Below are 43,975 nucleotides of genomic sequence, written 5' to 3'. Positions count from 1 at the left end.
ATCCGCAGATGCATGCTTGACGGTCCCTCCACCCTGGCTCCTACATACCTCGTAGGAGCCGGGAGGAACATACAAGCTTGCTCGACTGATTTTGACGTCGCCGTAGATGCATCAGTCGAGCAAGCTCGACTCTACAGCGTCGCGGCGCGTGAGCGCTGCAGCCAGTCGTTGATTGCGGGATCCAGCCGCGGGTCGTCCGGAAGCTGGATGCCGAAGCGCTGCTCCAGCACGTCGCGCACATCACCCACATCATGCAGCGGGCGCTTGTCCGGTGCCTGTCCGGGGCGGTACTCGGTGTAGTTGCCGCTGCCGATGGTGCGGCGCCAGTCCGGCCCGGTCAGCGACGCGCGCAACTGGCCGGGGAAACTGGAATCGGGATGGGTACATACGTACCAGTTGCCCACCACGTTGTCGATCGGCGCCGGCGCCTGCAGATCGAAGCGGTACATCACCCGCCAGCCGTCGCTGGATTCGGCCGACAGCATGAAATCACCGCCGTCTCCCAACCGCTGCAACAGATAGCGTTCGTGCGGGGTGGCCTGCGGCTGCGGGTCATGCAGGCGCAGCGGTACGGTCGGGGTCAGGCTGCCAAAACCGGCATCCACCAGCCAGTCATCGCCGTCCACCTGCACGCGCAGCAGCAGATGGGTACGCGCGGTCAGTTCGCCGTCCTGGGCGGCCAGCAGTACGCGCGCGCTCAATGGCTGGGCATCGAAGCCCAAGGCCTGCAGCAGCGCCAGCAACCCACCATTGAGCTCGAAGCAGTAGCCACCGCGGCACTCGTCAAGCAGCTTGCGCTGCACGCTGTCCAGGTCGATCGGCACCGCATCGCGCAGCAGGCAGCTGAGGGTTTCGAAGGGCAGCAGTGCGTTGTGGCGCTGCTGCAGCAGGGTCAGGCCGGCCAGGGTCCGTGGTGGCGGCGCATCCAGCTGCAGGCGCTGCAGGTAGCGGGGGACATCGAGCCTCGTCATGGGGGCACCGGGCGGGGAAGGGAGGTCCACTGTGCTCCCCCAACCGGGGTTGAGGTCAAGCACGGCGGCCGTGTCATGCCCCCGTCGCCTGCACCCGGTACAAAGACCGCGTCCGCCAGTGACGGGGGACGCAGACGAAAAAAGGCCTAAAGTTGACCTGAATCCGGCCGATACAGGTGCGTCCTTCCGCCTGGAGTCTGTCATGTCGGCCGTTGTCCCCCACCTCCGGTCCCTGCGCACGCGTCTTGCCACGTTGCGCTCGGCGTCCCCCGGCCTGCTGCTGTGGCTGCAACCACACCGGCTCAGCGTGGCCAACAAGCTCAAGGCGACCCTGTGGGTCTGTGGCCTGGGGCTGGTGGCGATCGCCGCTGTCTACGCCTGGACTGGCCATGCCAACGCCCTGGCCGCGCGCAGCCAGGCCAGCTACCAGCGCGGCAGCGATCTGGCTGCCAGCCTGTCCACGCGGGTGGCCGAAGCGCGCCGCCTGCAGACCCAGTATGCACGCAGTTTCGATGATGCTGACCGCAGCCAGTTGCTGGCAGCACAGAAGGCCCTGCAGGCTGACCTGCAGGCGCTTCGCGCGATGCCGATGGACGCCGGCCGACGCAAGGCGCTGCAGGTGCTGACCGAATCGGCCGACGCGTTCTCGCAGGGTGTCGCCGCCCTGTTTGAACGGGTCGACGAGATGGGCCGCGGTGAGGCCGGCCTCGCTGCACAGCTGCAGCAGGCCGCCGAAACCCTGCAGGCACAGGTGGATGCGCTGCAGCGGCCGTCGCTGGCGCTGTCCCTGCAGAAGATGCGAAGGCAGGAGGCCCTGCTGCTGCTCGACGGTGATTCCACCCACGCCGACCGCGCCAGCGAGGAAAAGCTGCCGTTCGACCTCGCGCTGGCGGGCCTGCCCGCGGATGCGCAGGACGCCCTGCGCAGCGGGATGGAGGGCTATCAAGGCGCCCTGCTGGGGTATACCGCGGCCCGCGTCGGCCTGGATGTGGAAGCGCAGTCGCTGCTGGATACCGCCGCGGGCGTAGCGCCGGCGCTGGCCGCTTTCCAGCAGGCGCAGGTGGCAGCGCTGGCCAAGGCGCAGGCGCGCCAGCAGGTCGCCGCGCGCACGATGAGCGTGCTGTTCGCACTGACCCTGCTGCTGGTGGCCGGCGTGCTGATCACCAGCCTGGTGCTGGCGCTGCGTGCGGTGCGCCAGCCGATCCAGGACACCCTGCGTTTCGCCAGCGACATCGCCGACGACCGCCTCGACACCACCCTGCGCGTCTACAACGCCAACGATGAGATCGGCCAGCTTGCCCAGCGCCTGGTCGACATGCAGCAGCGCCTGCGCGCGCGCATCGAAACCGAGCGTGCCGTGGCGCGCGGCAACACCCGCGTGCGCCAGGCGCTGGACAGTGCGCAGACCGGGCTGATGGTGGTCGATGCCGAGGGCCTGGTGGCGTACGCCAATCCGGCGCTGCTGGAGCAGCTGGAACGTCAGGGCGATGAGCTGGTGGGGAGCGATGCGGTACGCCTGCATCCGGCGCTGGCCAGCCTGGCTGGCGTGCGACAACGCGAAGAACGCGAGATCGGCCATTGCGGTGTGCGCTATCAGCTGGTCGCCAATCCCATTGTCGACGAGGGGCATTTCCTCGGCGTGGCGGTGGAATGGCGCAGTCGCGCGCTGGAAACCCTGCTGGAAACCGAAGTGGCAGCCCTGGTCGACGCGGCCGCGCACGGTGACCTGCACGGTCGCATCGCGCTGGAGGGGAAGCAGGGCTTTGTGCGCACGTTGTCGACCAGCATCAATCGCCTGTTGACCACCTTCGAGACCAATCTTGGCGATCTGCAGGCGCTTCTGGCCGCGCTGGCCCGCGGTGACCTCAGCGTGCGCATGGAAGGTGAACTGCAGGGCGTGTTCGCGCGCATGCGCGATGATGCCAACGCCACCGTCGCGCAACTGGGCCGCATCGTCACCCGCATCCAGCAGGCCACGTCCAGCCTCGATACCGGTGTCGGCGAGATCGTTGCCGGTCACCATGATCTGTCGCAGCGTACCGAGCAGCAGGCGGTCAATCTGGAAGAGACGGCAGCGTCGATGCACGAGCTGACCGACACTGTTGGCCGCAATGCCGATGCCGCGGGCCGTGCGGATGCGCTGGTCAAGGGCGCGGCGGCAGTGGCCCAGCGCGGAGGCGAGGCGGTCGGCCAGGTGGTGGCCACCATGCATGGCATCAGCGAAGCCTCACGGCGGATCGGTGACATCACCCAGCTGATTGATGGCATCGCCTTCCAGACCAACATCCTCGCGCTCAACGCGGCGGTGGAAGCGGCGCGCGCTGGAGAGCAGGGCCGCAGCTTCGCCGTCGTGGCTGCCGAAGTGCGCCTGCTGGCTCAGCGCAGCGCGGAGGCGGCCAAGCAGATCAAGGGATTGATCGAGGATTCGGTGGCGCGTGTGGGCCAGGGCAACCAGCAGGCCGAACAGGCCGGCACCACGATGGGCGAGATTGTCGGCAGCGTGCAGCAGCTGGCGGATCTGCTGGCCGGGATCCGCAGCGCGTCGCAGGACCAGCATGCCGGCATCGCCCAGGTGAACCAGACCATCGTGCAGATGGAGGCCAGTACACAGCGCAACGCCAGTCTGGTGGAAGAGGCGGGGGCCTCGACCGCGCAGATGCAGGCGCAGGTGCATGCCCTGGCAGAAGCCGTGGGCGCGTTCCGTCTGCAGTCGATGCCACAGGCGCGCGCTGCGGCCTGATCCCGCTCCGGTAGTGCCGGCCGCTGGCCGGCACCGTCGATGATCCTGCCGGCCAGCGGTCGGCACTACCCTTGTGGCTCAGTACACGTCGCGCCGGTAGCGCCCGGTCTCCAGCAGCGTTTCCACAACCTCATCGCCCAGCGCAGCGCGCAGCACCTGGTCCACGCCTTCGGCCATGCCCTGCAGCGAGCCGCAGACATGAATCACCGCACCACGCTGCATCCATTCGCGCAGCGCATCGGTGGCGGCATGCAGGCAATCCTGCACGTAACCACCTTCGCCATCGCGCGAGAACGCCAGGTCCACCCGCGCGAGATGGCCATCGGCCTGCCACGCTTCGATCTCGTCGGCGAACAGGAAGTCGTGCGCGCGCTGGCGCTCACCGAACAGCAGCCAGTGCCCGTGCTCGCCTGTGTGGGCAGCTTCGCGCAACAGGCTGCGCAGACCCGCGATGCCGGTGCCATTGCCGACCAGCACCATCGGGGCGCCACTGACACGATGGAATCCAGGATTGCGGTGCACACGGGCCACGATGCTGGCACCGACCGGGGCATGCAGCGCCAGCCAGCCCGAGCCCAGCCCGGCTCGACCCGACAGGTCATGCACCAGGCGCACCACCAGTTCCACCACTTCATCACTCGTGGAGGAGGCGATGGAGTATTCGCGTCCGGGCAGCGTTGGCAATCCGGACAGCCACAGGCAGGCATCCTGCACCGCCAGCGCGGCGTCGGCCTCGGGCAGCTCGCGTTCACTGGCCAGCGCCAGCAGGGTGCGTGGGTGGCCGTCCACCAGCAGCGGCTGCAGCGGATCCAACCCCTGTGCCTTCAACACGGCGTTGGCGTGCCGTGCGTTGTGCCGGGGCGCGATATGCAGGATGTCGCCCGCCTGCCACTGCACGTCGGCCGGTGGCGCAAGACGGATGCGCCAGATGGCACCACCGATGCTGCCCGGATTGAGCCGGTCGCGGCCGAGCAGCCGCCACTCATGCATCTGCGTGGCCGCCGGCAGCACGCTGTCATCGGTGACGATGCCGGTCAGCGCGCCCAGCTGCAGCTGCCATTGGCGCAAGGCCGCTACCGAGGCGGCATCGACTTCGACGCGGTCGAACAACGGGCGCGCGCCGTTGCCGAGCAGCCAGCCATCAACCTGGCGACCGAAGCCGCAGTAGTGCGGGTACTGTCGGTCACCCAGCGCCAGCAGTCCAAACTGCAGGCCTGACAGGTCGAGTGTCTGTGCCGTCAGCCGTCGTGCAGCGCCTCGCGCCGCATCCGGTGGCTCGCCGTCGCCGAAGGTGCTCAGTACCCACAGCACCTGCGCGGTGCGTGCCAGCTGCGCGGCATCAACGCGGGCCAGTGGCAGCACCTGCACCGCATGACCGGACGCCTGCAGCTGCGCGGCGGCGCGCCATGCCAGTTGTTCTCCCAGTCCACTCTGGCTGGCATGCACCACCAGCCACGGCGTACCACCGCCATCGGCAGGCGTTGCTGGCAGCGACTGGCGCAGGTCACGCGCGGCGCGCTGGCTGCGGCGGCGGTCCAGGTAGAGCATCCAGCCGGTGATGAAGAACAGGCTCATGCCCAGGCTGCTGAGCATCACCACGACACGCCCGGGCACGCCGAAGTAACTGCCCGAGTGCAGCGCGAACACGCTGGTGGCCAGCTGCGCGCCGGCGCCCTGGCGCGCATAGGGGCGGGCATCGAGCGTGGCCCCCGTGCCTGGGTCCAGCTGCAGCAGATCATGCGCGCGGTCATGCTGGCCGCCGCGCTGCGACGGATCACCGGCCATCACCCGCACGTTCAGTGCCTGCCCCGGCTTCTCCGGCAGGCGCAGGTCGATGTAGCCGGTGCGCACGCCGGGCAGTGCGTACAGCGTGGCTTCGATGCGTTCCAGGTTCAGGGCGGCGTCGGTGGCGACCTTGTGCTTGGCGGCCGGTGCGACGCCCAGCAGGGTGTTGGCGGTACTGCGATACCAGTCGAACGACCACCACAGGCCGGTCAGCGCACTCATCAGGTAGATCAACAGCACCCAGGTGCCGACCACCGAGTGCAGGCTCCACAGGAAGCCACGGCCGCTGCGTTTCCATTCCACCGCCAGCCAGCTGCGCCAGTGCCACCAGCGCCGCGGCCAGCGCAGGTAGAGCCCGGACAGGGTGAAGAACAGCAGCGCGATGGCACAACTGCCGGTGATCCATTTGCCGCGCTCGCCGGCGGCGAGGTGGCGGTGCAGGTCCTCGACGAAATCGAAGAACGCCTGCCCGCGCAGGGCACTGAAGCGCTCACCGCTGTACGGGTCGAAGTACACCCAGTGTTCCTTGCCGCCGGCAAAGCGCGCCACCGACGGCCGCTGTCCGGTGGCATCCACGCGCAGGCGCTGCAGCGGGCGTTCGCTGCCAGCCTGCAGCAGCGGCACCAGCTCGCTGAGTTCAAGCGGAAGCTGGCCGTCGGCATGGTGCTCGGCGATCTCGGCGAAGCCGGGATTGGCCGCCCGCAGCAGTTCATCCTCGAAGGACAGCACGGCGCCGCTGAGGCCCATCACGGCCAGCACGGCGCCGGCGGTGATGCCCAGCAGCCAGTGCAGTTGGAACAGGACGTTCTTGAACATCGAAGGAGGAGGGCCTGGAAGGCTGCCGCCCGCATCCTGCGCAACAGCAAATGAGAATTAGTCGCGGAATTCTCCGTGGCGCCCCGGCTGTGGTCAAGCAGGGGATATCGGCCGGGCGCCGCCCGGCACCCGTGGTAGTGCCGGCCGCTGGCCGGCAACCTCAGAAGCAACAGCCGAAGCAACAGCGGGTTTCCTGTGAGGAGGCGGGGTGGGTCCGGTTGCGGGGGACGGCGTGAATACGTCCATGTAGCCTCGGTCGCGCCATCCATGGCGCTCACGCCCCCTCAACCGGACCTACCCCGCCTTCGACAGTTTCCTGCGATCTGTCGGAACGGCGTTCTGCTTTGGTGGGTGCCGACCGTTGGTCGGCACGGGGTCTGATTCCGCTCTGAATATCGATATCTGACAGATGTGTCGACCAAGGTCGACACCTGGCAACAGCCGCGAAGATCTGTCAGAGGTGGGGCGGTGTCGGAGTGCGGGGTGTCAGCCGCATGGATGCGGCTGCCAAGCTTACAGGGATGTACTTGCAGCGTCCCCGCACTCCGATACCGTCCCGCCAACCCACGGAATGCCCGCTTTGGCTGTTGCCGTTGCCGTTGCGTTGCATTGAGCAGGGTGCAGGGCTGCAAGCCCTGCAAAAAACACCCTCACTTCACCCAGCTGTCGATCTCGCCGTGGGCGAACGGCCCCAGCTTCGCCTTCACCAGCCGGCCCTGTGCATCGAACAGCACGCTGTAGGGCAGCAGGCCCTGCGTATTGCCCAGCTGCACGCTGGCATCGCGTGGCCCGGGTGTCTCGATCACGATCGGGTAATCCACCGGTACCCGCTGCAGGAAACCGCGCACGTCTTCCGGCGTATCCAGCGCCAGGCCAAGAACCTGCACACCGTTGTCGCCCTGGGTGTGGGCAAAGCGCGCCAGTTCAGGCATTTCTTCAACGCAGGGCGCGCACCAGCTGGCCCAGACGTTGATCAGCAGCGGGCGGCCGGTAGCGTGCTGGCGCAGGTCCAGCGGTCGGCCTTCAAGATCGGGCAGCGACAGCGCGGGCAGGTTGTCGCCGACCTGCAGGGCGGGTGCCACCGCCGCCACCGCAGGCGCCGCTGGCATGGCCTCAGGCGCAGCCGGCGCGGGAGCCAATCGATGCCCGGCCCACAGGCCGAGGCCGGCGGCCAGCACCGCTGTCCACAGCAGCGCTGGCCGTTGCCACTTCATCGTGCGGTGCGCAGCAGCGCTTCCTCGACCACCGCCTGGGTCAGCAGGGTCGGCAGCACGGTCGGCGGTGCGCCGGGGCCGTACACCACGTACAGCGGCACGCCCACGGCCTTGTGCTCTTCCAGGAACGTGGTGATCTGCGGATCGACGTTGGTGTAGTCACCGCGCATGTACACCGCGTTGGTGCGCTTGAGCAGTTCCTTGAACTCTGGGCGCGACAGCACGGCGCGCTCGTTGGCCTTGCAGCTCACGCACCAGTCGGCGGTCATGTTCACGAACACCACGCGGTTGTCGGCGCGCAGGCGATCCAGCAGCTGCGGCGAGTATTCGACCACGTTGTCAGTGGCCGCCTGTGCGGCACGCGCCGGCGCTGCCAGCTGGGTCACGCCCCAGGCCGGAACCAGTGCACCGATCGCCAGCAGCACGCCGAGCAGGGTGACGGCGCGCGAGCCGGTCCAGCGGTTGCGTTCAAACAGCCACAGACCGAAGGCCAGCAGCAGCAGGCCACCCAGCACCAGCGCCATGCCGTCCACGCCGCGCTGCTTGCCCAGCACCCACAGCAGCCACAGCACGGTGGCATACATCGGGAAGGCCAGCACGTGCTTGAGCGTTTCCATCCACGGGCCCGGCTTGGGCAGGCGGCGCGCCAGCGCCGGCACGAAGCCGATCAGCAGGAACGGCAGGGCCAGGCCCAGGCCGAGGAACAGGAACACGGTCATCGCCTTCAGCGGCGGGGCAATGAACGCGTAGGCAATCGCGCCGCCCATGAACGGGCCGACGCAGGCACTGCCGACCACGCAGGCCAGCGCACCGGTGAAGAAATCACCGGCCGGGCCACTGCGGCTGGCCAGCGACTGGCCGAGGTTGCCGATGCCGCCGCCCAGTGTGAACACGCCGGACAGGCTCAGGCCCACCGCGAACATGATGTAGGCCAGCGCCGCCACCACGCCCGGGTGCTGCAGCTGGAAGCCGATGCCGACGGCGTTGCCGATCGCGCGCAGGCCAACCATCAACGCACCGATCACCGCGAACGCGACCAAGACGCCCAGCGTGTACCAGAGGGCATGGCTGCGCGCGCGCTGCGGGCTTTCGCCACTCTGCGCCAGGCTCAGGACCTTCAGCGACAGGATCGGCAGCACGCAGGGCATCAGGTTCAGTACCAGGCCACCGGCCAACGCCAGCAGCAGGACCCATACGAACGAACGGTCCGGATTCGGCGTGGTCACCGGCGGTCGCGTGCGCAGCGCGTTGTCACCCTGTGCATCGGCGGCGAACTCACTGCTGGCGGTGCCGTCACCTGCAGCAGGGGTCGTGGCATCCGTATTGGGCACGGTTGGCAGCAGGCGCAGCGGTGCGCCGTTGGCGGCTTCGCGTGGTGCGCCGTTGGCAGCGGGCAGCGGGCTGATCACCTCATTGCGCGGTGGCGCCTGGTCGGCACTGCTGCTGACCTTGCCGGCCGGAATGGACAGCTTCACCCGGCGGGTCATCGGCGGGTAGCAGATGCCATCGGTCTGGCAACCCTGGAAGGTCACCACCAGAGTGCTGTCGACCGCATCGGCGATGGAGCGGCGCAGCGGCAGCGGCACTTCCACCTGGTTGAAGTACACCGAGACATCGCCGAAGTGTTCGTCGCGATGCGACTGTGCGGCAGGCCAGCGCAGCTTGTCGGCCAGCACCCCGGTGCTGCCGTCCAGCTTCACCGATGTGCGGTCGCGATACAGGTAGTAGCCCGGTGCCGGGCTGAAGCGCAGCAGCAGGGTATTGCCGTCGCTGGCGATGGCGTCGAAGCCGAACGCCTGCTCCGACGGCAGCGGCAGCGCCTGGCTGTTGCTGGCCGCGCCCGGCAGGCGCAGGCCACCGCTGTTGCCGGCACCGGCCAGCGGGTTGTTGAACGGGCTTGCCGCACCGGCACGCGCGGCAGGCACCGCGGCCGCCGCACCGGCGCCCGGCAGCGTGACCTGCACCACGCGCTTCTGCGGCGGGTAGCAGACACCGGCATCGGCGCAGCCCTGGTAACGCACTTCCAGGCTGATGGTGCCGGCGGCGTCGGTCGGCGTGCCGGGCAGGGTGGCCTGCAGGCGTTCGCGATAGGTTTCGACTTCGCCGAAGAAATCGTCGTGGTGCTTGTCGCCCTTGGGCATCTGCAGCGCGCCGGCATTGAAGGCCGGGTCGGCCTTGACGCTGGTGCGGTGGCGATACAGGTAATAGCCCGGTGCGATCTTGAACTGCAGTTGCACCTGGCCCCGTTCGGGGGCGCTGGCGGTCAGCGCGAACGCCTGGTCCACCGGCAGCAGGTCCTTCTCATCCAGCGCGAAGGCCGGCAGCGAGAGCCACAACAGGGCGCACAAGGCGGCGCCGCGCGCAAACAGAGTCTTCAATCAGTGTCCTCCCGGGTCTGTGCCCGGATCCAGTCCAGATACGCCGGCAGGCCGGCCCGGGTTTCGACCGCAATGCACTCCGGGAGTTCATACGGATGCAGTGCGACGATCCGGGCAATCGCGTCATCGACGCGGCTCGCGGTGGTTTTCACCAGCAGCTGCAGTTCGGCGTCGGTGGTCACCTCGCCCTGCCAGCGGTAGGTGGACTGCGCGCCATCGAGGCGGGTCACGCACGCGGCCAGGCGCTCGCCGACCAGCGCGTGCGCGATGCGCTCGGCACTGGCCCGGTCCGGGCAGGTGGTCAACAGCAGCAGGACGGGATCGACGGTCGACATGACCGTCGAGTATAGGGCCGCCGCCGGGTCAGGGCCCGGCGGCGGCAGTGGACCGCTGCGTTGCGCGGTCAGTTGGCCAGCTGGCAGGAGGCCGGCTTGGCCGAGGTGAACAGGCCCGGGGTCGCCCACTCGGGGTGGTCGATGAACGGGTTGCGGTTGCCCTGGAAGCTGTAGATCACGTCGTTGCGGGCACGCTCGGCATCATCCGGCGGATCGGACAGGTGCCAGTCGATCAGCGTCGAGAGCAGGCCCATGTAGGCCGGCGAACTGCTGGTCTTGACGATCCTGCTGCGGTCGTCGGTCAGCTCCAGGTCCGGCTCGGACTGGCCGGTGGCCGCATCCTTGCCGCCCTCGTAGCGGATCGCCATGTACATCACCGCACGTGCCATGTCGCCCTTGCGCTTGCCCCACACCTCGAAGGTGCCGGTGTTGCCGTCCGGCGTGCGCACCCAGTTGGAGTTGCCCGGGTAGCCGCCGCTGCCGCCGCCCTGGCCGTTGTTGGCCTCGGTGGCGCGTTCGCCGCAGTTGGCGTCGCACTTGCCGAACGGCTTGTTGCCACGGTCGGCGTTCCACTGCGCGTCGGTCAGGTACAGCATGTGGGTGTCGGTGTACGGCGCGTACGGCAGGCCCTTGTCGCCGGTGGTGCTGGCAAAGCCCAGCGAGTTCGGCCAGGTGTGCTCGCGGTTGTACTTCAGGCCGCCGCCGCTGCCGGCGCGGTCGGTCACCTTGGCGTAGCTGCGGTTGCGGTACGCATCCAGGATCCTGCCGCTGTTGTTCGGATCCTCGTCGGCGATTTCCAGGATGGTCCAGGTGCTGGTGCCCGAGCCGCTGTACGGGTAGGCGGTGTGGCCCTTGATGGTGGCGTGCAGCGAGCAGCGCAGCTGGCTGGGGCTGCTGGTATTGACCTTGGAGTAGTAACCGGCCGGCACGCCCGGGTTGCCCGGGTCCGGATTGCCGCCGGTGCTGGCCACGGTGAAGGCGATGCGGCTGTCGGCGGCGGGGTGCGCCCCCTGCAGGTCGGTGATGCGCGCGGCGCGGATGTCGAAGCGGCAGGCTTCACCGGCCACCAGCGCGGTGTTGGTGGACAGCTTCACGCTGCGGCCGCTGGCCGGGTAGGTCAGCGGCACGATGCCGGAGGTACCGCAGCTCAGCGCGAACGCGCCGCTGGCCAGGTTCACCGTCTCGCTGAACACCACTTCCAGATCGGCCGCGGCCGGGAAGGTGCTGCTGCCCTGCGCCGGGGTGGTGGTGGACACCGACGGCGGCGTGTTCGGGCCCGGGGTGCCGCCGCCGCTGAAGGTCTGGCCGTTGTTGCAGCTGCCGAAGGTCTGCCTGGCCGACTCGGCCCAGGTGAAGTGGGCGTACTGGCTGCCGCTGCCGGTCAGCTGCAGCGAGGTGCCGGGGGCCGTGCTGTTGGTCTCGGCCACCGGAATGTTCTGGCTGGTCATGCCGGCGGCAGGGCCACCGGAGGCGGTGATGGCGCCCTCGTAGCTGAGGAACTGGACCACCTTGCCGCTGGCGTCGACCAGGGCGATGCCGTCGTTCGGGCCGTTCTGGATGCCGTTGGTCGGGTAGTTGACCACGGCGATGCTGGCGCTGCCGCAACCGGCGGCGGTGCCGGCCGGGACCGGGTTGTTGGCGTAGACCGTGGCGGCCGAAGGATTGCTGCCGTTGTAGAGGTAGAGGCGGTAGCCGGACAGGTCTTCACCTGCGGTAGCGACCACTTCGATGACTTCGCCGACGTCACCGGCGGCGGTGCTGTCGTCGTAGTGCAGTTCATTGATGAAGACCTCGGCCTGGGCCGGCGCCGCGGCCAGTGCCAGCAGGCAGGCGGCGGCAAGCGGGGACAGCAATCGCATCGACTACTCCTTGTGATTGGGAATGCCTGACCGAGCCTAAGGCCGATCCAGTGACACTTTGTCGTAAATGAACGTCAGATATCTGACAGTGCGACGCTTGTCACCGAAATTGTCCAGGACCGACGCCGTGGCCGAGGCGCGCGGGTGGAAAAAATTTTTTCATTCCGCCCTTGAAAGGGGGCGGCGCGGCTCCATCTCTGCCCTGCTCCCGACGTTGTCGGGTTTCTTCACGTGCGGTTCTGGCACTCGCCTGGGGTGAGTGCTAACATCGCCGGACTTTTTTAGACCAATCAATCACTTAAGAGGTCTCCTATGAGCATCAAGCCGCTGCACGACCGCGTTGTGGTCAAGCCGATCGAAGCCGACGAAATCTCCGCCGGTGGCATCGTCATCCCCGACTCGGCCAAGGAAAAGTCCACCAAGGGTGAGGTCGTGGCCGTCGGCCCGGGCAAGCCGCTGGACAACGGCAACGTGCGCGCGCCGTCGCTGAAGGTCGGCGACAAGGTCATCTATGGCCAGTACGCCGGCAGCTCGTACAAGAGCGAAGGCGTCGAATACAAGGTCCTGCGCGAAGACGACGTGCTCGCCGTCATCGGCTGAGCCTCGGCGCGACCTGTTTCAACCTGATCCCAAACTCCCAGCCGCCGGGCATCGTCCGGCGCTACCAATGAGGTAAATGCAATGGCTGCCAAGGATATTCGTTTCGGTGAAGACGCCCGTTCGCGCATGGTGCGCGGCGTCAACGTTCTCGCCAATGCCGTCAAGGCCACCCTGGGCCCGAAGGGCCGCAACGTCGTGCTGGAAAAGAGCTTCGGCGCCCCGACCATCACCAAGGACGGCGTCTCCGTCGCCAAGGAAATCGAACTGGCTGACAAGTTCGAGAACATGGGCGCGCAGATGGTGAAGGAAGTTGCTTCGCGCACCAACGACGATGCCGGCGACGGCACCACCACCGCCACCGTGCTGGCCCAGGCCCTGATCCGCGAAGGCGCCAAGGCCGTTGCCGCCGGCATGAACCCGATGGACCTCAAGCGCGGTATCGACAAGGCCGTTTCGGCCGCCGTCGCCGAGCTGAAGAACATCTCCAAGCCGACCGCCGACGACAAGGCGATCGCCCAGGTCGGTACCATCTCGGCCAACTCGGACGAGTCGATCGGCCAGATCATCGCTGACGCGATGAAGGAAGTCGGCAAGGAAGGCGTCATCACCGTTGAAGAAGGCTCGGGCCTGGACAACGAGCTGGACGTGGTCAAGGGCATGCAGTTCGACCGCGGCTACCTGTCGCCGTACTTCATCAACAACCAGCAGTCGCAGACCGCTGACCTGGATGACCCGTTCATCCTGCTGCACGACAAGAAGATCTCCAACGTCCGTGACCTGCTGCCGGTGCTGGAAGGCGTCGCCAAGGCCGGCAAGCCGCTGCTGATCGTGGCCGAGGAAGTTGAAGGCGAAGCGCTGGCCACCCTGGTCGTCAACACCATCCGTGGCATCGTCAAGGTCGTGGCCGTCAAGGCGCCGGGCTTCGGCGACCGTCGCAAGGCGATGCTGGAAGACATGGCCGTGCTGACCGGCGGCACCGTGATCTCCGAAGAAGTCGGCCTGTCGCTGGAGAAGGCCACCATCAAGGACCTGGGCCGCGCCAAGAAGGTGCAGGTCTCCAAGGAGAACACCACCATCATCGACGGCGTCGGCGACAAGGCCAACGTTGATGCACGCGTGGCGCAGATCAAGACCCAGATCCAGGACACCTCCTCGGATTACGACCGCGAGAAGCTGCAGGAACGCGTGGCCAAGCTGGCCGGCGGTGTTGCCGTGATCAAGGTCGGCGCCTCGACCGAAATCGAAATGAAGGAAAAGAAGGATCGCGTCGACGACGCCCTGCACGCCACCCGTGCGGCCGTTGAAGAAGGCGTGGTTCCGGGCGGCGGCGTTGCCCTGGTCCGCGCGATCACCGCGCTGGCCGGCCTGAAGGGCGCCAACGAAGACCAGAACCACGGCATCCAGATCGCCCTGCGTGCGATGGAAGCCCCGCTGCGCGAGATCGTTGCCAACGCCGGTGACGAGCCGTCGGTCATCATCAACAAGGTCAAGGAAGGCACCGGCAGCTTCGGCTACAACGCCGCCACCGGCGAGTTCGGCGACATGCTGCAGTTCGGCATCCTGGACCCGACCAAGGTGACCCGTTCGGCGCTGCAGAACGCGGCCTCGATCGCTGGCCTGATGATCACCACCGAAGCCATGGTTGCCGAAGCTCCGAAGAAGGACGAGCCGGCCATGGGTGGCGCCGGTGGCATGGGCGGCATGGGTGGCATGGGCGGCATGGACTTCTAAGTCCCCGCATTCGCACCGCAATGAAAAACCCCGCTGCAAGGCGGGGTTTTTTTGTGGCCGGCTGCAATGGCATCGCTTTTCGAGCGGCTTATCCTGCGTCCTGCAGGGTGTGTGTGCCTGCTGCCTGCGGCGTCATCAATGCTGCATGCAACCAGGTCATGAAAGCAGGTATCGCCGCGTTGGCCTCGCCGTCCGCACGCGTCACCGCGTAGTAGGCAAAGGCCTGTGGCCAGGGCTGGTCGATCACCACCTGCAGCCGGCCATTGGCGAGTTCTTCGGCCGCGTGGATGTCGCGCACCAGGGCGATGCCTTGCCCGGCCACCGCCGCGCGGATCAGCAACAGGTCGTCATCGAACGCAGGGCCGCGCTCCAGTCGTTCATCGACGGGTAGATCCAGTGCCTGGAACCACAGCCGCCAGTCGCTGCGGTCGGCGTCCTGCAGCAGCGGCAGCTGCAGGCAATCCTGCACCGTACCCACGGCAGGCGCGCTGGCCAGCAGCGCAGGGCTGGCCACCGGCAGCAGTACCGGCGCCAGAAGATGCTCGGCATGCAGGCCAGGGTAGCGGCCCAGTCCATGACGGATCGCGATGTCCACCCCCTCGCGGCGCAGGTCGACCAACGCCGCGCTCGAGTCCAGCTGCACGTCCACCTGCGGATGCAACGCACTGAACCGGCCCAGTCGCGGCGCCAACCACTGTGCGGCGAAGCTCGGTGCCGCGCTGATGCGTAGCGTGCACCGGGTTTCCCAGCGTTCGAGTGTCTGCAGGCTCTGTGCGATCTGATCGAAGGCCTGCAGCAGCTCCGGATACACGCGCGCGCCGGCTGCACTGAGCACCACGCCATGCCGGGTGCGGTCGAACAGGCTCACGCCCAGCCGCTCCTGCAGCTGTCGAAGCTGCTGGCTGATTGCACCAGGTGTCACCCCCATCGCATCGGCGGCGGCGGTCAGGCTGCCATGTCGGCCGGTTTCAACGAAGGCCCGCAGGCCCAGCAGCGGCAGCACCGCACCCATCTCCACTCTCCTGTAACCGCGTCGGCACGCGCCGCGCTGCGACAGCATATCGACCACACTGCAGCCTGTCGCGCGCGCGTCGCGCACGTTGAGCCCCGCTCAACTCCCCGTGCAGAAGACATCGTTTCCCCGCGACGCAGGCCTTTCCTAGACTGCCTGCACGGCTGCTGCAGCGCCCGTTCCCGCATCGCCCGGCCACCTTCAACGGCCGGTACCTGCCGTCGCTCCCTGCCGTCCAGGATTCCCATGAACGAACCTTCGCTGCACCTGTACTCCGACAGTTCTCCCAATGGCTTCAAGGCCACCATCGCACTGGAAGAGCTGGGTCTTCCCTATCGCCTTCACCACGTCCACATCGCCGATGGCGAACATCGCCATCCCGACTTCCTGCGGCTCAACCCGCATGGCCGCATTCCCGTGCTGGAAGATCGCGCGCGCGGCATCGTTGTCTTCGAATCGGCGGCGATCCTGATGTACCTGGCCGAACAGGGCAATGCGTTGCTGCCTTCCGAACCGGCTGCGCGCTGGGAGACGCTGACCTGGCTGATGTTCCATGCCGCCAGCGTCGGCCCGATCCTCGGCCAGCGCGTGCACTTCGAGCATTTCGCACAACAGCCCGATTCCGCGGCAATCGAACGCTACCGCCGCCTGAGCGACGAGCTGTTCGGCGTACTCGACCAGCGCCTGCAGGGACGCGAGTGGTTGGCTGGCGATCACTACTCGATTGCCGACATCGCCCACTTCGGCTGGCTGCATATCGCCCGCATCATCGACATCGATTTGTCGCGGCATCGCCATCTGGATGCGTGGTACGCGCGGGTTGCAGCACGCCCTGCGGTACAGCGCGGCGTGCAGCTGCCCGAGCCGGCCACCGGTCCGTAAGGAGGCGATGCTGATGAATGATTCCATTGCGATGCCGGGCGCGTCGGCGCCGGTCTTTGCCGCGCACCCGGGCTACCAGCGCATGTTCCGCGCCGATGCACTGACGCTGGGCATCTACCTGCCGCTGCGCTTCTACCAGGGCGACATGGCCGTGCTGCAGGGCCAGGCGCGGCTGGTGGAGGAGATCGACCGCCACAACTTTGCCGCGGTATGGGTGCGCGACGTGCCGCTGTTCGATCCGCTGTTCGGTGATGCAGGCCAGCTGTTCGATCCATTCACCTACCTTGCGTGGCTGGCAGCGCGCACACAGCGCGTGGCCCTGGCCACCGGCAGCGTGGTGCTGCCACTTCGCCATCCGATCGATCTGGCCAAGGCCGCGGCGTCGATCGATCAGCTGTCCGGTGGGCGGCTGGTGATGGGTGTGGCGTCCGGTGATCGACCGCTGGAGTTCCCGGCCTATGGACTGGAGCACGCGGCGCGCGGAGAGCGTTTCGCCACCGCAATGAACGAGATGCGCCGTTGGCTGCAACCGGGCACGGATGGGCGGATGACACACGCCGGTGCCGGGCAGGGCGTGCAGTTGCTGCCGCCCACGGTCAGTGGCCGCGTTCCGCTGGTTGTCACCGGTGGCGCACGTCAGCCACTGGAGTGGATCGGCCAGCATGCCGATGGGTGGCTGACCTATCCAGAGGCCACCCATGACAACGCCGGTCCGCAGCGGCTGGCCGCGAAGATCGGCGCCTGGCGCGCGCTGATTCCGGACGGCGGCTTCCGTCCGCACATGACCAACGAATGGATCGACCTGGTGGACGATCCGGATCATCCACGCATGCCGTTGCGGGGTGGCTTCACCCTGCGCACCGGCCGCAAGGGTCTGATCGATCTGCTGCAGGCCTGGCAGCGGGCCGGCGTCAACCATGCCGCACTGGGGATCCAGTTCGCCGAGCGGCCTGCCGGCGAGGTGCTGCAGGAGCTGGCCGAGGAGGTACTGCCGTTGTTTCCGTCGCATCCCGGGCCGGCGGCGAAGGTGATGGACTGGTAGCCACGCCGAAGGGGATGGCATATGATTAGGCGCCTAATCATATGCTCATCACGAGATGATCGAAGCCAAGCACAATGCCCTGCTGGAAGAGGCGCTGCGACGCGGCCATGCCAATGTTGCGCAGCTGCGCCTGTGCTTCCAGCTGCTGTCGTTGTCGTCGTCCATCGACCACGATTGCGCCACCCGGCTGGCGCCACACGGGCTCAGTGAGGGTCGCTTCATCGTGTTGTTCCTGCTGCATGGGGCCGGTGGCACGTTGTCGCCCCACGAGCTGGCCGAACGCGCAGGCGTGACCCGCGCCACCATCAGCGGCCTGCTCGATGGCCTGCAGCGCGAAGAACTGCTGCAGCGTCGCAGCGATGCTGAGGATGGCCGTCGCCTGCAGATCGTATTGACCGCACGGGGAAAACGCTTGGCCGAGACACTGTTTGACCAGCACACACAGTGGATCGGAGGCCTGTTCAATGGTCTGGATACCGATGAACAGCAGCAGCTGTCGCGGTTGCTGCACAAGGTCTGGCAGCACACCGATGCTGGACGAGAGTCTGCAGCATGAGCCCGGCGATTGCGGCGCAACGCCTGCATGAACTCAACACCGGTCGCGTTGCCACCGCCCATCTGGCCGAATGCCTGGCAGTGGATTTCGCCGCGTTGCTGCAGGTGGTGGCGCCTGCGCTTGCACCGGAAGCGCTGCAACGCATGCGGGATGCCTCAGGCAAGGGCATCACGCTGCGCATGGCCCTGGCCGCGCAACTGCTGCGTGAGGCGGGGCAGGGCGCGCCTGAGTTCTGGCAGGATCACAGCTCCGATACCGTGCGTGGCTGGGCCTGCTATCTGGTCGGCAACGATGCCCACGCAACGTTGGCAGAGAAGCTGCAGCAGATGCGCACGCTGGCCGATGACCCACACTTCGGTGTGCGCGAATGGGCGTGGCTGGCGCTACGCACGGACATCGTTGCCGCGCCGATGCAGGCGCTTGAGTACCTGCAACCCTGGACACAGGAAACATCGCCGTACCTGCGCCGCTTCGCCTGTGAAGCGCTGCGCCCACGCGGTGTCTGGGCCACGCATATCGCACTGTTCAAGCAGCATCCGGAACTTGCGTTACCCATGTTGGAAGCACTGGCTGACGACCCGGAACGCTATGTGCAGGATTCGGTCGGCAACTGGCTCAATGACGCCGGCAAGACTCATCCGCAGTGGCTGCGCGAGCTGTGCACGCGTTGGCAGCACGAGCGCCACAGCGACGCCAACGCCTACATCCGCAAACGCGCATTGCGCTCGTTCCGGTAGTGCCGGCCGCTGGCCGGCAACCCCGCAACCCCGTAAACCTCAAGGACGAACCACCATGTCGCACACCTTCATCGAGCTCTACACCGCCACACCAGCCTGGACCGCACTCCCGCCCGAGCAGCGGAATGCCTTCTTCGCCCGTATTGGCGCCGGCATGCAGCAGTTCGATCCAGCCCGCATCACGCCGCTGGCGATGGGCAGCATTGCCACGGACGTACCGCACGGCAGTGGTGAGCAGTTCTATGCCGTCTGGTGCTGCGCCAGCCGCGAGGAGGCCGACGCGCTGGTGGCGGGCATCGCCGCCACCGGCTGGCACGACTACTTCACCACCACCCATGCGGTAGGCGCGGTGGACGACATGGCCCAGCATCTGGCTGATCTGGCTGCGTTGTAGCGGCGCGAAGAGCGCTCGCATAGCGCAGCCCACGGCATGGATGGCACATGCGCCTGTCACCCAGACACGGTAAACAGTGCATTGCCCATGTCCATCCGCAGGGAAGTCGATCATGCAGAGCACGCTCCAGGTCACGCTGTTCGGCCCTCTTGGCGACAGCCCGGCGTTGCAGTTGCCGGGCCTGGAGGGGCCGTCGGTGGCCATCCCGGAATCGGCCCTGCGGCGGTTGGTTTCCGACCTCTACACCGCGCGTTCCCTGCTCAACCCCGAGCAGCTGGACGAAGCCAGGCAGGAGCTGGACCGCGTGCTGGAGCGCTGGGCCGACATCCATGAGGGCCTGCTGCTGGACGTGGAAGTGCATGGTAAATGAGCAACTTCGCGTGGCTGCCGCCGCGTAGGCATGGCTGGTGCGCACCTCGCTGAACCGCGTCCCCAGTTGCGGATGAAACATTTTGCACTGCGCAAAAGCTGTGCTATCAATAGATCCCATGAACGCAGCCGCCACCCGCTTTTACTGGTATTACTTTCCGAAGCCACTGGCGGAGGAAGGACTGCGCTCACCCTGAAGAAAGCTTCAGACGCATTCCCGAAAGCCGCCAGCGAACCTGGCGGCTTTTTTCATGCCGCCACGCTGGGGGCCCCCAACGTTCCGGAGATCTCCTGCAATGCCCCCGCACACCGACGACCTGCGTATCCGCACCATCGAACCGCTGACACCGCCTGCCCAGCTGCTGGCGATGCTGCCTTGTGACGATGAAGCTTCCGACACCGTCAGCGCCTCGCGCGCGGCCCTGCACCAGATCCTGCATGGCCGTGACGACCGCCTGGCGGTGGTGGTTGGCCCGTGCTCGATCCACGACCCGAACGCCGCCATCGAGTACGCCCAGCGCCTGAAGCCGCTGCGTGACGCGCTGGCCGGTGAGCTGGAGATCGTCATGCGCGTGTACTTCGAGAAGCCGCGCACCACGGTGGGCTGGAAGGGCCTGATCAACGACCCGGACCTGGACGGCAGCTTCAGGATCGACAAGGGCCTGCGCATTGCCCGCGGCCTGCTGCGCGACATCAACAAACTCGGCCTGCCGGCCGGCGTCGAATTCCTCGACGTGATCTCGCCGCAGTACATCGCCGACCTGGTGGCATGGGGCGCGATCGGCGCACGCACCACCGAAAGCCAGGTGCATCGCGAGCTGGCCTCGGGGCTGTCGTGCCCGGTCGGCTTCAAGAACGGCACCGATGGCAACGTGAAGATTGCGGCCGATGCCGTGGGTGCGGCATCCAACCCGCATCACTTCCTGTCGGTCACCAAGCAGGGTGGCACCGCCATCGTGTCGACCACCGGCAACCCGGACTGCCATGTGATCCTGCGCGGCGGCAAGCAGCCGAACTACGACGCAGGCAGTGTTGCCGAGGCCTGCCAGGTGCTGGCCAAGGCCAAGCTGCCGACGCGCCTGATGATCGACGCCAGCCATGCCAACAGCCTGAAGAACCCGGAGAACCAGCCGAAGGTGATCGAGGACATCGCCGTTCAGCTGGAAGACGGCGAACAGCGCATCGTTGGCGTGATGATCGAGAGCCATCTGGTCGGTGGCCGCCAGGAACTGGTGGAAGGCCAGCCGCTGGTCTATGGGCAGAGCATCACCGATGGCTGCATCGACTGGGACACCACCGTGACGGTGCTGGAGCGACTGGCTGCGGCCGTGCGCGCCCGTCGCGACGTGAAGGTGTCCGAAGCAGCTTGATGGAAGCCGCCTGAGTGCGGCACGTGTGTGGATGGCGGCCAGCGCCTGCGGGGGTGCGGCCGCGATCAGGGCCGGTCGGAGTTGGAGACCGGCCCATCTGCACCGGCGATGCGCCTGGCGCTGCGCATGAGCGACAGCGCCAGGTACATCGCCGGGGTGGCAGTAGATCCACGCCATGCGTGGACGATTCGCCGTCCCCGGCAATGACGGCTACGACCGCTGGAGGCCACATTTGTCGCGGGCCCGTCGGGTCGCACCCGGCACGCCAAGTGGTCCAGTCCGCACAGTGCGATGATCCGCCTTGGACACGTAGAGTCGAGCTTGCTCGACTGCGGAAAAACGTGCACCAACGGCAGTCGAGCAAGCTCGACTCTACTCAAGGTCCGCAGTAGATCCACGCCATGCATGGATGTGGGCCACAATGCGATCACTTCTCCTTGCGGCTGCCGCCATGAAAGAACTGATCATCCCTGAAGCTGCCCAACGCGACGAATCTTCGGTCGAGATGATTCGCGTGTGGATCGCTGAGCGCGGGCTGCATGCATCATTGAAAGTGGGGCTGTACGAGGATCGCCCTGACATCCGCGAAGAACGTGCCTGGGGGCGAATTCTTGCAGATGTTGCCCAGCACGTTGCCGACGCGCTGGTGACCAGTGAGGGCATGGACCGTGACGTGGTGGTCGAGGCCATCAAGGCAGCCTTCAACGAGGAGCTGCAGGCGCCATCCAGCGGCCGGTCCGGCGGGTTCGTCGTGCGGCATTGACGGTAGATCCACGCCACGCGTGGATGAATTCCCCGCCCCACCTTCACCGCTTCGCCCGAATCCTCGCCAACGCCAGATACATCGCCGGGGTCGTGTACAGCGTCAACCATTGGCTGACCAGCAAGCCGCCGACAATCGCAATGCCCAGCGGTTGCCGCAGCTCCCAGCCTTCGCCATTGGCCAGCATCAGCGGCAGCGTGCCCAGCAGCGCTGCCAGCGAGGTCATCAGGATCGGCCGCAGGCGCAACCGTGCGGCTTCCATCACTGAATCCTTCGCGCTCAGCCCGCGCCGCTCGCCGGCCAGTGCGAAATCCACCAGCAGGATGGTGTTCTTCATCACCACGCCCACCAGCAGGAACAGGCCGAGCAGGGCGATCAGGTTCAGTTCGTTGCCGAACAGCCACAGCGCCAGCAGCGCACCGACACCGGCCGAAGGCAGGGTGGACAGGATCACCAGCGGCTGCAGGAAGCTCTCGTAGAGGATGCCCAGCACCAGGTAGACCGCCAGCGTGGCGCCCAGCACCAGCCATAGCTGGCGCGCGCGCAGCTGATCCAGGCCGCCGGCTTCGCCGGACAGTTTTCCCTGGACCGAACGTGGCAGCATCAGTTTCGACATCGCACCATCGATCGCCTGCGTGGCCTGTTCCAGGCCCACCCCCGGTGCCAGTGCGAACTCGATCCAGATCGAGGCGAACTGCTCGCTGTGGTACACCCGGTCCGGTGCCATGCCATAGCGCCAGCTGGCGATGCTCGACAGCGGAATGCGCTGGCCGTTGCCATCGATCACCTGCAGGCGTGACAGCGTGCCCGGGTCCTGGGTGTGCTTCGGGTCCAACTCCATCACCACGCGGTACTGGTTGAGGCTGTCGTACAGCGTGGCGACCTGGCGCTGGCTGAAGGAGTTGTTGAGCATGTTGGCCACCGTGCGCAGGTCGACGCCGTGGCGCGCGGCTGCTTCGCGGTCGATATCCAGCACCACCTGGCGCATGCCCGCTTCACCCTGTGCTTCCACGTCCACCAGTTCGGGCAGGCCACGCAGCGCGGCCGCCACCTTCGGCGCCCATTCGCGCAGTGGTGCTGTATCGGCCGACAGCAGCTGGAACTCGTACTTGCCGCTGCTGCCGGCGCCCTCCAGGCGGATGTCCTGGTCGACCCACAGATAGAGATTGCCGCCGGGCAGCTTGGGCAGCCGCGCGCGCAGGCGGTCGATCACCTGTTGGCTGGACACCTTGCGCTCGGCCAGCGGCTTCATCTTGATCATGATGAAGGCGTTGTTGACCCCGTTGCTGCCACCGATGTAGCCGATGATGTCCTCGATGGCCGGATCGGACAGCAACAGCTTCCTGTACGCATCGATCTTCGGTTGCATGGCCTGGAAGGACAGGCCGTCATCGCCGCGCGCGAAGCCGCGCAGCTGCGCGGTGTCCTGCTTGGGCACGATGCCCTTGGGCACCTGCTGGAACAGCCACGTGTTAAGCGCGATGACTGCAACGAAGGCCAGCAACGGCCAGCGCAGCCGGCGCAGGCTGGCCTGAAGCGTGCGCAGGTAGGCGCTGCGCACACGTTCGAACAGCGCATTGCTGCCCCGCTGCCAGCGCGAGGGTTGCTGCGCGGCATCCACGAACAATCGTGCACACAGCATCGGCACCAGGCTCAGCGCGACCAGCACGGAGACCGTCATGGCCGCCACCAGGGTCAACGAGAATTCGCGGAACAGGCGTTCGACGAAGTCGTCCAGGAACAGGATGGAGACGAACACCACGGCCAGTGCAACGTTCATCGACAGCAGCGTGGCACCGACTTCCGATGCGCCACGCACCGCCGCCTGCCAGCGGTCAGCGCCCAGCTCGCGATGGCGGGCGATGTTCTCCAGCACCACGATGGCATCGTCCACCACCAGCACCGCCGCGACAATCAACGCCGTCAGCGAGAGCGTGTTGAGCGAGAAGCCCATCAGCGCGATCAGCGCCAGCGTACCGAACAGCACCACCGGAATCGCCACGCTGGGCACCAGTGCAGCACGCCAGTGGCCGAGGAAGGCCAGCACCACCAGCACCACCAGTACGATCGCCAGCACCAGGGTGAGCTCTGCCTCATGCAGGGTGGCGCGGATTACCGGCGAGCGGTCCATCACCAGCCGCATGTCCACGCCGGAGGGCAGCAGTGCATGCAGCTGGGGCAGCTGGGCCTGGATGGCATCGACGGTGGCGATGATGTTGGCGCCGGGTTGGCGGCTGACGATCAGCAGCACGGCCGGGCGTTCGTTGTGGAAGCCGCTGGCGTAACGGTCTTCCACGCCATCGGCAACGGCGGCGACATCGCCCAGCCGCAGCGTGCGGTCGTCGCTCACCTTCAGAGCCAGTTCGCGGTACTGCGCGGCCTGGCGCAGCTGCAGCGGCGCTTCCAGCTGCCACTGCTGGCGGTCATCGCCCACGGCACCCAGCGGGCGCATGGCGTTGGCGCGGCCGATGGCCTGGGCCACGTCCTCCAGCGCCAGGCCTGCATGGTTCAGTGCATTCGGGTCCAGCGATACACGCACGGCGGGCAAGGCGCTGCCGCCCACCTGCACTTCGCCCACGCCCGGTACCTGCGACAGCTTCTGCGCCAGCACGGTGGAGGCCAGGTCATACAGCTGGCCTGGCGAACGCGTGTCCGAGGTCAGTGCCAGCGCCAGGATCGGTGCCTGTGAGGGATTGACCTTGCGGTACTGCGGCATGCCGGGCATGCCACTGGGCAACTGCCCGCGTGCAAGATTGATGGCGGCCTGCACTTCACGCGCTGCCTCATCGATGTCGCGGCCGAGTACGAACTTCAGTTCGATCTGGGTCTGGCCCTGGGTGCTGGCCGAGTCGATGCGTGAGATGCCGGGCAGGCTGCCCAGTGCGCGCTCCAGCGGCGTGGCGACGGTGGCTGCCATCGACTCGGGCGAGGCGCCGGGCAGGCTGGCACTGACTTCAATGGCGGGGTAATCGACCTGTGGCAGCGGCGCCACCGGCAACAGGCGCAATGCCAGCAGGCCGGCCAGCACCAGCGCCACCGCCAGCAGGATCGTCGCTACTGGGCGCTGCACGCAGGCCTGCGCCAGGCGCGCGATGGGGGTCACGCGCGCGCCTCGTCAACGGCCACCGGGGACGTCGCACGGCCTCGCTGCAGGCGATCAAAGGCCAGGTAGATCACCGGCGTGGTGAACAGGGTCAGTACCTGGCTGACCAGCAGCCCCCCCACCATCACCCAGCCGAGTGGCTGCCGCAGCTCTGCGCCGGAACCACTGGCCAGCATCAGCGGCACTGCGCCGAACAGCGCGGCCAGCGTGGTCATCAGGATCGGCCGGAAACGCAGCAGCGCGGCCTGATGGATCGCCTCGCGCGGTGACATGCCGCGTGTGCGCTGCGCGTCCAGCGCGAAGTCGATCATCATGATCGCGTTCTTCTTCACCAGGCCGATCAGCAGCACGATGCCGATCACCGCGATCAGGTCCAGGCTGCGTCCGCTTACCCACAGCGCAGCCAGCGCACCGACGGTGGCCGAGGGCAGGGTGGAGAGGATGGTGATGGGGTGGATGAAGCTCTCGTAGAGCACGCCCAGCACGATGTACATCACCACCACCGCGGCCAGGATCAGCCACAGTGTGGACGACAGCGAGCTGCTGAAGGCCGCTGCGGCACCCTGCAGGCGAAGTTCGATGCTCTGCGGCAGGTTCACCTGTGCGCGCGCGGCGTGCACAGCCTCCACCGCTTCGCCCAGCGAAGCGCCCGGGGCAAGGTTGAACGACAGCGTGGCCGCCGGGAACTGGCCCACGTGATTGCGTAGCAGTGCGGACGGACCCACCTCTACCCGCGCCACCGCACCCAGCGGCACGGTCTGCCCACTGCTGCTGCGCACACGCAGGCCCGTGATCGCCTCCGGCCCGGGCTGTCGTGAAGGATCGGCCTCCAGCACCACCCGGTACTGGCTGGCCTGGGTGAAGATGGTCGAAATCTGGCGCTGCCCATAGGCGTCGTACAGCGCATCGGCTACTGCTTCCACGCTTACGCCCAGGCGCGCCGCCGCATCGCGGTCGATCGCCACGCGCGCCTGCCGGCCCTGCATCTGCAGATCGCTGGCGACATCGCGCAGTGCAGGTTGCTGGCGTAGCGCCTGCAGCAGCTTCGGGGTCCAGCGTTCCAGTGTTTCAAGATCCGGCGTGGTCAGGGTGAACTGGTACTGGGTGCGGCTGATGCGGTCTTCGATGCCCAGCTCCTGCACCGGCTGCAGGTACAGGGTGATGCCGGGGATACTCGATACGCGCTGTTGCAGGCGCGCCATCACCACGGCGGCGCCGTCGCGGTCGCCGTGCGGTTTCAACTCGATCAGCAGGCGGCCGGTATTGAGCGTGGCGTTGTTGCCGTCCACGCCGATGTAGGACGAGACGCTGGCCACCGCCTCGTCGGCTTCGATGGCCGCCGCCAGCGCCTGCTGGCGCTGGCGCATGGCCTGGAATGAGATCGCCTGCGGCGCTTCGCTGATGCCCTGCACCAGGCCGGCATCCTGCACCGGGAAGAAACCCTTGGGCACGGCGAAGTACAGCGCCACGGTCAGTGCGAGGGTGGCAACGGTGGCCAGCAACATCAGCGGCTGGCGCTGCAGCACCCAGCGCAGCTGGCGGTCGTAGAGGCTGATGACGCGGTCGAAGACATCGGGCGCATGTGCAGTCTTCGCGTGCGGCTTCAGGAACCGCGCGCACAGCATCGGCGTCAGCGTCAGCGAGACCACCAGCGAAATGCTGATGGCTACCGCCAGTGTCACTGCGAACTCATGGAACAGTGCACCCACCAGGTCGGCCATGAACAGCAGCGGGATCAGCACCGCGATCAGCGAAACAGTCAGCGACACCAGGGTGAAGCCGATCTCGGCTGCGCCTTTCAGCGCTGCATCGCGGGGGCTTTCGCCTTCCTCCAGATGGCGGGCGATGTTCTCCAGCATCACGATGGCGTCGTCCACCACGAAGCCGGTGGCGATGGTCAGCGCCATCAGCGTGAGGTTGTTGAGCGAATAGCCGGCCAGCAGCATCACCGCGAAGGTGCCGATGAGCGACAGCGGCACCGCGACGCTGGGAATGAGCGTGGCCGGCAGATTGCGCAGGAACACCCAGGTGACCAGCACCACCAGGCCGATGGCCAGTACCAGTTCTTTCTGCACGCCGCGCACCGACGCGCGGATCGATTCGGTGCGGTCGCTCAGTACATTCATCTGCACGCCGGCGGGCAGCGTGGCCTGCAGCTGCGGCAGCAGCGTACGCACCTGCTCGACCACGGCGATCACGTTGGCGCCGGGCTGGCGCTGGATGTTCACCAGCACTGCCGGCGTGGTACCGCTCCACGCAGCCAACTGGCGGTTCTCGGCGCCATCGGTAATGGTGGCTACATCGCCCAGCCGCAGCGGCGCGCCGTCGCGCCAGGCCAGTATCAGGGCACGGTACTCATCCACGCTGCGCATCTGATCGTTGGCATCGAGCATCACCGCGCGGATCGGGCCATCGAAACTGCCCTTGGGCAGGTTGACGTTGGCGGCGGCGATGGCGGTGCGGATGTGGTCCATGCCCAGGTTGTTGGCGGCCAGCGCCGCTGGATTGACCTGGATGCGCACCGCCGGGCGCTGGCCACCGGCCAGGCTGACCAGGCCGACGCCGGGCAACTGCGCCAGGCGCTGGGCGATGCGCGTATCCACCAGATCGTGCACCTGCGGCAGCGACAGGCCTTGCGAGGTCACCGCCAAGGTCAGGATGGGGGTGTCGGCCGGGTTGACCTTGCGGTACACCGGCGGCACCGGCAGGTCCCCGGGCAGGAAGCTGCCCGCCGCGTTGATGGCGGCCTGCACGTCCTGCTCGGCCACACCCAGCGACACCTCCAGCCCGAACTGCAGGGTAATGACCGAGGCGCCACCGGAACTGGTCGACGACAGTTGTTTCAGGCCGGGAATCTGGCCGAGCTGGCGCTCCAGCGGTGCGGTGATGGTGCGTGTGGTCAGTTCGGGGCTGGCCCCCGGATACAGCGTGGTGATCTGGATGATCGGGTAATCGACCTGCGGCAGCGCCGCCACCGGCAGCAGGCGATAGGCCAGCACGCCGGACAGCAGCAGCGCCACCATCAGGAGAGTCGTTGCGACCGGGCGCAGGATGAACGGGCGCGAGAGGTTCATGCGCCGGCCTTGGTCGCGGCCTCCTCGGTGATGATCTCCACCGCCGTGCCGTCTTCCAGCCCGTCGATGCCTTCGATCACCACCTTGTCCCCTGCGGCCAGCCCGGAGCGCACGGCCACGCGTCCATCATCGGCTGGACCGAGCACCACGGTGCGGCGTTGTGCCTTGCTGTCCTTGTCGACGATATGCACGTAGTTGCCCTGGCTGCCGAACTGCACGGCGGCATCGGGAATCAGCAGCGCGGGCTGCTCGCCCAGCTGCAGGCGGACGTTGACGAACTGGTTGGGGAACAGCGCCAGATCGTGGTTGTCGAAGTGCGCACGCAGTTTCAACGTGCCGGTGGTGGTATCGATGCGGTTGTCGACGCTGGACAGCGAGCCGCGGGCCAGCTGCCGGCGTTCTTCGCGGTCCCAGGTTTCCACCGCCAGTGCCGGTTGCGCCTGCACGGCATCGAGCAGCGCAGGCAGCTCGGGTTCGGGCACGGTGAACAGCACGCTGATCGGCGCGGTCTGCGCCAGCGTCACCAGGCCTTCGGCATCGCTGGCGCGCACCAGGTTGCCCACGTCCAAACGGCGCAGCCCGACGCGGCCACTGACCGGCGCGGTGATGCGGGTGTACTGCAGCTGCAGGCGCGCTTCATCAACAGACGCCTGATCGCTGAGGCGGCGGCCCTGCAGCTGGCGCACCTTGCTCTGCTGGTCGCTCAGTTCCTGCCCGGACACGTAGTTCTGCTTCTGCAGTTCGCGGTAGCGCTGCAGCTGGCGCTCAGCGTTTTCCAGCTCGGCCAGATTCTGCTGCTGGGTACCCTGCGCCTGTGCCAGCTTCACTTCATACGGGCGCGGGTCGATCTGCGCCAGCAGATCGCCGGCCTTCACCTGCTGGCCTTCCTGGAAATGCAGCCGTAGCAGTTCGCCATCCACGCGGCTGCGTACCACCACGCTGTGCAGCGGGGTGACCGTACCGACCGCCTTCAGGCGCAGCACCAGCGGCTCGGCGCTGGCGCGTGCCACGCGTACCGGCACCGTTTTGCCCGGCGCATCGTCGCTGCTGCCGGCACCATTCCGGGGCCACAGCCACCACGCCAGAACGGCGACGAGGGCGATGGCCAGCACCGCCCATAACAGGCGGGCACGACGGAAGCGGGAATTTTCGGCGACAGACATGGGGCATCCTGCGCCCTGCGCGCGCAGGGACATGCGGGCCCGTCGGCGCGTTCACGGCACCACGGGCAGCGGGGAGGGAGTTGTCTGGCGGGGCCGCGGGCGCGGCGTGGCTGGATGCCGTCGCGGCAGCGACGGGGTGACAATGGTAGCCAATCACCCCGGCCAATGCCGTATGACCATGGTCATGCAACGCATTCGGTAGTGCCGGCCGCTGGCCGGCAACCTGCCGGAATCTGCGGGCGTGTGCCGTGTTGCCGGCCAGCGGCCGACACTACCGACAAACAATCAATGCACTTCGTCGTGATAGACGAACTTCGGCATTTCCCAGCGGTAGTGGATCGCCAGCAGGCGCAGCGCGAAGCCGCCGCCGAGGCAGCACAGGATCGCGGTGGCGTCGGCCACGCCCCAGTGCAGCAGCAACAGGTAGGCCGCGCCGGTCAGCAGCGCGATGATCGCGTACAGCTCCTTCTGGAAGATCAGCGGCACCTCGTTGCAGAGAATGTCGCGCAGCACGCCGCCGAAGGCGCCGGTCAGCATGCCGGCGATCAGCACGATCGGCATGGCATGGCCGGCCTCGCGCGCGATCGAACAGCCGATCAGGGTGAAGGCGATCAGGCCCAGGCCATCGAGCACCAGGAAGGTGCGGCGGAAGTGGTGCATCCAGCGTGCGACCCAGGTGGCGATCAGCGCCGCACACACGGTGAAGCCCAGGTACTCGGGATGCTTCACCCAGCCGAGCGGATAGTGACCGAGCAGGATGTCGCGCAGTGATCCGCCGCCGAGGGCGGTAACGCAGGCGATCATGACCACACCGAACAGGTCCATGCGGCGGCGGCCGGCGGACAGCGCGCCGGTCATGGCTTCGGCGGAAATGGCGATCAGGTAGATGATGGACAGCAGCATGGGACAGGCTCCGGGCGCGGTGGGGCCGGCCATGCGCGGCTACCGCCACTGCCTGCGCAATGACGGGATGACGATGACCGGTGCCGCTCCCGCTGTCCTTTTGCCTGAGAGTTCAGCGGCGTAGGCCGCGTGCCCCTTCGGCGGATCGTCCCGGGCGTGCCCGGTGACCTCTCTCCAGCTCGGCGAGTCGAATGCATGGTTGGTGGGATTCCAGCCCACCGGCCTGAGCGATCATGGGAGCCTGCGCCTTCGGCGGGCGCCAGCGCGGCGCCTCTCTCCTGCATTCGGGCGCCAGTATATCCGCTGCAGTGCAGCACGGCATAATCCGGGCATGGCCCCGTCCCTCCGCCCGTGGTTCCTGTACCTGCTCGAATGCCGCGATGGCAGCTATTACGCCGGCATCAGCACCGACGTGGACGCGCGCTTCGCCGCCCACCAGGCCGGCAAGGGCGCGCGCTACACCCGGGCCCGGCCGCCGCTGCGCGTGCTGGCCGTGCGCGAGTACCCGGACCGGGCCGCCGCCTCGCGGGCCGAGTGGCAGCTCAAGCAGCAGCCGCGCGAACGCAAGCTGGCCTGGCTGCAGGCCCCGGTCCTGTAGATCCACGCCATGCGTGGATGGTGTGCTGGGCCATGCCATCATCGCCACATCCATCGACACAGGAAGCGGTCCGATGAAATCCTGCTGGATGCTGATGTTGACGTTCTGTATCCCCCTGTCGGCCTGCGCCCAGACTCCGCCACCGCTGCAGCACGGGCAGATCGGCAGCGCCGCCGAACTGGCCGCACAGCGCGGCCCGGACACGCCCGAGCCCATCCACCTGCGCCGCGACCAGGTGCCGCCCGATCTGGTCGACCTGATCCCGCTGGCCGAAAAATGGGGCATCGGCGATGACCTGCTGCGCGATGAGATGCGGGAACATGCCACCGACGCGGAAAAGCGCGCGATAGCTGATGCGCTGAAGCATCGGCATGCGCGCATCTCCGCCTGGCTCGACAGTTTCCCGCAGGGCCAGCCGATGACCGACGAAGCGGCCGCGTTCCTGTACATGCAGCTGAGCGTCGACGAAATGGGCCTGATGCAGTAGATCCACGCCATGCGTGGATGCGGCTTGCCCATGCGATGATCGCCCCGCGCCCAGAGCCGGAGACCCGGATGTCCACGATTGCCCTGCTGTTCGCTCTTTCCGCAGCAACGAGCCCTGCCGCCGACCCGGCCACCATCGCGGCCATCGAAGCCACCTGCCACGATTACGTCGACGGCCAGCTGGAGGCCGACCCGCAGCGCGTCGCCCGCTCCCTGCACTCGGACCTGGCCAAGCGCGCGGTCCTCGGCGATACACCCGACGAACGCTTGGGCCTGCGCCGCATGTCGAAGGAAGAGCTGGTCTCGTTGACGAAGCAGGGCGCGCTGAAGACCCCGAAGGATCAATGGGACCGCCGCTGCACGGTGCTGGACGTGACCGGCAACGCGGCCTCGGTACGGCTGGAAACGCCGTGGTTCGTCGACTACTTCCACATGGGGCGCTTCGACCAGCGCTGGGTCATCGTCAACGCGCTGTGGTACCCGAAACCGAAGGCGCGGTAGAGCGATGCGTGCCGCAGGTAGAGCTTGGCTTTCAATTGCCGGTACTGCGAGAAAGGAAGACCTCTGCCGGGTTTGGTCGAAACGGCGAGTGCCCGGCGGCCTGATGAGGCAGTAGAGCCACGCCATGCGTGGCTGAGCTCCATGCGGCCTGCACAGACATTCATCCACGCATGGCGTGGATCTACTCCCAGGCAGAGAACCCGTGTCCGTCTTCGGCCCTAGCGCCTCGGTCGCCGGTCTTCCTGGTCATCACCGAAGATGATGCGCGCGCTGCGCTGGTAGCTCCAGTACGCCACGGCCCAGTTCAGCAGCACCACGATGCGGTTGCGGAAGCCGATCAGGAAGAACACGTGTGCGGCCAGCCAGAACCACCAGGCGAGGACGCCCGAGAGTTGCAGCCGGCCCAGGTGCACGATCGCGGCCATGCGGCCGATGGTGGCCAGGTTGCCGAAGTCGGCGTACTTGAACGGCCCCGGTGCGGCCTTGCCATGCAGACGCGCGCGGATCACCTCGGCCACGTACTTGCCCATCTGCTTGGCGGCGGGCGCGACGCCGGGCACCGGCTTGCCATTGGCTTGATTCAGTGCGGCCAGATCGCCGGCCACGAACAGCTCGGGGTGGTCGGGCAGGGTCAGGTCCGGCTGCACCTGCACGCGTCCAGCGCGGTCCAGTGGCACGTCCAGGGTGCGCGCCAGCGGTGAAGCGGCCACGCCGGCGGCCCAGACCACGGTGCGGGCCGGCACGAACTGATCGCCGAGCTTGAAGCCCTGGCTGTCGATGTCGCTCACCGGGGTACCGGTCAATACTTCCACGCCCAGTTTTTCCAGTTGCCGCCGTGCCTTCAGCGAAAGCACTTCCGGGAACGAAGACAGCACGCGCGGGCCGGCTTCGACCAGCCGCACCTTGGCGCTGGCCGGGTCGATATGGCGGAACTCGTTGCGCAGCGTATGCCGCGCGATTTCGGCCAGGGTGCCGGCCAGTTCAACACCGGTGGGGCCGCCGCCGACCACGGCGAAGCTCAACCACGCCGCTTTCTTCGCCGGGTCCGGCTCGGCCTCGGCGCGCTCGAACGCCAGCAGCAGCTTGCGGCGCAGTGCGATGGCATCGTCCAGCGTCTTCAGCCCGGGCGCATCATCGGCCCATTGGTCGTTGCCGAAGTAGGCGTGGGTGGCGCCGGTAGCCAGCAGCAGGCTGTCGTAGTCCAGCGTGCTGCCATCGGCCATGCGGATCTGCCGGGCCTGCTTGTCGATGGTCACCACTTCGCCGAGGCGGACTTCCACATTGCGCTGGTGGCCGAGGATGTGGCGCAGCGGCGCGGCGATGTCCGGCGCGGACAGGCCGGCGGTGGCCACCTGGTACAGCAGTGGCTGGAAGAGATGGTGGTTGCGGCGGTCGACCAGGGTGATGCGTATGCGCTCGCGGGCCAGGGCACGGGTGGCCCAGAGGCCGGCAAAACCGCCGCCGACAACGACCAGATGGGGAACGCGCTCGCGACTCATCGACTCACTCCAGTGGGGGCATTGGGGGAAGCGCCTGGCATCTTCGCACGATGGCGCCCTGTCACGTCAGCGCCCGCATGGATCGGCGATACTCGGGTTCAGGCAACCGCCCGTGAGGAGCCCATGAGCGAACCGGAAAAGCGCATCGCCCTGTTGATCGACGCCGACAACGCGCCGGCCTCGAAGATCGACGAGGTCCTGGCTGAAGTCGCCCGCTACGGCGTGGCCAACGTGCGCCGCGCCTATGGCAACTGGAAGAGCCCACGGTTGAAGGGATGGGAGGCGGTGCTGCACGAGTACGCGATCCGCCCGATCCAGCAGTTCGCCTACAGCAAAGGCAAGAACGCGTCGGACATGGCGATGGTGATCGATGCCATGGACCTGCTGTACGCGCGCAATCTGGATGGCTTCGCGATCGTGTCCAGCGATGCCGATTTCACCCCGATGGTGATGCGCCTGCTGACCGATGGCGTGAAGGTGTATGGCTTCGGCGAGAAGAAAACGCCGGAACCATTCGTCAATGCGTGTTCGAAGTTCACCTATCTGGAAGCGCTGGGCCAGACCCATGCCAGCGTGCCGGATACCGAACAGGCGTCCAGCGAACAGGCATCGAACGAGCCCGTGGCCAACGACGATGCGCGTCCACGCAAGAGCGGCGCGGAAATGCGCAGCGATACGCGGCTGGTGAAGATGCTGCGCCGTGCGGTGTCCTCGGCCGAGGGCGAGGATGGCTGGTCGCACCTTGGCCCGGTCGGCAGCCAGATCGGCAACCAGGCGTCGTTCGACCCGCGCAACTACGGCTACGGCAAGCTCAGTGACCTGCTGGCGGCGATCGGGCTGTTCGAGCTGAAGAAGGACGGCAAGTCCTCCTACGTGCGCGCGCTGCCGAAGAAAAACCGGTAGTGCCGGCCGCTGGCCGGCAGCGCGCAGATGCCCGATTCCACATCCGCCACCCACACACCCACTCCGATCAGGCGTATCGTTGCCGCTCGCATTGCCAGCAAGGAAAAACCCGCATGTTGAAGATCTGGGGCCGCCGCAATTCCAGCAACGTCCGCAAGGTGCTGTGGTGCGCCGAGGAAATCGGCCTGCCGTACGAATCCATCGAGGTTGGTGGCAGCCATGGCGGCACGCAGACGCCGGAGTACCTGGCGATGAATCCCAACAGCCTGGTGCCGGTGATCGAAGACCATGGCCTGCCGCTGTGGGAATCGAATGCCATCGTGCGCTACCTGAGCGCGCGCTACGCGCTGGGCACGCTGTACGCCGAAGACCCGATGGAACGCGCCCAGGCCGAGAAGTGGATGGACTGGAGCACCTCGCGCATGGCGCCGCTGTACACCGACCTGATCTGGGGCATCATGCGCACCGCCCCAGCTGACCGCGACGAAGCGCGCATCAATGCCGCCATCGTGCGTGCCGGTGACTACCTGGCGATGGCCGATGCCACGTTGGCCAGACAGCCGTGGCTGTCGGGCGAGACGTTCGCGATGGGTGACATCCCGCTGGGCTCGCTGATCTATGCCTGGTTCGAACTGCCCATCCAGCGCCCGGACCTGCCGCACCTGGCCGACTGGTACGCCCGCCTGCGCGAACGCCCGGCCTACCAGCGCGGCGTGATGTCGCCGCTGACCTGAGGGGTAGCGCCGGGCCATGCCCGGCGAGCGTGGTATGCGGAGGACCGCCGGGCATGGCCCGGCGCTAGCGTTCGTCTGCCTCAATACAGATCCGTCGGGTCCATACGGACCGACGGTAGAGTCGAGCTTGCTCGACTGTTTCTGGCGCACGGCAGTCGAGCAAGCTCGACTCTACGCAGCATTGGGCAGCGCCCTCAATACAGATCCGTCGGATCCACATCCAGCGACCAGCGCACCTTGCGTGCCTCCGGCAGCGCATACAGCTGCGGCACCAGCTGGGCCAGCACGCCATGCAGCGGTGGCCGCTGCAGCGCGGACAGCAGCAGCTGGGTGCGCTGGTAGCCGGCACGCCGCGGCATTGGCGCCGGCATCGGCCCGTAGGCCTCGACCACATTCTGTTCCCCCAGCAGTTGCCGCGCCGCCAGCAGGAACGCATTGGCATGCTCGACCTGCTGTGCCTCGGCGCGCATCAGTGCCAGATGCGCGAACGGCGGGAATCCGGCGGCCTGGCGCTGGTTCAACTCGGCCTGCGCGAACAGGTGGTAGCCACCGCTCACCAGGGTTTCCAGCAGCGGATGCCCGGGGTGATGGGTCTGCAGCCAGACCTCGCCGGGATCGCGTGCACGGCCGGCGCGGCCAGCGACCTGGATCAGCTGCTGTGCCAGTTTTTCACTGGCACGGAAGTCGGCCGAGAACAGCCCTTCGTCGATGCCCACCACCACCACCAGTGTCAGCTTCGGCAGGTCGTGGCCCTTGGCCAGGATCTGCGTGCCGACCAGGATGCCGGGTTGGTCGCCCAGCCTCGCCAGCTGCTGTTCCAGTGCGTCGCGTCGTGAGGTGGTGCCGCGGTCGATGCGCACCACCGGAAAATCGGCGAAGGCGGCGGTGAGGTGCTCTTCCAGGCGTTCGGTGCCGATGCCCTGCGGCTGCAGCGCCAGGCTGCCGCAGGCCGGGCATGCCAGCGGCGCCGGTTGCCGCGCACCGCAGTGGTGGCACTGCAGCCGGCGGCCGCCACCATGCACGGTCATCGGTGCATCGCAGCGCTGGCACGGCGCGGTCCATCCGCAGTCGTGGCACAGCAGCACCGGTGCGTAGCCACGGCGGTTCTTGAACACGAGCACCTGCTGGCCACGCTGCAGGTGCTCGCCGATGCCGGCCAGAACATCGGCCGAGAGGCCATCGTGCAATGGCCGTTTGCGCACATCAAGGATGCGCACGCGCGGTGGTCGTGCATCGCCGGCACGCTGCTTCAGGCGCAGGTGGGTGTAGCGCCCGGCATAGGCGTTGTGCAGTGTTTCCAGCGAGGGCGTGGCACTGCCGAGCAGCACGGGAATGCCGAGCGCCTTGGCGCGCACCAGGGCGAAATCGCGCGCGTGGTAGCGGATGCCGTCCTGCTGCTTGTAGCTGCCGTCATGTTCCTCGTCGATGATCAGCAGACCGGCCTGCGGCAGCGGCGTGAACACTGCCGAGCGGGTGCCGACAATGACCCGTGCTTCACCACGTGAGGCGGCTGCCCAGACGCGAGCGCGCTCGTTATCGTTCAAGCCCGAATGCAGCGCATGCACGGCGATGCCGAGGCGGCCGCGGAAGCGTGCCAGGGTCTGCGGAGTCAGGCCGATTTCCGGCACCAGCACCAGCGCCTGCCTGCCCTGTGCCAGGCAATGGATGATCGCCTGCAGGTAGACCTCGGTCTTGCCGCTGCCGGTCACGCCATCCAGCAGGAAAGGCTGGAAGCCGTCGGCGGCGTTGATCGCAGTCACGGCCTCGGCCTGGTCCGGGTTGAGCGTGGGCCCGGGCAGCGGCTGCGCATGCTGCGGTGCCACCGTCATCGCCACGCGCTCGGCCAGTGCACGCTTGGCCAGACTGCGTGCGGCGGTGCGCCAGTCCTCCATGCGTTCGCCCAGTACGTCTTCATCCACCACGGCCTCGGCCAGCAGTTCGGCCAGCTGCCGCGGGCGGCTGCCGGCGCGCAGCTTCCCGCGCTGGGCATGGCCTTCGGGTGTCAGTTGCCAGCCCCAGTGATGGGTGTCGGGCAGGGCCTCGCCGTGGCGCAGCGGGCCGGGCAGGGCAGTGCTGAGTACTTCGCCCAACGGCGCGTGGGTGTAGCGCGCCAGCCACTGCAGGCTCTGCCACAGCTCACCCTGCAGCAGCGGCTGCGGGTCGCACCAGGCCAACGCCTGGCGGAGTCCCTGGCCGTCGTCGGTCTGGCCGTGTCCCACCACCACACCGACCAGCTCACGGTTGCCGAACGGCACCTTCAGGCGGCAGCCGACCGCAACCGTGGGGGCCACGCCCTCCGGCGACAGGTAGTCGAACAGGCGGGGCAGGGGGACGGGCAGGGCGACCTGCAGGGTCGGAATCGGTGAAAGCATCGGGCCAGTGTACCGGGCCATGCGCGCGCGAATGGCGGAGTGGGCGGCGGCGGGGCGGGGTCCGTTGAATCATAAATGTCACCTAAATATCGGTGTCCATTGGAGATTCAGTCTTATCCACATGTTCTGTGGATAACGCTGTGCGTTACCGGTCGGCGGGCGCGCAGGAGGCCGATGGCGACGGCCTCACGCTCGGGTTGGTCAAAAAATCGCCATACTTTAAAATCCATCAAAATCAATGAGTTAAGTGTGAAACAATGCTGAAACAGAGTGAATTCAGCTGGATGCCACAGTTTCCTGCGCAGGCAGCGTGGTGCTGTGCACAACCTGCAGCACGAAGTGCCTGTGGGCGCAAGTCCTACGGGCGCCGATGGCCTGCCGCTATCATGCGGGCAGACCTTTGGAGTGATCGATGACGGCTGTGCCCGCCCCTGTTTCCTCGACCGCGGCCGGCGCGCTGTCGGCGTTCCTGCGAGGCGTTGAACGCCGCGCCCTGGTGGTGGCTGAACTGCAGTGCGGCGATGCTGCCCGGGCCGAACAGACCCTGGTGGCGGTGATGCGCGCGTTTGCGGCGGTCGCCAGTGACCTGCCGATGGCGCAGTGGCCAACCCGCTTCTGGACCCTGCTGGGCCAGCGCCAAGCGCTGCGTGAGCCGGTGGGCGGCCAGTGGGAGCCGCCGCTTGCCGCCTTGGGCCAGATGGGACCGTTGCCGCGCCTGGCGCTGTTGCTGCGGGTGGGCGGCAGCCTGGATGAAGGTATCGCCACGCGCGTGCTCGACCAGGACGAAGCCGGCTACCAGCAGTTGCTGGCCGATGCCTGCCCGCGTGACGCGCACGGCCAGCCCGACGCCTCGGCCTGGCGCCAGCTGGCCGAACAGGTGCAGCTGCGCATCCGCGATCTGCCCGTCAAACGCCTGCAGCAGCTGCAACAGCCGGCCGCACCGACGAACAGCAGTGAAGCGCCGACCTCCAGCTGGCGCACCCCGCAGCGCGACGAGCGGGCTGCAGCCACTGGCAAGCGCCGCCGCGCCAATGCCAAGCCGCGCTGGCGCGGTCCGTTGATCCTGCTGATAACCGTGGTGGTACTGCTGGCCGCCGCGCTGGGCTGGCGCCATTGGCAGGGACATTCGTTCGGCAGCGACGCACCGCTGCCGGAAGGCGTGGTTGGTGAGGCGGGTCCCGTCACGGTGGAAGCACTGCCGCCGAGCAAGGTCAATGCCACGCCGGACGCGACCCCTGCGCAGGCGACGGACGACGCCACGATGCTGGCCGACCGCGACTATCCGCTGGTGGCCGATGCCGATCTGTATGCATGGACCGCCGCGGGCGGCCCGCTGCCGGTGGACGAGTCGCAATCCAAGCCGAGTCGGCCGGAGCCGGCCAGCGCCACGCTGGAAACCGCTGCTGCCGATGAATAAGACCGTATTCGCCAGCCTGCTGCTGGCCCTGCCGTTGTCGCTGTCCGCCGCGCCGCAGACCTTGAACGTGCCGCTGCCGCCGCCAGTGCCGGGCAGTTCACCGGCGGCCCCGGCCACCACAGGTACGACGCCCGCTGCGTTCGCCCAGCTCGATGCCCAGCAGCAGCGCCAGCGCCGCGCCGACTACGCCGCATGGCGGGCATTGCCGGAGGGCGAGCGTGAGCGGATCCGTCAGGCCGCTGCGCGATTCAATGCGTTGCCGGCCGACCAGCAGCAGCGCCTGCGCCAGCAGTTCCAGGCGCAGGACCAGGCCTTCCGCGAAGGCTGGCGGCTGGGCCCGCAGCTGGGCCTGGAGTTCCCCAAGCTGCACGGCCTGTTCGGCTTCGTGCCGCCGGAACAGCGCGAGGCCGCGCTGGCCGTGCTGCGCCAGCTCAGCCCGGCGCAGCTGGCCCAACTGACCTTGGTGGCACAGCGCACGCCACCGCAGGAGCGCGACAAGGTCCGCGGCGCGTTCCTCGCGGTGCCGCCGGCCGAGCGCGATACCTGGCTCAAGCGCCAGGCCGGGCAGTAGAAAGAAAAGGGGACGGAGGGGATTAAGTCGTATTCGGCACAGTCGGGCTTGAAACGACTTAATCCCCTCCGTCCCCTTTTTCTGTTCGTAACGTGATCGCAACGCGTGATGCCGGGGCCTGCCGGAACCCAGCATTCACGCCATGTCATGGGAATGCGCGCGCTGCACGCGTAAGATGGCGGCCCGCAACCCGGTGCCTGTGCCCTTCGCGCGCAACCGTAGTTCGCGTCAAGCACCTTATGTCTACTGCAACCTCCACGCCGCGCTTCAGCAAGGAAGTCGGCGCTACCGGTCTGCTCGCCCTGCCGCTTGTGCTCGGGCATGTGTCCACCGGTCTGATCTCCTTCGTCGACAATGTCATTGCCGGCCACCACGCCACGGCGACCCTGGCCGCGGTGACCATCGGCACCGCCCTGCTGTGGCTGCCGATGCTGATCCCGATCGGCACCCTGATCTCACTCACCGCCTCGGTGTCGCAGCTGCATGGCGCTGGCCGCGAGCGCGAGATCGGCCCGCTGTTCCGCCAGGCACTGTGGCTGGCGCTGGGCCTGGGCCTGATCATGTTCACCTTCCTCACCGTGGTGCCGCCGCTGCTGCCTGCGTTCGGCATCGCACCGGACATCGTGCCGGGGGCCACCGCGTTCCTGCACGCGGTGCGCTGGGGCGGACCTGCGCTGACCCTGTACTTCTGCATGCGCTATCTCAGCGAGGGCATGCACTGGACGCTGCCGACCATGCTGCTCGGCTTCGGTGGCCTGCTGGTGCTGGCACCGATGGGCTACGTGCTGGCCAACGGCAAGCTCGGCTTCCCGGAAATGGGCGCCGAGGGCCTGGGCATCGCTTCGGCGGTGATGATGTGGCTGCAGGCGATCGCCTTCGCCACCTACCTGTGGTTCACCAAGCGCTTTGCCCACCTGCAGCTGTTCTCGCACTTCGAAGGACCGCGCTGGAAGGCGATCTGGGACCTGCTGCGCACTGGCCTGCCGATCGGCATCACCGTGCTGATGGAGGGCGGCCTGTTCATCGTCACCGCGCTGCTGATCGGCCGCCTTGGTGCCAATGAAGCGGCCGCGCACCAGATTGCGATCAACGTCGCCCAGCTGTGCTTCATGATCCCGATGGGCGTGGCCGAGGCCACCACCGTGCGCGTCGGCCATGCGGTCGGTCGTGGCGATGGCTTCGGCGTGCGGCGCGCGGCCTGGGCCGGCTACGCGATCATCATGGGTACGCAGACGTTGTCGGCAGCGGTGCTGCTGTTCGGCCATGACGCCATCGTCGGTGTCTACACCAACGACCTGGCGGTGGCCGGCCTGGCCTCCACCCTGCTGCTGTACGCGGCCACCTTCCAGTTCCCGGATGGCATCCAGGTGCTGTCGGCCGGCGCGCTGCGCGGGCTGAAGGACACCCGCGTGCCGATGTTCATCGCCATGTTCGCGTACTGGGGCCTGGGCATGCCGCTCGGCGCCGGGCTCGGCCTGGGCCTGGGCATGGGCCCGCAGGGCATGTGGATCGGCCTGATCGTCGGCCTGACCGCCGCCGCCATCCTGATGGGCTGGCGCCTGCGTCGCAGCAGCCTGCGCATCGGCCAATCGATGTTGTCCTGATCGTCCCGCCCGCCCTGCCGACCCATGGCGGGCGATCCCCTGACTTGTGTCCGATGCCGCATCACACGGCACCGGCTATGCTGGCACCACGGCAAGAAGCCATCCGGAGCGTTCCATGAATCAACCCGTGCCCCCGCTGCCCCCGGCGCGTCGCAACCCCGTCGCCAGTTTCTTCATCGGGCTGTGGGACGTCATGAACTTCACCCGCCGGTTGATCCTCAACCTGGTGTTCTTCGGCCTGCTGTTCCTGCTGCTGGTGATGTTCGTCATCGCCGCCGGCATGGGCGCCGGTGCCAGCAAATCGCTGCAGGACCGCACGACCCTGGTGATCGCGCCGGAAGGCCGCCTGGTCGAGCAGTTCAGCGCTGACCCGGTCAGCCGCGCGCTGGCCAAGGCGGTGGGCGACAACGGTGCCGAAGAGATCCAGCTGCGCGACCTGCTGCGGGTGATCGAGTCGGCCAAGGAAGACAAGAAGATCGAGCGCGTGGTGCTGGAGCTGGACAAGCTGCAGCCGTCGGGCTTCGCTTCGCTGCGTGAAGTGGCCGCGGCACTGCAGGACCTGCGTGCGTCCGGCAAGCAGCTGGTGGCCTACAGCGAGAGCATGGGCCAGTCGCAGTACCTGCTGGCCGCACAGGCCGACGAGGTCTACCTGGACCCGATGGGGTCGGTGGTGCTCGAGGGCCTGGGCCGCTATCGCCAGTACTTCCGCACCGGCCTGCAGGACAAGCTGGGTGTGGACGTGCACCTGTTCAAGGTGGGCGAGTACAAGTCCGCCGCCGAACCCTACGTGCTCGACGCCGCTTCGCCGGCCTCCAAGGAAGCTGACCTGTTCTGGATGAACGACGTGTGGCAGCGCTACCTGGGCGACATCGCCAAGGCCCGCCGCCTGGATCCGGCACAGCTGGCTGCCGGCATCGACACGCTGCCGGAAGGCATCGCCGCTGCCGGTGGTGACCTGGCCAAGTTCGCCCTGCAGCAGAAGCTGGTGACGTCGCTGAAGACCCGCGAGGAATTCGAGGATCTGATGATCGAGCGCGGCGTGGCTGACGACGATGCCGACGGTGGTTTCCGCAACATCGACTTCGGCTCCTACCTGGGCCAGCTCGATGCGCGCCGCAACCCGGTCGACAGCCGTCCGCAGGTGGCGGTGGTGGTGGCTGCCGGCGAAATCAGCGGTGGCGACCTGCCGGCCGGCCGCATCGGTGGCGAATCGACCTCGGCGCTGCTGCGTGCCGCGCGTGACGACGAGAACGTGAAGGCCGTGGTGCTGCGCGTGGATTCGCCGGGTGGTGAAGTGTTCGCCTCCGAGCAGATCCGCCGCGAAGTGGTGGCCCTGCAGGCCGCCGGCAAGCCGGTGGTGGTGTCGATGGGCGACCTGGCCGCCTCCGGTGGCTACTGGATCAGCATGAATGCCGATCGCATCTATGCCGATCCGTCGACCATCACCGGTTCGATCGGCATCTTCGGCATGGTGCCGAACTTCAGCCGCGCGCTGGACAAGATCGGCGTGCACACCGACGGTGTCGGCACCACCCGTTTCGCCGGTGCGTTCGATGTCACCCGCCCGATGGATCCGGCCGTGGGCCAGGTCATCCAGTCGGTGATCAACAAGGGTTACGCCGACTTCACCGGTCGCGTCGCCGACGCCCGCAAGAAGCCGGTCGAGGCCGTCGACGAAGTGGCCCGTGGACGCGTGTGGAGCGGTGCGCAGGCCAAGGAACGTGGCCTGGTCGATGCCTTCGGTGGCCTGAAGGATGCGGTGGCCGATGCCGCCAGCCGCGCCAAGCTGGGCAAGGCTGATGCCTACCGCGTGCGTTACATCGAGAAGGCGGCAACGCCGTTCGCGCAGTTCGTCAGCGGTTTCGCCGGCAGCCGTGCAGGTGCCTGGATGCTGTCCGACTCGGGCATGGCGCGGATGGTGCTGGCGCGCACGATGCCCGAAGTGGATACGCAGCTGCGATTTGTCGAGAACGCGGCCCGCGAGAAGGGCAACGGCACGCCGGTGAAGGCGCTGGCGTACTGCTTCTGCGGGTTCTGATCGGAGGCCATCCACGCACGGCGTGGATCTACTGGAAGCGCCCGGCCTCGGCCGGGCGTTTTCGTCTGCGGGGTTACTGCGTCGCGTCGGCTTCCGCCTTGCGCTCACGCGCGGCGGCATCGTCCACGGTCTTCTGCACGCCCTTGGCGCGGTCCAGCGGTTCGTTGATTGCGCGCGACATCGCCCGGGGCACCGGTGGCTTTTCCGGGTTCGGCGCCGGTGGGCGCTGGCAGCCCGCCAGCAGCGCGGTGGCCAGCAGGGACGTGGACAGGATCAGGATGCGCATGGCGGCACTCCGTGATGGGCGTGCGGGCAGTGTCGCATCCTCGGCAGGGGGCGGCCGTGAGCGCGTATCCTTGCCGCATCGAAACACAGCGGGCGCGGCCCGGGAGAACACATGACCCAGCAACGGTGGCGCCTGGACGGCCAGACCGCCCTGATCACCGGCGCCAGCGCCGGCATCGGCCTGGCCATCGCGCATGAACTGGCTGGCTTCGGCGCCGATCTGATGATCGTCGGCCGTGATATCGACATGCTGGAGACCGCGCGCGACGAACTGCTGGACGTGTATCCGCAGATGCAGGTGCATGCGCTGGCCGCCGATGTCTCAGACGACGAGGACCGCCGCCAGATCCTGGACTGGGTGGAGGACCATAGTGATGGCCTGCACATCCTGGTCAACAACGCCGGCGGCAATGTCACCAAGGCGGCCACGGAGTATTCCGAGGACGAATGGCGGAAGATCTTCGAGACCAACCTGTTCTCGGCCTTCGAGCTGTCGCGCTATGCACATCCGTTGCTGGCACGCCACGCGTCGTCATCCATCGTCAACGTCGGCAGCGTGTCCGGCCTGACCCATGTGCGCAGCGGCGTGGTCTACGGCATGACCAAGGCGGCGATGCATCAGATGACCCGCAACCTGGCCGTCGAGTGGGCCGAGGATGGCATCCGGGTCAACGCGGTGGCGCCGTGGTACATCCGCACGCGGCGCACGTCCGGTCCGTTGGCGGACCCGGACTACTACGAGGAAGTGATCAACCGCACGCCGATGCGTCGTATCGGCGAGCCGGAGGAAGTGGCCGCAGCCGTGGGCTTCCTGTGCCTGCCGGCGGCCGGCTATGTGACCGGCGAGTGCATCGCGGTGGACGGCGGTTTCCTGCGCTACGGGTTCTGATCTTTCAGCAGGTAGTGCCGACCGCTGGCCGGCAACTGCAATCATCTGCAGATCCTGTGGTTGCCGGCCAGCGGCCGGCACTACCGGTGGCTGTCACCCCGGTACCGGGCAGTTGCTGGCCTCCAGCACGCCCTGCAGCCGTTCGCGTTCACCGCGCACGGTATCGCGGTTCTCCGGCGCGGCGAAGCGCTCACGGCCGCGGGCATCGCGGAAGCGCTGCTGCCAACCACCGCAGCGCTGCGCTTCGGGAAGCGCTTCGCAGTGGTCGCGCACCACTTCAC

36 protein-coding genes and 2 riboswitches (1 of these 38 cut by a window edge) are annotated in these 43,975 nt (G+C 67.4%); of the genes, 21 read left to right on the top strand and 15 right to left on the bottom strand.

Features of this window, described 5'->3' with window-relative positions:
* Positions 1 to 131: 131 nt before the first annotated feature.
* Positions 132 to 971 (bottom strand): arylamine N-acetyltransferase family protein, encoded by an 840-nt coding sequence (locus tag ACX9OT_RS02410; RefSeq protein ID WP_049463269.1) that lies wholly within the window; start codon positions 969 to 971, stop codon positions 132 to 134.
* Between the two features lie 202 nt (positions 972 to 1,173).
* Here ACX9OT_RS02410 and ACX9OT_RS02405 point away from each other — a divergent pair, with 202 nt between their 5' ends.
* Positions 1,174 to 3,711 carry a methyl-accepting chemotaxis protein gene (locus ACX9OT_RS02405; RefSeq protein ID WP_049463268.1) on the top strand — a complete coding sequence of 846 codons (2,538 nt, stop codon included), beginning with the start codon at positions 1,174 to 1,176 and terminating at the stop codon, positions 3,709 to 3,711.
* Positions 3,712 to 3,789: 78 nt separating this feature from the next.
* Here the strand turns inward: ACX9OT_RS02405 and ACX9OT_RS02400 are convergent, their stop codons facing one another.
* The 5 genes from ACX9OT_RS02400 to ACX9OT_RS02380 all read right to left on the bottom strand — a co-directional run bounded on the left by ACX9OT_RS02400 (position 3,790) and on the right by ACX9OT_RS02380 (position 12,098).
* Positions 3,790 to 6,312, bottom strand: coding sequence for a PepSY domain-containing protein (locus tag ACX9OT_RS02400; RefSeq protein ID WP_049463267.1), 2,523 nt, complete (start codon positions 6,310 to 6,312; stop codon positions 3,790 to 3,792).
* Between the two features lie 650 nt (positions 6,313 to 6,962).
* Entirely contained in the window at positions 6,963 to 7,526 is a 564-nt protein-coding gene (locus tag ACX9OT_RS02395; protein WP_049462806.1) for a TlpA family protein disulfide reductase, read from the bottom strand.
* Entirely contained in the window at positions 7,523 to 9,904 is a 2,382-nt protein-coding gene (locus ACX9OT_RS02390; RefSeq protein WP_049462805.1) for a protein-disulfide reductase DsbD family protein, read from the bottom strand. Before ACX9OT_RS02390 ends, ACX9OT_RS02395 begins: the two co-directional genes overlap by 4 nt.
* Entirely contained in the window at positions 9,901 to 10,239 is a 339-nt protein-coding gene (gene cutA, locus ACX9OT_RS02385) for a divalent-cation tolerance protein CutA (RefSeq protein WP_014648595.1), read from the bottom strand. Before cutA ends, ACX9OT_RS02390 begins: the two co-directional genes overlap by 4 nt.
* Positions 10,240 to 10,307: 68 nt before the next feature.
* Positions 10,308 to 12,098 (bottom strand): endonuclease, encoded by a 1,791-nt coding sequence (locus tag ACX9OT_RS02380; RefSeq protein ID WP_049462804.1) that lies wholly within the window; start codon positions 12,096 to 12,098, stop codon positions 10,308 to 10,310.
* A gap of 312 nt (positions 12,099 to 12,410) precedes the next feature.
* Here ACX9OT_RS02380 and ACX9OT_RS02375 point away from each other — a divergent pair, with 312 nt between their 5' ends.
* Both ACX9OT_RS02375 and groL read left to right on the top strand, forming a co-directional pair.
* Positions 12,411 to 12,698: a co-chaperone GroES gene (locus ACX9OT_RS02375; protein ID WP_005411227.1), complete on the top strand. Its 288-nt coding sequence runs from the start codon at positions 12,411 to 12,413 to the stop codon at positions 12,696 to 12,698.
* Positions 12,699 to 12,779: 81 nt separating this feature from the next.
* Positions 12,780 to 14,429 (top strand): chaperonin GroEL, encoded by a 1,650-nt coding sequence (gene groL / locus ACX9OT_RS02370; RefSeq protein WP_005411226.1) that lies wholly within the window; start codon positions 12,780 to 12,782, stop codon positions 14,427 to 14,429.
* An 88-nt stretch (positions 14,430 to 14,517) separates the two neighbouring features.
* Here the strand turns inward: groL and ACX9OT_RS02365 are convergent, their stop codons facing one another.
* Positions 14,518 to 15,441 carry a LysR substrate-binding domain-containing protein gene (locus ACX9OT_RS02365; protein WP_049462803.1) on the bottom strand — a complete coding sequence of 308 codons (924 nt, stop codon included), beginning with the start codon at positions 15,439 to 15,441 and terminating at the stop codon, positions 14,518 to 14,520.
* Positions 15,442 to 15,687: 246 nt separating this feature from the next.
* Here ACX9OT_RS02365 and ACX9OT_RS02360 point away from each other — a divergent pair, with 246 nt between their 5' ends.
* The 8 genes from ACX9OT_RS02360 to ACX9OT_RS02325 all read left to right on the top strand — a co-directional run bounded on the left by ACX9OT_RS02360 (position 15,688) and on the right by ACX9OT_RS02325 (position 21,554).
* Complete coding sequence (locus tag ACX9OT_RS02360) at positions 15,688 to 16,323, top strand: glutathione S-transferase family protein (protein ID WP_049462802.1); 636 nt, start codon at positions 15,688 to 15,690, stop codon at positions 16,321 to 16,323.
* A gap of 13 nt (positions 16,324 to 16,336) precedes the next feature.
* Positions 16,337 to 17,365, top strand: a complete 1,029-nt coding sequence (locus ACX9OT_RS02355) for an LLM class oxidoreductase (RefSeq protein WP_049462807.1) — start codon at positions 16,337 to 16,339, stop codon at positions 17,363 to 17,365.
* A gap of 55 nt (positions 17,366 to 17,420) precedes the next feature.
* On the top strand, positions 17,421 to 17,921 hold the full coding sequence (locus tag ACX9OT_RS02350; RefSeq protein WP_049462801.1) for a MarR family winged helix-turn-helix transcriptional regulator: 501 nt from the start codon (positions 17,421 to 17,423) through the stop codon (positions 17,919 to 17,921).
* The gene (locus tag ACX9OT_RS02345) at positions 17,918 to 18,658 is read left to right on the top strand and encodes a DNA alkylation repair protein (protein ID WP_049462800.1); all 741 of its coding nucleotides are present in this window, start codon (positions 17,918 to 17,920) and stop codon (positions 18,656 to 18,658) included. Before ACX9OT_RS02350 ends, ACX9OT_RS02345 begins: the two co-directional genes overlap by 4 nt.
* A 55-nt stretch (positions 18,659 to 18,713) precedes the next feature.
* Entirely contained in the window at positions 18,714 to 19,052 is a 339-nt protein-coding gene (locus ACX9OT_RS02340; RefSeq protein ID WP_049462799.1) for a DUF6616 family protein, read from the top strand.
* Between the two features lie 112 nt (positions 19,053 to 19,164).
* On the top strand, positions 19,165 to 19,422 hold the full coding sequence (locus tag ACX9OT_RS02335) for a hypothetical protein (RefSeq protein WP_005414620.1): 258 nt from the start codon (positions 19,165 to 19,167) through the stop codon (positions 19,420 to 19,422).
* 295 nt (positions 19,423 to 19,717) lie between these two features.
* On the top strand, positions 19,718 to 20,791 hold the full coding sequence (locus ACX9OT_RS02330; RefSeq protein WP_049462798.1) for a 3-deoxy-7-phosphoheptulonate synthase: 1,074 nt from the start codon (positions 19,718 to 19,720) through the stop codon (positions 20,789 to 20,791).
* Between the two features lie 451 nt (positions 20,792 to 21,242).
* Complete coding sequence (locus tag ACX9OT_RS02325) at positions 21,243 to 21,554, top strand: DUF5076 domain-containing protein (RefSeq protein WP_080356512.1); 312 nt, start codon at positions 21,243 to 21,245, stop codon at positions 21,552 to 21,554.
* Positions 21,555 to 21,597: 43 nt separating this feature from the next.
* Here ACX9OT_RS02325 and ACX9OT_RS02320 read toward each other — a convergent pair whose 3' ends face one another.
* The 4 genes from ACX9OT_RS02320 to ACX9OT_RS02305 all read right to left on the bottom strand — a co-directional run bounded on the left by ACX9OT_RS02320 (position 21,598) and on the right by ACX9OT_RS02305 (position 29,797).
* Positions 21,598 to 24,657 (bottom strand): efflux RND transporter permease subunit, encoded by a 3,060-nt coding sequence (locus ACX9OT_RS02320; protein ID WP_080356513.1) that lies wholly within the window; start codon positions 24,655 to 24,657, stop codon positions 21,598 to 21,600.
* Positions 24,654 to 27,731, bottom strand: a complete 3,078-nt coding sequence (locus ACX9OT_RS02315; protein WP_049461954.1) for a multidrug efflux RND transporter permease subunit — start codon at positions 27,729 to 27,731, stop codon at positions 24,654 to 24,656. The genes ACX9OT_RS02320 and ACX9OT_RS02315 overlap by 4 nt, the downstream gene beginning before the upstream one ends.
* Entirely contained in the window at positions 27,728 to 28,894 is a 1,167-nt protein-coding gene (locus ACX9OT_RS02310) for an MdtA/MuxA family multidrug efflux RND transporter periplasmic adaptor subunit (protein WP_012512239.1), read from the bottom strand. The genes ACX9OT_RS02315 and ACX9OT_RS02310 overlap by 4 nt, the downstream gene beginning before the upstream one ends.
* A gap of 285 nt (positions 28,895 to 29,179) precedes the next feature.
* On the bottom strand, positions 29,180 to 29,797 hold the full coding sequence (locus ACX9OT_RS02305) for a trimeric intracellular cation channel family protein (protein ID WP_005411215.1): 618 nt from the start codon (positions 29,795 to 29,797) through the stop codon (positions 29,180 to 29,182).
* A gap of 84 nt (positions 29,798 to 29,881) precedes the next feature.
* Positions 29,882 to 29,985: riboswitch (glycine riboswitch) on the bottom strand.
* A 13-nt stretch (positions 29,986 to 29,998) separates the two neighbouring features.
* Positions 29,999 to 30,088, bottom strand: a riboswitch (glycine riboswitch).
* A 40-nt stretch (positions 30,089 to 30,128) separates the two neighbouring features.
* Between ACX9OT_RS02305 and ACX9OT_RS02300 the strand changes: the two genes are divergently transcribed.
* The 3 genes from ACX9OT_RS02300 (at position 30,129) to ACX9OT_RS02290 (ending at position 31,382) form a co-directional block, all read left to right on the top strand.
* Entirely contained in the window at positions 30,129 to 30,395 is a 267-nt protein-coding gene (locus ACX9OT_RS02300; RefSeq protein WP_005419660.1) for a GIY-YIG nuclease family protein, read from the top strand.
* 94 nt (positions 30,396 to 30,489) lie between these two features.
* Positions 30,490 to 30,882: a hypothetical protein gene (locus tag ACX9OT_RS02295; protein ID WP_223224703.1), complete on the top strand. Its 393-nt coding sequence runs from the start codon at positions 30,490 to 30,492 to the stop codon at positions 30,880 to 30,882.
* Positions 30,883 to 30,950: 68 nt separating this feature from the next.
* Positions 30,951 to 31,382, top strand: a complete 432-nt coding sequence (locus ACX9OT_RS02290) for a nuclear transport factor 2 family protein (RefSeq protein WP_049461956.1) — start codon at positions 30,951 to 30,953, stop codon at positions 31,380 to 31,382.
* Between the two features lie 218 nt (positions 31,383 to 31,600).
* Here the strand turns inward: ACX9OT_RS02290 and ACX9OT_RS02285 are convergent, their stop codons facing one another.
* Entirely contained in the window at positions 31,601 to 32,881 is a 1,281-nt protein-coding gene (locus tag ACX9OT_RS02285; protein WP_049461957.1) for an NAD(P)/FAD-dependent oxidoreductase, read from the bottom strand.
* A 123-nt stretch (positions 32,882 to 33,004) separates the two neighbouring features.
* On the opposite strand from ACX9OT_RS02285, the gene ACX9OT_RS02280 reads away from it, so the two are divergent.
* Together ACX9OT_RS02280 and ACX9OT_RS02275 are read left to right on the top strand one after the other, a co-directional pair.
* Complete coding sequence (locus tag ACX9OT_RS02280) at positions 33,005 to 33,784, top strand: NYN domain-containing protein (protein ID WP_010481148.1); 780 nt, start codon at positions 33,005 to 33,007, stop codon at positions 33,782 to 33,784.
* Between the two features lie 113 nt (positions 33,785 to 33,897).
* On the top strand, positions 33,898 to 34,518 hold the full coding sequence (locus ACX9OT_RS02275) for a glutathione S-transferase family protein (protein WP_049461958.1): 621 nt from the start codon (positions 33,898 to 33,900) through the stop codon (positions 34,516 to 34,518).
* A 194-nt stretch (positions 34,519 to 34,712) separates the two neighbouring features.
* On the opposite strand, the gene ACX9OT_RS02270 is transcribed toward ACX9OT_RS02275, so the two are convergent.
* A complete protein-coding gene (locus ACX9OT_RS02270; RefSeq protein WP_049461959.1) occupies positions 34,713 to 36,890 on the bottom strand; it encodes a primosomal protein N' in 2,178 nt (725 codons plus the stop codon).
* A 412-nt stretch (positions 36,891 to 37,302) separates the two neighbouring features.
* On the opposite strand from ACX9OT_RS02270, the gene ACX9OT_RS02265 reads away from it, so the two are divergent.
* From ACX9OT_RS02265 to sppA, 4 genes are all read left to right on the top strand, one after another.
* Entirely contained in the window at positions 37,303 to 38,307 is a 1,005-nt protein-coding gene (locus ACX9OT_RS02265) for a hypothetical protein (protein WP_032129681.1), read from the top strand.
* Positions 38,300 to 38,878 carry a DUF3106 domain-containing protein gene (locus ACX9OT_RS02260; RefSeq protein WP_049423404.1) on the top strand — a complete coding sequence of 193 codons (579 nt, stop codon included), beginning with the start codon at positions 38,300 to 38,302 and terminating at the stop codon, positions 38,876 to 38,878. The genes ACX9OT_RS02265 and ACX9OT_RS02260 overlap by 8 nt, the downstream gene beginning before the upstream one ends.
* 239 nt (positions 38,879 to 39,117) lie before the next feature.
* Entirely contained in the window at positions 39,118 to 40,482 is a 1,365-nt protein-coding gene (locus ACX9OT_RS02255; protein WP_032129679.1) for an MATE family efflux transporter, read from the top strand.
* A 115-nt stretch (positions 40,483 to 40,597) separates the two neighbouring features.
* Entirely contained in the window at positions 40,598 to 42,520 is a 1,923-nt protein-coding gene (sppA, locus tag ACX9OT_RS02250) for a signal peptide peptidase SppA (RefSeq protein WP_049400998.1), read from the top strand.
* Positions 42,521 to 42,593: 73 nt separating this feature from the next.
* Here the strand turns inward: sppA and ACX9OT_RS02245 are convergent, their stop codons facing one another.
* Positions 42,594 to 42,806 carry a hypothetical protein gene (locus tag ACX9OT_RS02245; RefSeq protein WP_049400999.1) on the bottom strand — a complete coding sequence of 71 codons (213 nt, stop codon included), beginning with the start codon at positions 42,804 to 42,806 and terminating at the stop codon, positions 42,594 to 42,596.
* Positions 42,807 to 42,917: 111 nt separating this feature from the next.
* Between ACX9OT_RS02245 and ACX9OT_RS02240 the strand changes: the two genes are divergently transcribed.
* On the top strand, positions 42,918 to 43,694 hold the full coding sequence (locus tag ACX9OT_RS02240) for an SDR family oxidoreductase (protein ID WP_049461960.1): 777 nt from the start codon (positions 42,918 to 42,920) through the stop codon (positions 43,692 to 43,694).
* A gap of 93 nt (positions 43,695 to 43,787) precedes the next feature.
* Here ACX9OT_RS02240 and ACX9OT_RS02235 read toward each other — a convergent pair whose 3' ends face one another.
* A protein-coding gene (locus tag ACX9OT_RS02235) for a hypothetical protein (RefSeq protein WP_049461961.1) crosses the window boundary here: on the bottom strand, positions 43,788 to 43,975 show its 3' end. The gene runs 559 nt beyond the window's last position; the window shows 188 of its 747 coding nt (coding positions 560-747); the start codon falls outside the window, past its right edge — the gene reads right to left on this strand; its stop codon occupies positions 43,788 to 43,790.

The sequence above is a fragment of the Stenotrophomonas genospecies 3 genome (assembly GCF_054473855.1).
Note: the sequence above shows the minus strand (reverse complement) of the source record. Positions and strands in the feature narration are given on the sequence as shown.

Coding starts and splice junctions, on each gene's coding strand:
- ACX9OT_RS02395 (WP_049462806.1), bottom strand. CDS start 7,526: ATGAAGTGGCAACGGCCAGCGCTGCTGTGGACAGCGGTGCTGGCCGCC.
- ACX9OT_RS02325 (WP_080356512.1), top strand. CDS start 21,243: ATGAAAGAACTGATCATCCCTGAAGCTGCCCAACGCGACGAATCTTCG.
- ACX9OT_RS02260 (WP_049423404.1), top strand. CDS start 38,300: ATGAATAAGACCGTATTCGCCAGCCTGCTGCTGGCCCTGCCGTTGTCG.
- ACX9OT_RS02335 (WP_005414620.1), top strand. CDS start 19,165: ATGCAGAGCACGCTCCAGGTCACGCTGTTCGGCCCTCTTGGCGACAGC.
- ACX9OT_RS02360 (WP_049462802.1), top strand. CDS start 15,688: ATGAACGAACCTTCGCTGCACCTGTACTCCGACAGTTCTCCCAATGGC.
- ACX9OT_RS02295 (WP_223224703.1), top strand. CDS start 30,490: ATGTTGACGTTCTGTATCCCCCTGTCGGCCTGCGCCCAGACTCCGCCA.
- ACX9OT_RS02245 (WP_049400999.1), bottom strand. CDS start 42,806: ATGCGCATCCTGATCCTGTCCACGTCCCTGCTGGCCACCGCGCTGCTG.
- ACX9OT_RS02255 (WP_032129679.1), top strand. CDS start 39,118: ATGTCTACTGCAACCTCCACGCCGCGCTTCAGCAAGGAAGTCGGCGCT.
- ACX9OT_RS02265 (WP_032129681.1), top strand. CDS start 37,303: ATGACGGCTGTGCCCGCCCCTGTTTCCTCGACCGCGGCCGGCGCGCTG.
- ACX9OT_RS02405 (WP_049463268.1), top strand. CDS start 1,174: ATGTCGGCCGTTGTCCCCCACCTCCGGTCCCTGCGCACGCGTCTTGCC.
- sppA (WP_049400998.1), top strand. CDS start 40,598: ATGAATCAACCCGTGCCCCCGCTGCCCCCGGCGCGTCGCAACCCCGTC.
- ACX9OT_RS02410 (WP_049463269.1), bottom strand. CDS start 971: ATGACGAGGCTCGATGTCCCCCGCTACCTGCAGCGCCTGCAGCTGGAT.
- ACX9OT_RS02400 (WP_049463267.1), bottom strand. CDS start 6,312: ATGTTCAAGAACGTCCTGTTCCAACTGCACTGGCTGCTGGGCATCACC.
- ACX9OT_RS02290 (WP_049461956.1), top strand. CDS start 30,951: ATGTCCACGATTGCCCTGCTGTTCGCTCTTTCCGCAGCAACGAGCCCT.
- ACX9OT_RS02315 (WP_049461954.1), bottom strand. CDS start 27,731: ATGAACCTCTCGCGCCCGTTCATCCTGCGCCCGGTCGCAACGACTCTC.
- ACX9OT_RS02380 (WP_049462804.1), bottom strand. CDS start 12,098: ATGCGATTGCTGTCCCCGCTTGCCGCCGCCTGCCTGCTGGCACTGGCC.
- groL (WP_005411226.1), top strand. CDS start 12,780: ATGGCTGCCAAGGATATTCGTTTCGGTGAAGACGCCCGTTCGCGCATG.
- ACX9OT_RS02365 (WP_049462803.1), bottom strand. CDS start 15,441: ATGGGTGCGGTGCTGCCGCTGCTGGGCCTGCGGGCCTTCGTTGAAACC.
- cutA (WP_014648595.1), bottom strand. CDS start 10,239: ATGTCGACCGTCGATCCCGTCCTGCTGCTGTTGACCACCTGCCCGGAC.
- ACX9OT_RS02285 (WP_049461957.1), bottom strand. CDS start 32,881: ATGAGTCGCGAGCGCGTTCCCCATCTGGTCGTTGTCGGCGGCGGTTTT.
- ACX9OT_RS02330 (WP_049462798.1), top strand. CDS start 19,718: ATGCCCCCGCACACCGACGACCTGCGTATCCGCACCATCGAACCGCTG.
- ACX9OT_RS02305 (WP_005411215.1), bottom strand. CDS start 29,797: ATGCTGCTGTCCATCATCTACCTGATCGCCATTTCCGCCGAAGCCATG.
- ACX9OT_RS02340 (WP_049462799.1), top strand. CDS start 18,714: ATGTCGCACACCTTCATCGAGCTCTACACCGCCACACCAGCCTGGACC.
- ACX9OT_RS02310 (WP_012512239.1), bottom strand. CDS start 28,894: ATGTCTGTCGCCGAAAATTCCCGCTTCCGTCGTGCCCGCCTGTTATGG.
- ACX9OT_RS02345 (WP_049462800.1), top strand. CDS start 17,918: ATGAGCCCGGCGATTGCGGCGCAACGCCTGCATGAACTCAACACCGGT.
- ACX9OT_RS02375 (WP_005411227.1), top strand. CDS start 12,411: ATGAGCATCAAGCCGCTGCACGACCGCGTTGTGGTCAAGCCGATCGAA.
- ACX9OT_RS02300 (WP_005419660.1), top strand. CDS start 30,129: ATGGCCCCGTCCCTCCGCCCGTGGTTCCTGTACCTGCTCGAATGCCGC.
- ACX9OT_RS02280 (WP_010481148.1), top strand. CDS start 33,005: ATGAGCGAACCGGAAAAGCGCATCGCCCTGTTGATCGACGCCGACAAC.
- ACX9OT_RS02275 (WP_049461958.1), top strand. CDS start 33,898: ATGTTGAAGATCTGGGGCCGCCGCAATTCCAGCAACGTCCGCAAGGTG.
- ACX9OT_RS02270 (WP_049461959.1), bottom strand. CDS start 36,890: ATGCTTTCACCGATTCCGACCCTGCAGGTCGCCCTGCCCGTCCCCCTG.
- ACX9OT_RS02240 (WP_049461960.1), top strand. CDS start 42,918: ATGACCCAGCAACGGTGGCGCCTGGACGGCCAGACCGCCCTGATCACC.
- ACX9OT_RS02350 (WP_049462801.1), top strand. CDS start 17,421: ATGATCGAAGCCAAGCACAATGCCCTGCTGGAAGAGGCGCTGCGACGC.
- ACX9OT_RS02355 (WP_049462807.1), top strand. CDS start 16,337: ATGAATGATTCCATTGCGATGCCGGGCGCGTCGGCGCCGGTCTTTGCC.